51 protein-coding genes (2 of these 51 only partly in view) are annotated in these 57,515 nt (G+C 71.1%); 20 read left to right on the top strand and 31 right to left on the bottom strand.

Annotated features, from left to right (window positions below; genetic code table 11):
* The 5 genes from VHA73_12210 to VHA73_12190 form a co-directional block, all read right to left on the bottom strand.
* Positions 1-243, bottom strand: partial view of a polyprenyl synthetase family protein gene (locus VHA73_12210; GenBank protein HVX18788.1) — the 5' end (the start) only. Its footprint begins 771 nt before the window's first position; 243 of the gene's 1,014 nt are visible here — the first part of the coding sequence; it begins with the start codon at positions 241-243; its stop codon lies off the left edge, out of view.
* Positions 240-1,697, bottom strand: a complete 1,458-nt coding sequence (gene hpnE / locus VHA73_12205) for a hydroxysqualene dehydroxylase HpnE (GenBank protein HVX18787.1) — start codon at positions 1,695-1,697, stop codon at positions 240-242. The genes VHA73_12210 and hpnE overlap by 4 nt, the downstream gene beginning before the upstream one ends.
* Positions 1,694-2,545, bottom strand: a complete 852-nt coding sequence (locus VHA73_12200; protein ID HVX18786.1) for a squalene/phytoene synthase family protein — start codon at positions 2,543-2,545, stop codon at positions 1,694-1,696. The genes hpnE and VHA73_12200 overlap by 4 nt, the downstream gene beginning before the upstream one ends.
* Positions 2,542-3,498, bottom strand: coding sequence for a squalene synthase HpnC (hpnC, locus tag VHA73_12195; protein HVX18785.1), 957 nt, complete (start codon positions 3,496-3,498; stop codon positions 2,542-2,544). Before hpnC ends, VHA73_12200 begins: the two co-directional genes overlap by 4 nt.
* Before the next feature lie 130 nt (positions 3,499-3,628).
* Entirely contained in the window at positions 3,629-4,447 is an 819-nt protein-coding gene (locus VHA73_12190) for a TetR family transcriptional regulator (protein HVX18784.1), read from the bottom strand.
* A gap of 18 nt (positions 4,448-4,465) precedes the next feature.
* Here VHA73_12190 and VHA73_12185 point away from each other — a divergent pair, with 18 nt between their 5' ends.
* Complete coding sequence (locus tag VHA73_12185) at positions 4,466-5,296, top strand: DegV family protein (protein HVX18783.1); 831 nt, start codon at positions 4,466-4,468, stop codon at positions 5,294-5,296.
* A 108-nt stretch (positions 5,297-5,404) separates the two neighbouring features.
* On the opposite strand, the gene VHA73_12180 is transcribed toward VHA73_12185, so the two are convergent.
* Entirely contained in the window at positions 5,405-6,517 is a 1,113-nt protein-coding gene (locus tag VHA73_12180) for a 2-oxoglutarate and iron-dependent oxygenase domain-containing protein (GenBank protein HVX18782.1), read from the bottom strand.
* Between the two features lie 225 nt (positions 6,518-6,742).
* Between VHA73_12180 and VHA73_12175 the strand changes: the two genes are divergently transcribed.
* Together VHA73_12175 and VHA73_12170 are read left to right on the top strand one after the other, a co-directional pair.
* Positions 6,743-7,432, top strand: coding sequence for a phosphatase PAP2 family protein (locus VHA73_12175; GenBank protein ID HVX18781.1), 690 nt, complete (start codon positions 6,743-6,745; stop codon positions 7,430-7,432).
* A gap of 63 nt (positions 7,433-7,495) precedes the next feature.
* Complete coding sequence (locus tag VHA73_12170) at positions 7,496-8,878, top strand: acyl-CoA dehydrogenase family protein (GenBank protein ID HVX18780.1); 1,383 nt, start codon at positions 7,496-7,498, stop codon at positions 8,876-8,878.
* Between the two features lie 96 nt (positions 8,879-8,974).
* On the opposite strand, the gene VHA73_12165 is transcribed toward VHA73_12170, so the two are convergent.
* Positions 8,975-9,844 (bottom strand): hypothetical protein, encoded by an 870-nt coding sequence (locus VHA73_12165; protein HVX18779.1) that lies wholly within the window; start codon positions 9,842-9,844, stop codon positions 8,975-8,977.
* A gap of 262 nt (positions 9,845-10,106) precedes the next feature.
* Positions 10,107-13,163: an AAA family ATPase gene (locus VHA73_12160; GenBank protein HVX18778.1), complete on the bottom strand. Its 3,057-nt coding sequence runs from the start codon at positions 13,161-13,163 to the stop codon at positions 10,107-10,109.
* A gap of 161 nt (positions 13,164-13,324) precedes the next feature.
* Here VHA73_12160 and VHA73_12155 point away from each other — a divergent pair, with 161 nt between their 5' ends.
* The 8 genes from VHA73_12155 to VHA73_12120 all read left to right on the top strand — a co-directional run bounded on the left by VHA73_12155 (position 13,325) and on the right by VHA73_12120 (position 22,046).
* On the top strand, positions 13,325-13,984 hold the full coding sequence (locus VHA73_12155) for a DUF3662 and FHA domain-containing protein (GenBank protein ID HVX18777.1): 660 nt from the start codon (positions 13,325-13,327) through the stop codon (positions 13,982-13,984).
* 55 nt (positions 13,985-14,039) lie between these two features.
* The gene (locus VHA73_12150) at positions 14,040-14,489 is read left to right on the top strand and encodes an FHA domain-containing protein (protein ID HVX18776.1); all 450 of its coding nucleotides are present in this window, start codon (positions 14,040-14,042) and stop codon (positions 14,487-14,489) included.
* Complete coding sequence (locus tag VHA73_12145) at positions 14,486-15,859, top strand: Stp1/IreP family PP2C-type Ser/Thr phosphatase (GenBank protein HVX18775.1); 1,374 nt, start codon at positions 14,486-14,488, stop codon at positions 15,857-15,859. Before VHA73_12150 ends, VHA73_12145 begins: the two co-directional genes overlap by 4 nt.
* Before the next feature lie 55 nt (positions 15,860-15,914).
* Complete coding sequence (locus VHA73_12140; protein HVX18774.1) at positions 15,915-17,252, top strand: FtsW/RodA/SpoVE family cell cycle protein; 1,338 nt, start codon at positions 15,915-15,917, stop codon at positions 17,250-17,252.
* Positions 17,249-18,802 (top strand): penicillin-binding protein 2, encoded by a 1,554-nt coding sequence (locus tag VHA73_12135; GenBank protein ID HVX18773.1) that lies wholly within the window; start codon positions 17,249-17,251, stop codon positions 18,800-18,802. Before VHA73_12140 ends, VHA73_12135 begins: the two co-directional genes overlap by 4 nt.
* A 150-nt stretch (positions 18,803-18,952) precedes the next feature.
* Positions 18,953-20,755: a Stk1 family PASTA domain-containing Ser/Thr kinase gene (pknB, locus tag VHA73_12130; GenBank protein ID HVX18772.1), complete on the top strand. Its 1,803-nt coding sequence runs from the start codon at positions 18,953-18,955 to the stop codon at positions 20,753-20,755.
* A gap of 159 nt (positions 20,756-20,914) precedes the next feature.
* Positions 20,915-21,427: a universal stress protein gene (locus VHA73_12125; protein ID HVX18771.1), complete on the top strand. Its 513-nt coding sequence runs from the start codon at positions 20,915-20,917 to the stop codon at positions 21,425-21,427.
* A gap of 157 nt (positions 21,428-21,584) precedes the next feature.
* Positions 21,585-22,046: an Hsp20/alpha crystallin family protein gene (locus VHA73_12120; GenBank protein HVX18770.1), complete on the top strand. Its 462-nt coding sequence runs from the start codon at positions 21,585-21,587 to the stop codon at positions 22,044-22,046.
* Positions 22,047-22,234: 188 nt separating this feature from the next.
* Here the strand turns inward: VHA73_12120 and VHA73_12115 are convergent, their stop codons facing one another.
* Positions 22,235-22,822, bottom strand: coding sequence for an aminodeoxychorismate/anthranilate synthase component II (locus VHA73_12115; GenBank protein ID HVX18769.1), 588 nt, complete (start codon positions 22,820-22,822; stop codon positions 22,235-22,237).
* A 69-nt stretch (positions 22,823-22,891) separates the two neighbouring features.
* On the opposite strand from VHA73_12115, the gene VHA73_12110 reads away from it, so the two are divergent.
* Positions 22,892-23,272 (top strand): hypothetical protein, encoded by a 381-nt coding sequence (locus VHA73_12110; protein HVX18768.1) that lies wholly within the window; start codon positions 22,892-22,894, stop codon positions 23,270-23,272.
* Positions 23,273-23,458: 186 nt separating this feature from the next.
* Here the strand turns inward: VHA73_12110 and VHA73_12105 are convergent, their stop codons facing one another.
* The 3 genes from VHA73_12105 to lgt all read right to left on the bottom strand — a co-directional run bounded on the left by VHA73_12105 (position 23,459) and on the right by lgt (position 26,249).
* Positions 23,459-23,710, bottom strand: a complete 252-nt coding sequence (locus tag VHA73_12105; GenBank protein ID HVX18767.1) for a hypothetical protein — start codon at positions 23,708-23,710, stop codon at positions 23,459-23,461.
* An 82-nt stretch (positions 23,711-23,792) separates the two neighbouring features.
* Positions 23,793-24,980: a thiolase family protein gene (locus VHA73_12100; GenBank protein HVX18766.1), complete on the bottom strand. Its 1,188-nt coding sequence runs from the start codon at positions 24,978-24,980 to the stop codon at positions 23,793-23,795.
* Positions 24,981-25,067: 87 nt separating this feature from the next.
* Positions 25,068-26,249, bottom strand: a complete 1,182-nt coding sequence (gene lgt, locus VHA73_12095) for a prolipoprotein diacylglyceryl transferase (protein ID HVX18765.1) — start codon at positions 26,247-26,249, stop codon at positions 25,068-25,070.
* A 133-nt stretch (positions 26,250-26,382) separates the two neighbouring features.
* Here lgt and VHA73_12090 point away from each other — a divergent pair, with 133 nt between their 5' ends.
* Entirely contained in the window at positions 26,383-28,242 is a 1,860-nt protein-coding gene (locus tag VHA73_12090; protein HVX18764.1) for an AMP-dependent synthetase/ligase, read from the top strand.
* A 30-nt stretch (positions 28,243-28,272) separates the two neighbouring features.
* On the opposite strand, the gene VHA73_12085 is transcribed toward VHA73_12090, so the two are convergent.
* Positions 28,273-29,892 carry an MFS transporter gene (locus VHA73_12085; GenBank protein HVX18763.1) on the bottom strand — a complete coding sequence of 540 codons (1,620 nt, stop codon included), beginning with the start codon at positions 29,890-29,892 and terminating at the stop codon, positions 28,273-28,275.
* A 97-nt stretch (positions 29,893-29,989) separates the two neighbouring features.
* Here VHA73_12085 and VHA73_12080 point away from each other — a divergent pair, with 97 nt between their 5' ends.
* Positions 29,990-30,763: an HAD hydrolase-like protein gene (locus tag VHA73_12080; GenBank protein HVX18762.1), complete on the top strand. Its 774-nt coding sequence runs from the start codon at positions 29,990-29,992 to the stop codon at positions 30,761-30,763.
* Positions 30,760-31,611 (top strand): site-specific DNA-methyltransferase, encoded by an 852-nt coding sequence (locus VHA73_12075; GenBank protein ID HVX18761.1) that lies wholly within the window; start codon positions 30,760-30,762, stop codon positions 31,609-31,611. The genes VHA73_12080 and VHA73_12075 overlap by 4 nt, the downstream gene beginning before the upstream one ends.
* Here the strand turns inward: VHA73_12075 and VHA73_12070 are convergent.
* The 3 genes from VHA73_12070 to VHA73_12060 are packed head-to-tail and all read right to left on the bottom strand — an operon-like array spanning position 31,578 to position 34,931.
* A complete protein-coding gene (locus VHA73_12070; GenBank protein ID HVX18760.1) occupies positions 31,578-32,528 on the bottom strand; it encodes an oxidoreductase in 951 nt (316 codons plus the stop codon). The two genes, VHA73_12075 and VHA73_12070, sit on opposite strands and share 34 nt — an antisense overlap.
* Before the next feature lie 31 nt (positions 32,529-32,559).
* A complete protein-coding gene (locus tag VHA73_12065) occupies positions 32,560-34,218 on the bottom strand; it encodes a HAMP domain-containing sensor histidine kinase (protein HVX18759.1) in 1,659 nt (552 codons plus the stop codon).
* A gap of 8 nt (positions 34,219-34,226) precedes the next feature.
* Positions 34,227-34,931, bottom strand: a complete 705-nt coding sequence (locus tag VHA73_12060) for a response regulator transcription factor (protein ID HVX18758.1) — start codon at positions 34,929-34,931, stop codon at positions 34,227-34,229.
* Between the two features lie 150 nt (positions 34,932-35,081).
* Here VHA73_12060 and VHA73_12055 point away from each other — a divergent pair, with 150 nt between their 5' ends.
* Together VHA73_12055 and VHA73_12050 are read left to right on the top strand one after the other, a co-directional pair.
* A complete protein-coding gene (locus VHA73_12055; protein HVX18757.1) occupies positions 35,082-37,463 on the top strand; it encodes a hypothetical protein in 2,382 nt (793 codons plus the stop codon).
* A gap of 179 nt (positions 37,464-37,642) precedes the next feature.
* Positions 37,643-39,133, top strand: coding sequence for a DHA2 family efflux MFS transporter permease subunit (locus VHA73_12050; GenBank protein HVX18756.1), 1,491 nt, complete (start codon positions 37,643-37,645; stop codon positions 39,131-39,133).
* A gap of 121 nt (positions 39,134-39,254) precedes the next feature.
* Here the strand turns inward: VHA73_12050 and VHA73_12045 are convergent, their stop codons facing one another.
* Together VHA73_12045 and VHA73_12040 are read right to left on the bottom strand one after the other, a co-directional pair.
* Complete coding sequence (locus VHA73_12045; GenBank protein HVX18755.1) at positions 39,255-39,473, bottom strand: hypothetical protein; 219 nt, start codon at positions 39,471-39,473, stop codon at positions 39,255-39,257.
* A 202-nt stretch (positions 39,474-39,675) separates the two neighbouring features.
* Positions 39,676-42,375 (bottom strand): AAA family ATPase, encoded by a 2,700-nt coding sequence (locus VHA73_12040; protein ID HVX18754.1) that lies wholly within the window; start codon positions 42,373-42,375, stop codon positions 39,676-39,678.
* 104 nt (positions 42,376-42,479) lie between these two features.
* On the opposite strand from VHA73_12040, the gene VHA73_12035 reads away from it, so the two are divergent.
* On the top strand, positions 42,480-42,767 hold the full coding sequence (locus VHA73_12035; GenBank protein HVX18753.1) for a GlsB/YeaQ/YmgE family stress response membrane protein: 288 nt from the start codon (positions 42,480-42,482) through the stop codon (positions 42,765-42,767).
* Positions 42,768-42,777: 10 nt separating this feature from the next.
* Here the strand turns inward: VHA73_12035 and VHA73_12030 are convergent, their stop codons facing one another.
* Together VHA73_12030 and VHA73_12025 are read right to left on the bottom strand one after the other, a co-directional pair.
* Positions 42,778-43,950 carry an adenylate/guanylate cyclase domain-containing protein gene (locus tag VHA73_12030; GenBank protein ID HVX18752.1) on the bottom strand — a complete coding sequence of 391 codons (1,173 nt, stop codon included), beginning with the start codon at positions 43,948-43,950 and terminating at the stop codon, positions 42,778-42,780.
* Between the two features lie 47 nt (positions 43,951-43,997).
* On the bottom strand, positions 43,998-44,552 hold the full coding sequence (locus VHA73_12025; protein ID HVX18751.1) for a YceI family protein: 555 nt from the start codon (positions 44,550-44,552) through the stop codon (positions 43,998-44,000).
* Between the two features lie 170 nt (positions 44,553-44,722).
* On the opposite strand from VHA73_12025, the gene VHA73_12020 reads away from it, so the two are divergent.
* Positions 44,723-45,100 (top strand): VOC family protein, encoded by a 378-nt coding sequence (locus VHA73_12020; protein HVX18750.1) that lies wholly within the window; start codon positions 44,723-44,725, stop codon positions 45,098-45,100.
* A 43-nt stretch (positions 45,101-45,143) separates the two neighbouring features.
* Here VHA73_12020 and VHA73_12015 read toward each other — a convergent pair whose 3' ends face one another.
* The 8 genes from VHA73_12015 to VHA73_11980 are packed head-to-tail and all read right to left on the bottom strand — an operon-like array spanning position 45,144 to position 53,399.
* Positions 45,144-45,920, bottom strand: a complete 777-nt coding sequence (locus VHA73_12015; protein HVX18749.1) for a hypothetical protein — start codon at positions 45,918-45,920, stop codon at positions 45,144-45,146.
* On the bottom strand, positions 45,917-47,284 hold the full coding sequence (locus VHA73_12010; protein HVX18748.1) for a hypothetical protein: 1,368 nt from the start codon (positions 47,282-47,284) through the stop codon (positions 45,917-45,919). The genes VHA73_12015 and VHA73_12010 overlap by 4 nt, the downstream gene beginning before the upstream one ends.
* On the bottom strand, positions 47,281-47,973 hold the full coding sequence (locus VHA73_12005; GenBank protein ID HVX18747.1) for an ABC transporter ATP-binding protein: 693 nt from the start codon (positions 47,971-47,973) through the stop codon (positions 47,281-47,283). The genes VHA73_12010 and VHA73_12005 overlap by 4 nt, the downstream gene beginning before the upstream one ends.
* Positions 47,973-48,794 (bottom strand): ATP-binding cassette domain-containing protein, encoded by an 822-nt coding sequence (locus VHA73_12000; protein ID HVX18746.1) that lies wholly within the window; start codon positions 48,792-48,794, stop codon positions 47,973-47,975. Before VHA73_12000 ends, VHA73_12005 begins: the two co-directional genes overlap by 1 nt.
* Complete coding sequence (locus VHA73_11995; GenBank protein ID HVX18745.1) at positions 48,791-50,761, bottom strand: ABC transporter permease; 1,971 nt, start codon at positions 50,759-50,761, stop codon at positions 48,791-48,793. Before VHA73_11995 ends, VHA73_12000 begins: the two co-directional genes overlap by 4 nt.
* On the bottom strand, positions 50,740-51,288 hold the full coding sequence (locus VHA73_11990; GenBank protein ID HVX18744.1) for a hypothetical protein: 549 nt from the start codon (positions 51,286-51,288) through the stop codon (positions 50,740-50,742). Before VHA73_11990 ends, VHA73_11995 begins: the two co-directional genes overlap by 22 nt.
* Complete coding sequence (locus tag VHA73_11985) at positions 51,285-51,911, bottom strand: hypothetical protein (protein ID HVX18743.1); 627 nt, start codon at positions 51,909-51,911, stop codon at positions 51,285-51,287. The genes VHA73_11990 and VHA73_11985 overlap by 4 nt, the downstream gene beginning before the upstream one ends.
* 54 nt (positions 51,912-51,965) lie before the next feature.
* Positions 51,966-53,399, bottom strand: coding sequence for an ABC transporter substrate-binding protein (locus VHA73_11980; protein HVX18742.1), 1,434 nt, complete (start codon positions 53,397-53,399; stop codon positions 51,966-51,968).
* Positions 53,400-53,675: 276 nt separating this feature from the next.
* Between VHA73_11980 and VHA73_11975 the strand changes: the two genes are divergently transcribed.
* Positions 53,676-54,800: an epoxide hydrolase gene (locus VHA73_11975; GenBank protein ID HVX18741.1), complete on the top strand. Its 1,125-nt coding sequence runs from the start codon at positions 53,676-53,678 to the stop codon at positions 54,798-54,800.
* A gap of 21 nt (positions 54,801-54,821) precedes the next feature.
* Here VHA73_11975 and VHA73_11970 read toward each other — a convergent pair whose 3' ends face one another.
* The 3 genes from VHA73_11970 to VHA73_11960 all read right to left on the bottom strand — a co-directional run.
* Positions 54,822-55,691: an LLM class F420-dependent oxidoreductase gene (locus VHA73_11970; GenBank protein HVX18740.1), complete on the bottom strand. Its 870-nt coding sequence runs from the start codon at positions 55,689-55,691 to the stop codon at positions 54,822-54,824.
* A 215-nt stretch (positions 55,692-55,906) separates the two neighbouring features.
* The gene (locus VHA73_11965) at positions 55,907-56,761 is read right to left on the bottom strand and encodes an alpha/beta hydrolase (protein ID HVX18739.1); all 855 of its coding nucleotides are present in this window, start codon (positions 56,759-56,761) and stop codon (positions 55,907-55,909) included.
* Positions 56,762-56,815: 54 nt separating this feature from the next.
* Positions 56,816-57,515 carry the 3' portion of a serine hydrolase domain-containing protein gene (locus tag VHA73_11960; GenBank protein HVX18738.1) on the bottom strand. The gene runs 455 nt beyond the window's last position, so 700 of the gene's 1,155 nt are visible here — the last part of the coding sequence; its start codon lies beyond the right edge, outside the window — the gene reads right to left on this strand; its stop codon occupies positions 56,816-56,818.

Here is a 57,515-nt window from a genome sequence, read left to right as displayed (position 1 = left end):
GACGGCCGCAGGGACCGCCACCGCGGCGTCGGCGCCGACCGCTTCGGCCGACAGCAGCGCCAGCGCGCCGCGAACCCCCTTGCCGGCGCCGCCCTCGACCGGCTTGCCCGCCGCGTCAGTCCAACCGAGGTGGTACGACGCGGGCAGCTGGAGCTCGGGCGACAAGCGCTCCACCGCGTGGCGCAGAGCGGGCTCCACCGCGTCGCGGGCCCGGTCGAGCGTTGCCGGGCGGGTGGTGATCATGCAGACACCTCCTGAGTGAGATCAGCGGGCTGGCGGGCGCCGGAGGTGGCAGAGCCGGACCGATCACCGCTGGCGCCCGCGCCTGCGTCGCCGACGCCGCCGCGAGCCAGCCCGGCGAGACCAGGGAGGAGCGAGTCGGCGGCGGCTCGGCCGCTGCGCACCGCTCCTTCCATGGTCGAAGGCCAGCCCGTGTCCGTCCACGCGCCCGCCAAGGCCAGACCTTTGATCGAGGTGGCGGCGGCCGGTCGGACCTGTCGGCTCCCGGGCCCACCGGCGAACGTGGCAGACCGTTCCCGCGTGACGACCGCGTCGAGCACGTTCGCGTGCCGCGCGGCGGGGAACAGCTCGCCGAGCGCCTCGAACTGCTCGGCGATCAGGCGATCGGCGGGCGCGGCCACCAGGTCTTCGGCCGCCGACAGCGAGGAGACCAGGCACTGACGACCCGTGGCGACGCCGGCCGCGTCAGACCGGTCGAACACGAACTGCACCGGCGAGTCGACCGCGGCAGCCATCGGGAGGTCGCTGACCATGCGGTCGAGCACCAGGTGGACGTTGACGATCGGCGAGGTACCGAGACCCGACCAGCACTCGGTCACCGCCACCGGGAGGGTGCCTGCGGCCAGCCGCGCGGCCACCGGGTGCGGCACGGCGAGCACGACCGCGTCGGCCGCGACAACCTCACCGGTCACCAGCCGCACGCCGCGCACACTGCCGCGTCCGGCACCATCGACCTCGAGCGTTTCGACCTTGGCCCGGGTGCGGACCTCAACCCCGGCCACCTCGAGCGCGCGGCCCACGGCGCCGTCGTGGATGACCGACAGCGGGACCCGCGCCCAGCCGATGTCGACCCCGTCGGCCGAGTCCAACAAGCCGGTGCGGACCACCTTGGCCGCCAACGTGAGCGACGCGTCGTCGGCGCCGACGTTGACCGTGGGCCGCACGATGAGGTCCCACAGCTTGGCGATCGCGGCGGCGGACTGGCCGTGGCGCGCGAGCCACTGGCCGAACGTGACCGAGTCGAGCGCGGGGTCGTCGAGGTCGAGGCGGCGCAACGCGACGACCGCCGGGCCGAGGCGGGCCCGGTCGAGCAGCGAGATGTGCCCGTACCGCAACAGCGCCCGACCCAGGTGGAGTGGAGCAGGGAGGTCGTCGCGGCGCAGGCGCGCCGCCCGACCACCGGGTGCGAGGACAGCCAGGTCGAGCCGGGGTGGGAGCTCGACGAGGTCGCGGGCGCCGATCCGGTCGAGGAACGACAGGTACTCCGTGCAGCAGCGCAAGAACACGTGCTGGCCGTTGTCGAACGTGTGGCCTCGTCGACGGAACGACCACACCCGCCCGCCGAGACGGGCGTGGCCTTCGAGGACCACCACCTCGACGCCCGGGCATTGGTCGATCAGTTCGAGCGCGGCGGCGGCACCGGCGATGCCGCCGCCGACGACCACCACACGAGTCACGGCGCAGCCCCGGCGAGGCTCCGGGCCGCCACCCAGGCCTTCTCCCACGTCGGCACGGACACGCGCACGTGGGTCACCGACGCCGGGTCGCGCTCGATCCGACGCAGCAGCCGCTCGTAGATCCCGGCCATCGCAGACACGCACGCTCGGCTGCGTCCGTCGAGCAACGGCACCAGGTTCAGCCCACGGTCGAACCACGAACGGGCGCGGGTGGCCTCGAACCGCACGAGGTCGATGACCGCGGACGGATTGCCGGTGGCGTCAGGTGCGCACCCGAATGCGATCGCGTCTTGCGCCGGCAGGTACACGCGCCCCATCGAGCGGTCCTCATCGATGTCACGCAAGATGTTGGTCAGCTGCAACGCGACGCCGAGGTCGTCGGCCAGCGGCACCGCAGCATCACGGTCGCGGCAGCCGAAGACCGCCAGCGACAGCCGCCCGATCGAGCCGGCCACCAGGCGGCAGTAGCCGACCAGCTCGTCGGCGGTCTGATACACCCGGCCGGCCACATCGTCGCGACAACCGTTGATGAGGTCGTGGAACGCCGGCAGCGGCAGTTCGTACCGGCGGGCGGCGTCGGCCAGGGCAACCAGCACCGGGTCATCACCGGGATCGACACCCATCGCGAGCCCCTCGACAGCGAGCGCGCAACGGTCGAGTCCCTCGCTCTTGGCGGGCACCGGCAAGTCGCCGTCACCGATGTCGTCGACGCGGCGGGCGAAGGCGTAGACGGCGGCGAGCGCCTGGCGCTCGGGCGAGTGCAGCAACCGGATGCCGTAGGAGAAGTTGCGCGCTTCGTGCCGGGTGATCTCCTCACAACGCGCGTACGCCTCGGCCACGGCGATCATTGCTTCGCCCCGCTCACGGACGCGCCGGGCCACAGCGCCGCAGGGCGCCGGAGCACTTCCATCGTGCGGGCCGCCACCACCGTCCGCGAGGGGCGGCAGCGATGTCCGAGCACGTCGAAGTCGACGGCTTCGATCGCGTCGCACGCCGCGAGGCCGCCTGCGGTGAAGCCGGCGACGGCGACCCGGAAGCGCCCCGGAAGCTGCGCCGCGAGTGCAGCGCCGGCGCCGAGCAGCGCCTTGGCGCGACCGACCTCCAACGCCACCAGCGAGCGCAGTCCGGCGCCGGCACGTGGTCCGACGAGATCGGCATCGCGGACCCCGAAGTGCTCGCGGTCGTCGCGGGGCAGATAGGTGCGGCCGCGCTGGTGGTCCTCGGCCACGTCTTGGCAGTGCTCCACGACTTGGAGGCCGGTGCACACCGACGCCGACCAGGCCAGCCGCTCCTCCGTGGCCAGCCCGAACAAGCCGAGCACGATCTCGCCCACCGGTTCGGCCGACAGCCGGCAGTACTCACGCAAGTGCCCGAACGTCTCGTAGTCGACCACGGTCTGGTCGACTCGGTTGGCCTCGATCAGGCGCCGGAAAGGCTCGAGCGCCAAGTGACGATCACGGATGGTGGCACCGAGGTCGGCGAACACGGGGTGGGAGGCCAGCCCCACCCGGCTGCGGGCCAGCTCCACGTCGGCCCACTCCAGCCACCCGAGGCGCTCCACCGTGGTCGCGTCACCTTCGTCGCCGAGGTCGTCGACGAACCTTGCGAACCGGTACACCGCCAACAGGTCGCGCCGCACGGCTTTGGGCAACAGCCGCGAGGCGACACGGAAGTTCTCGGCCCGCTCCCGGCCGGGGGGCGGGCCGGCGGTCAGGACCGACCGTACGTCTGCCGGGACTTGCCGCAGCGGTGGCAGCGATGGTGACGGATTGCCGTGCCACTGGGTGTCGACCACAGCCATGGGGCGCCTCCGTATAACAATGCCGACTTGCCAGTCAGCCACCATATACGGATCGCGCGCCGTTTGCGCCAACCACTTCGAGCGGGCGGGGAACGAGACGCGGAGCCCTCGACGTTGACGGCGAGGGAGGTCAGGCGCGCTGGGTCGGCAGGGCCCGGCGCAGCGCGAGGACGCTGCGGATGCCGGCCTCGATCTGCTGTTGCACCGCATTCGCCAACCGGCGTCGACCGGCGGTGGGGTCGGGCCCAGCGCCGGCGCCTCGCTTGTCGCGGGGACGCCGCGGCGACGCCACCGCGACCAGCCGGTCGATCACCTGCGCGGTGGCGGAGGCTGCGTCGGTGTCGCCGTGCAGCGCCCGCACCGACGCTTCGAGCAGCAGCGGCACGTACGGCCCGACCGCCTCGTCGAACCAGCCAGATCGGCGACGGTCGCCACTTGCCGCAGCGGCGCCCACCACATCGGCGACCGATGCCACCGCCGCAAGGAACACCTCCTGCTTCGATCCGAAGAACCGGTAGAACGTGCCCTTCGCGACGCCGACCGCCTCGCACAGCTCCTCCACGCTCACCGCCCCGAATCCCTTGTCGTTGAACGCCCTGCGGGCCTCGGCGACCAGCGCCTCGCGCACCCGACCAGCGTCGTCGCGCTCGAGCGGTTCGGTGAGCAGGTCGTCCCACATCTCGGGGCGGAACGCCTCCTCGCTGGCGATGAGCCCGGGCAGCACTTCGCCGATCCGCTTCAGCGACAGGCCGCGCCGCTCGCGCAGCAGGCGGATCAAGCGCAGCGCTTCGAGGTGCGAGGTGTCGTAGCCGAACCGGTGCGCGTCGACCCGGACGAGGTCGGGCAGCAACCCGAGCTTCCGGTAGTGGTGAATGGTCGGCACCTTCACTCCGGACAATTCGGACAGCTCGCCGATCGTCAGACGATCGCCCCTTGCGTTCCCCGGCATGTTCTCTATCCTGCCGGAATGGCGCGACGAGCTGTTCGCCCGCTTCGCATCGTCACCGACTCGAGTGCCTGTCTCCCGGGATCCGTCGCCAACGACCCGCTGATCGCGACGGCCGAGATCGGCGTCCGTTGGGCGACGCCGACCACTGACGACGCCTCCGCGCGGCCCGCCCCGTCGGTGGCCGGACGCCTCGCCGACGGCGAGACCGCCAAGACCGTGGCGCCCTCGGTGCTCGACTTCCTCGACCTCATCGAGCGCGAGCCAGCCGACGACGTGGTGATCGTGACCCCCGCACACGAGTTCACCGTGATCAACCAGCACGCCCGCGCCGCAGCCGCGCTCGCCGACCGCCCGGTCCACGTGGTGGACACCCGCACAGCCGCTGCCGCCCATGGGCTGGTCGTGGCCGCCGCACTCGAGGCCGCCCACCGCGGTGCATCAGCTGACGACGTGACCGCAGCCGCCCGCTCCGCTGCCGCACGGGCCGAGCTCGTGGCGGTGGTCGACGGGCTCGCGACGCTGCGACGCAGCGGCGTGGTGCCAGCCACCGCGCTGACCGAGTCGGGCGCCCGCGTGCTGTTCGGGTTTCGCGATGGTGTGGTGGTCCCGCTCGGCCACACGAGACGGGTGGTCGACGCGCTGGCCCGGGTCGAGGCCACTTGGCTGGCGGCGGGTGGGTCGCGCCACGTGCCCGCGCTCGTGTTCCACCGCGGGCTGCCCGCGCGGGCGCGTCGCCTCCAGCAACGGCTGAGCCCGGCGGCCGAGATCGTGGTGTTCAGCGACGCCATGGCGGTGCACACCGGTCACGGGTGCGCGGGCATCGCCTGGCTGCGGGCCGAGCCGCGCTGACAACCGCTCCCTCCACCGCTCTCCCCTGATGCGGGTCGACCCGAGCCAGCCCGAGGCGACCGACGCGCCGCTCGGCCACGTCCGGTCCTCGGTCGGGCGGTGAAGCGATCAGTCGTTCGGCGAGTGGTCGGATGTCGCCGCGGCAAGCGCGGGGAACACGTTGGCGACCTTGGCCGTGAGGTACTCGCCGTACGTGCCGGTGAAACCGTGGACGCTGGCGTGGTCCCACCGGCGGGCGCCGTCGTCGTCGGGGGGCCGCTCGACGATCGGCAATCGCTCGACCACCGCGTCCCAGCCCGGATCGAGGAAGAAGGGGAACGACAAGCGGTCGCGCCCGCTCGCGTTGCGCACCCGGTGCGGCGTGGAGCGATACGTGCCGCCGGTGAGGCGCTCGAGCATGTCACCGATGTTGCAGACGAACGCATCGGCATCGGGGGCGACCGCGGCCCACCCGCCCGGTCCGTGCACCTCCAGGCCACCCGATCCGTCCTGTCCCAACAGGGTCAGCAACCCGTAGTCGGTGTGCTCCGCCACCCCCCAGTCCCCCAACGCCGTGGCGCCGGCCGCCCCTGCCGCCGCTTCGTGCGGGGGGTAGCGGAAGATGCGGAACAACACGATCGGGTCGCGGGTCAGGTGGTCGGGGAACCACGCCGGGTCGAGCCCCATGCCGACCGCCATCGCCGACAACACGGCTTGGCCGAGCGCCTCCATCTCGTCGAGGTAGCGCACCACCACATCGCGCAGCCCGATCGGCCGGCGCGGGAACAGGTTGGCGCCGTGGAGGGGCGTCCCGGAGCGGACCCGGGGATCGTCGGGCCCGAGCTCGCGCCCGAAGTAGACGCCTTCCTTGCGGTCAGGCTTGCCGGAGGTCAGCTCGCCGCCCAGCGGGAACCAGCCACGCCATGCCCGCCCCGCCCGCGCCATCTCGATCTCGGCCTTCTCTGCTTCGGGAAGGGCGAACAGCTCGCGGGCCAGCTCGTCGAGTCGCTCCCGCAGCCGTGGCTCGACACCGTGACCCACCATCGTGAAGAACCCCACCTCGCGGCAGGCCGCGTCGACCTCGCCGGCCACCCGGCGCGCGGCCGGATCACGCGGATCCGCACCGAGCCACGGCGCCAAGTCGACCCGCGGCACACCATCGACCCCCGGCACACCATCGACCCCCGCCACAGCATCGACCCCCGGCACGCCGGTCGAGTCCGTCGCTCCGAGGTGCGTCATCCCCCCAGCTTCCATCGCCGACCTCCGACGCGCCAGCTTCCGATTCGTGCAGAAGTGGCGACACAGCAACCAGTCCTGCACGAAGAGTTGCCGCAACGCCGCCCGACGGACGTTCTTCTGCAACGGGACGCGCGGGAGTCGACACCGCGTGGACCGGGTCGGCCTCAGGTGAGCGAGCGCCGGGCTTTAGCCCACGGTGCGGGGGCGGTCGCTACAACGGGACCAATGCTCTCCTTGCCGATCGCTCACGACGCCGAACAGGAGGCGCCGGCCAGGGATGCCACCGGCCACGCGTGGAGGTTGCCCCTCGTCCTCGTCGCGCTGATCGGCGCCGGGCTCGGCGCCAGCGCCCTCGTGCGGCCGGGCGGCGAGCCCGGCGCCGTGCAATACGTCGACGACCGAGTCCGTGGCTGGGTGCTCGCTCATCGGACGCCGACGTGGGAGCACGTGGTACATCCCGTCACGGCCTTCGGGGACGTGCGCGTCGTGCTCGTGCTCTCGGTGCTCGCCGGCGGCGCGCTGTTGTTGTGCCGCCGCGGCATCCGCCAGGGACTCGTGCCGGTCGTGGCAGCGCTCGGCACCGACGCCATGGTGTACGTGCTCAAGTACACGGTGAACCGTCCCGGCACCCGCGGCCACTGGGGTGAACCTGCGTTCCCGTCAGGTCACATCTCCGGCATGGCGACGTTGGTCGTGCCGCTGGCGGTCCTGGCGTGGACCACCCGCCGCCGCTGGTGGCCGGCGGTCGGCGCGGCCCTTGCGATCGCCGCCATGGCGGCCACCTTGCTGGTGCTCGACGCGCACTGGTTGAGCGACATCGTGGCCGGTGCAGTGCTCACCACCGCATGGTGCGCGGCCGTGGCGTGGTGGCTGCCGAAACGGACGGATCGGCTGCGTCGGCGCGGCTCGGGTTGACTTGACCCCGCGGTCAATGCGCAGAATTTCGGGGCCGACCAAGCGATCTCAGGGGGCCCCGCAATGGCCGACACGACCACCGACACCGCCACTTCCAGCGACGAGCTGATCGACGAGCTGCGCGCCTGGCTCGATGACAACTGGGATCCCGACCTCACGCTGGCCGAGTGGTGGGAACGACTCGGGACCAGTGGCTGGTCCGCTCCTGGCCTTCCCACCAACGCGTACGGCCGCGGCCTCCAGCGTTCCGACGTCGTCCGAGTGAGCGTCGAGATCAGCCGGTACGGCGCGGTCGCGGCGCCGGCCGGGCTCGGCCTGCTGCTGGCGGCACCCACGATCGCTGACCAGGGCACACAGGAACAGATCGACACGTTCGTCCGCGACATCGTCACCGGGCAAAAGGCGTGGTGCCAACTGTTCAGCGAGCCGGGCGCCGGGTCCGATCTCGCCGGGCTCACGACCAAGGCCGTGCCCGACGGCGACGAGTGGATCGTGAACGGTCAGAAAGTGTGGACGTCGGGTGGGCAGGTCGCCGACATGGGCATGCTCTTGGCCCGCACCGACCCCGACGTACCCAAGCACCAAGGCATCACGTACTTCGGCATCGAGATGCTGCAGCCGGGCATCGAGGTGCGCCCCCTGCGCGAGATGACCGGTCGGGCGCTGTTCAACGAGGTCTTCCTCACCGACGCCCGGGTGCCCGATTCGGCCCGCATCAGCGACCGCGGTCACGGCTGGGCGGTCGCCAACACCACGCTCGGCCACGAGCGCGCCGGCCTCGGCGCGGGTGGCGGCGGCGCCGGTGAAGGCGCCCTGCCCGGCACCGTCGCCGGCAACCTCGACAAGCGCGCCGGCGACTTCGTCGGCGCCCGTCCCGCCCGCCGCGGCGGCACCAACGGCAGCAACGGCAAGGCCGCCGGGGACGCCAAGGCCAAGGGCGGCAAGGTCCAGGCGCCGTCGGTGCCCACTTCGTCGGGCGCCAAGCTGTTGATCGACTTGGCCAAGGGCAACGGCACCATCTCCGACGCGACCGTGCGGCAGGACCTGGTCCGCCTCCACACGCTGTCGGAGATCGGCAAGTACAACGGCCTGCGGGTCAAGGCCGAGCGCATGTCCGGCCGCGACATCCCCGGGATGCCCAACATCTCGAAGTTGTCGATGAGCAACATCTTGCGCCTCACCCGCGACCTCAGCCTGCGCATCGTCGGCGCGTACGGCACGCTCCACGCGTACAGCGACGCCGACCGCACGGCGTTGAACGCCGCCACGGGCAACCCGTTCCTCCCGGCGGTCACCGAAGCGGCTCTGTTCGCACAGGCACCCCCGATCTACGGCGGCACCGACCAGATCCAGCGCAACATCATCGGCGAGCGGGTGCTCGGGCTCCCCAAGGAACCCAACAACGACAAGACCGCGCCGTTCTCGTCGCTGCCCAAGAACGCCTGAAGCCCCGATTCTGGGCTGACCCCACCGTTCTGGGCTGAAAATTACGTGCCCAGGCGCGCTTTTTTCAGCCCAGAACGGTGGATTCGGTAGTCGCGGTCAGCCTTCGTAGGCCGCGACCGCGGCGCCGAGGATCCGCACACCGTCGCGCAGGCGCTCGAACCCGTCTGCGGCAGGAAGCGCGTCGGCCGGGAGGGCGATGGCGGGGTCGTCCGCGTCGGGTCCCCGCAGGGTGAGCACCACGTCGTCGCCGTCGGCCAGCACACCGAGCACCACCGTGTCGGCGAGCCGTGCCGCGGCGGCAAGGGTCTCTTGCGATGCTCGCAGCACGATCAACGACCGCGAAGTGTCGAGCCGCATCGGCAGGTCCCAGTCCAGGCCGATCTCCGTGCCCGACTCCTCGCGCAACGCCGCAGCCTCGACTTCGATGGCCACCCGCAACGGGTCATCGTCGGGCCCGAACGGCGAGGGGTCGTCGGGTCCGACGGCCACCGAGTACCGCCACGTTCGTGACGTGCGCACCAACTCGAACGCCCACAACAGGTCGGGGTTGACGAGCCCGGTGTCGACGACCGCTCCCGCGGCGACCGGCGCCGAGGCGGCCAGTTGCGCTGGCGTCGGCGCGGCGGTGAGGCCGGCCAGCCGCTCTTCGACCTCGGCCGTGCGGCGTTCGGCCACGTCGGCGCGCGACTCGGCCGCCTGGAGCTTGGCATCGAGGTTCTGACGGGCGTGCTCCTGGGACTGCGCCTGCTCCTTGGCCGTGCGGGCAGCGTCCTCGGCCTGCGTGGCTTTCTGCTGCGCGGCCTCGGCGTCGGCCCGGGCCTGCGCCGCGTCGCCCTCTGCGTCCGCGGCCCGGCTCTCAGCGGTGGCGAATTGGGCTGCCGCACGGTGAGCCTTCACGTACTCGAACGCGAGGCCTCCGCCCAGCGCCGCCGCGAGCACGGCGAGCACCACCACCACGACGACCATCCACTCGACCCTAAAGGACCCGGCCGCCCCCGATCGATGACCCCCACCCCCCTCCCGCTGTGAGCACTTCGGACCTGCGCGGATGGGTCGCCCGAGTCACGGGTCACCGTTCGATTCGCCAGGCCGCACCTGGCCAACAGGCGCCGTGTTGATGGGTCGGCTCGCCTATCGACTCGCCCCCTTGGCCACCTCCTGGGTGGTCAACTGCTCACACCACGATCGGTTTGGGGTTGCGGGTGGGGTTGGGGTTGGGTGGCCCGGGTCAGCTGGCCCGGGGGGACGGCGTCGACAAGGTGTCGTGACCGGGGCCCGACTCACCGCCATCCGACCCGCCGGTCGCCGACCCACCGCCATCCGACTCACCCGGACCCGACTCACCGCCGCGCGAGCGGCCGGTCGCCGACAGACCCGGACCCGACCCACCCGGACCCGGCTGGTTCGCGCCCGACCTGTCGGCGCGCGAGCGGTCGGCGTCGGCGCTGGGGACCTGACCATCGTCGCCATGCGGCGAGGCGTCGAGCAACGCCGCCAGGTCGCCGCGGGTGCGCACGCCGCACTTGTTGTAGGCGTTGCCGAGATGGAACTCCACCGTCTTGATCGTCACGTACAACAAGTCGGCGATCTCGCGGTTCGACCGGCCCGCAGCGGCCAGCTCGGTCACCCGGCGCTCCGACGGGGTGAGCGCTTCGACACCGGAGCGCGCACCACGCCGCGGGCGGAACCCGGCGGCGTTGAGCTCACGACGCGCCAGCTCGGCCACCGCCTGGGCCCCGATGCGCTCGGCGGTGGCGAGCACGTCGTGCAAGCGGTCGCCGCCCTCGTCGCGCCGACCAACCCGCACCAGTGCGCCGCCTTCGGCCACGAGCGCTTGGAGCTGGTCGAGGACACACGCCGGGTCGACACCGGTCGCCGCCGACTCGGCATACACGAGGGCTTCGTCGGGTTCGACGACCGCCGCCATCGCCAGGCGCGCCCGGCACAACGATCGGGAAGTGCCGATGGACTCGGCGAGGCGGAGCTCTTCGCGTGCGAGCTCGACCGCCGCATCGTCGCCGATCGCGTGGGCGGCATGCGCGGCCCGCGAGCGCCACGGGAACGCCGCGGGGTTGTGGAGGCCCGCGGCGTCGAGCAGGCGGCCGGCCCGGCGGTACAGACCCAGCGCCTGGCCATGGTCGCCGCGCGCGCTCGCCAGGTCACCACGGGCGCCGGCGACCAGGGCCGCCAACCCGATCCGTGCATGGTCGTCGGGGAAGGTCGCCAACACCTCGGCCGACGTCGTGTGGTCACCTGCCGCGAGATGGATCCAAGCGGCGACCGCTGTGGCCGCATCGTCGAGCTGCGCCCAGCGGAACGACCGCGCTTCGAGTGCCGTCTCGATGTCGACCAGCGCCTCGCGCAAGCGGCCGACCTCCAAGAGGAGCCACGCCCGCAGGCAGGTGGCCGATGCGAGGGCCATGTTGTCGCCCGTGGCTCGAGCGTCGGCGACGAGCGCGTCGAGCAGCTCGAGGCCCAACTCCAGCTCGCCCGACCAACTCACCACCGCGGCAAGCCCCACCGTTGCCAGGCTGCGTGCACCGCCGTCGGCCACGAGCCGCCCGTTGTCGTAGGACCGTCGTGCGAGCGCCACCACTTCCGCGTGTGGCGCACCCACCCGGAAGCGCCCGAACGCAACCCGCGCCAAGGAGGCCCGGGCGCCGGCGGAGAGCGAGGCGCCGGGCTCGGGCAGGTCCGGGTCGGGCACGGCGCTCGGATCGCCGGCCGCGACGTCGCCGACGTCCGTGCGCCCGACCATGAGCGACAGCGCCCAGTCGGCCTCCGCCATGGCGCGAACGTCGGGGTCGACCGCCGACTCGGCTGCTGCGGCGAAGCTGCGCACAGCCGCTCCTGCATGCCCCGCCATCGACTGCGCCCGGCCCAGCGCGAGGAGCACCGCGGCGCGCCGACCGCCGGCCACCAACGGCACCGCGGCCTCGAGATGGACGACCGCTTCGTCGAACCCCAACAGCGACTCCGCTTCTCCGAGCTCGGCGAGCACCACACCGCGCAGCTCGGGGTCGGCGAGGTCCTCGTCCATGGCCCGACGCAGGTACCGGACCGCCGTGTCCGGCACACCTTCGCGGCGAGCCTGCTCCGCGGTCTCTCGCAGCGCGTCGACCGCCCAGACCTCGGACGTGCCCGGCGTGTGCAACAGGTGGGCCGCGATCTGCGGAGCCGCGGAGCCTCGCTCGTGGTGCGCGACGGCGGCTCGCAGCTCCAGCTCGGCACGACGGCCCGGGGCCAACTCTGCGAGCACCGCCTGAGCGACGACGTCGTGCACGAACCGCAGACCGCCGCCGCCTTCTTGTTCCAACACGTGCGCCGTGATCAGACGGTCGAGCGCGGTCGTGACCTCCTCGGCGGGGTGGCCGGCCACCCGGGCCGCCAGACCGAGGTCGACCGGCCCGCCGAGCACCGCGACCGCAGCCGCGAGGTCCCAGGTGGCCTGCGGCAGACGGGCGAGGCGCTGATGGACGGCCCGCACGACCGCGCGCGGCGCCAAACCGGCGACCAAGGCGACTTCGGCGGGGCTGCCGGTGACTTCTTCCGGCAGCGAGTGGAGCAGCTCGACCACCAGGAACGGGTTGCCGCCGGCGGACCGCGCACACGCCTCGCTGAACTCAGCGGTCGCGTCGGGCAGCTCGCCGGAGACCAGCTCGGCCACCGCGTCGCTGCTCAGCGGGCGGGGTTCGAGGATCGTGATCGAGCGGTGCGTGCCCAGCTCCTCGAGCAGCTCGGCGTCGGGCGCGTCGGCGTCGGGCCGCAAACCGAGCACCACGACCACCGGCGAGTCGGCGCACCGGTGGATCAGGTACACGAGGAAGCGGAGCGAAGCGACGTCGACCCACTGCACGTCGTCGACCACCAACAGCACGGGGTCCGGTTGTGCCAGGTTGACCGCCAGCCAGTACAGGCCGTGCAGCAGCGGGTACAGACCGTCGTCGACGTGGGCAGGCACGCCCGCCTCGGGCTCGAACAGCGGCCGCGCCGTCGCCGCAGGACCGTCGAGCAGCGCGGCGCCGCCCTCGCCGCGCACGACGACGTCGAACAGCTGGTGCACCACGCCGAACGGGAAGTCGCGCTCCCCCGGATGTGCATCCGCGCGCAGCACCCGCAGGCCTGCGTACTCCGCCAACGCCACAGCCTCGTCGATCAAGCGCGACTTGCCGATGCCCGGCGGGCCGACCACGAAGGCAGCTCCGCCCTCACCACTGCGCGCGTGATGGATCAGGCCCTCTAGCCGCCCGATTTCCTCTTCGCGTTCAAACAGGCGCTTACGCACCGGGAACACCCCTCCCTCGCGTGCCGGCCACCCGGTCAGGAACTTCGCCTGTTCCTGCGTCCGCCCCGGGAGACGACCGACGTGACCACCGTAGCCGCTCGACACGCTCAGAACCTTCGCGGCAGCAGTGCGTGATCGAGATCCCGGTATCGTTCCTGGCCATGGGACCCCGCGGGCTCGAACGACGCCTCGAGCAACTCGTCGAAGGAACGTTCGCCCGTGTGTTCCGCAGCGGCCTCCGCCCGGTCGAGGTCGGTCGGCGGCTGGTACGGGAACTCAGCGACGGTCGCTCCGTCGACGTCCGCGGACGGGTCGTGGTCCCCAACCACTTCACGGTACGGCTGTCGAAGACCGACCACGAAGAGTTCGCCGACATCCACGACAGCCTCTGCCACGAGTTGGCCGAGACCGCCCGCGAGCACGCACGCGAAGAGGGCTACGTGTTCATGGGGCCCGTCGGCGTCGACCTCGCCGTCGACCCACGAATGCGCACGGGGGCCTTCGCCATCGATGCCCGGCTGCGCGAAGGGCGCGGCGGCACCGGCGCCGGATCGCTGCTTCTGCCCACCGGCGAGCGCCTCGAGCTCGACGAGCACACGGTCACGATCGGCCGCATGCCGAACTCCACGATCGTGCTCGCCGACCCCAACGTGAGCCGCAACCACGCCGAGATCCGCACCCACGGCACGGGCTGGGTGCTGGTCGACCTGGGGTCCACCAACGGCAGCCGGGTCAACGGGGGCCGCATCGCTTCGCACGAGCTCCACGACGGCGACGAGCTGCAGTTCGGCAACACGCGGATCCGCTTCGAAGCGTCCTGACCGCCGCGTCTCCTGGAGCAGCCCCAACCACGGGATTCGTTAGGCTCAGCCGGGAATGTCCGAGCAACTGCTCAACATCCTCAAGCTCTGTCTCCTGGCTCTGCTGTACCTGTTCTTCCTGCGGGTGCTGCGGGCCGTGTGGACCGAGGTGAAGGGTCCGGTCGTCGCCGCGCCCAAGGCGCCTGGCCGTGAACGGCGCCGCCCGCGGCGCGAGCGGGGCACGCCGCACTTGCGGATCGTCGAACCGGCCGAGCAGCGCGGGCGCACCTTCCCGCTGTCGGACGAGCTCACCGTCGGGCGTGCCGCGGGCTGCCGGATCACGCTCGACGACACGTTCGCGTCGCAGATCCACGCGAGGGTCTTCATCCGCGACGGCCAGTGCCTGGTCGAGGACCTCGGGTCCACCAACGGCACCTACTTGAACCGCCAGAAGGTACGCGGCCCGATGGTCATCGCCCGCGGCGACCTGCTGCAGATCGGCAACACGATCATGGAGCTGTCGTGACCCGGTTCGTGGTGGGCGCGTCCACCGACGTCGGCCAAGTGCGTTCCACCAACCAGGACGCGAAGTTGGTGGCCCCCAACCTGTTTGGGGTGGCCGACGGCATGGGCGGCCACCAGGGTGGCGAGGTCGCCTCGGCGATGGCCGTCGAGACGTTCCGCGCCGAGGCCTCCACGCCGACCGTCGCGGGCATGGTGGCGGCGGTGCAGGCAGCCAACCGGGCGATCTTCGACCGGTCGGTGGCCGACCCCGACGTGCGGGGAATGGGCACCACGTTGTGCGCGCTGGCGTTGGTGGTCGACGACGACGGTGCCGACCAGGTGATGATCATCAACGTCGGTGACTCGCGGGCCTACCGCTACCGCGCCGACGACCTGTCGCAGCTCACCCGCGACCACAGTCTGGTCGAGGACCTGCGGGCCGAGGGCCGTCTCACTGAGCAGGAAGCCGCCGTCCACCCCCACCGCAACATCATCACCCGGGCGCTCGGCACCGACCCTGAGGTCGAGGTCGACCATGTGGAGCTGGCACCCGTCACCGGCGACCGCTACCTGCTGTGCTCCGACGGCTTGTTCAACGAGGTGTCCACCGATCGCATCGCCGCCACGCTGCGCCGCCTCGCCGACCCCGACGAGGCCTCCCGCGAGCTGGTGCGCCTCGCCAATGAGCACGGAGGGCGCGACAACATCACCGTCGTCGTGGTCGACATCCACGATGGCGACGGGTCGGACGAGGGCCAGGTCGTGGGGGCCGGGTCGCCCGCTCCGGGCGACGCGCCCGCCAGGGGCGAGCGACGCGACCGCACCGAGGTCGCTGCCGCCGCCGGCCCCGCCGGATCCGCGCTGACTCCTGAGGAGGACGTCGCGGGGTTCGGCACCACCGCAAAGGCCGGGCCGGGCAAGTCGGGCGCGGACGGCGCTGCCGACGGCCGCGCCGCGGTGACCGGCAAGCCCGCCGAGCCGCGCATCCGGCGGCTCACCTGGCGAGTCGCGCTGTTCGTGGTGATCGTGCTCGCCGTGCTCGCCGCCGCGGTGGGCGCGGTCGGCTGGTACGCGCGCCGCACGTACTTCGTGGGCGTCAAGGGCAACGAGGTCACGATCTTCAAGGGCCAACCCGGCGGCGTGCTGTGGTTCGACCCCACCGTCGCAGAGGACACCGGGGTCACCCTCGAGCAGATGCCGGCGCAATACCGCGACGAGCTGCGCAAGGGCCACAGTGCGTCGTCGCTGAGCGACGCCCACGGCTACGTACGGCGCCTCGAGGGCATCGCTGCGGCTCAGGGGCTGCCCAAGCCCAGCTCCACCACCGCCGCGCCGACGACCGAGCCGGCCACGCCCACCACCGCCGCTCCCACGACCACCAAGGCCCCGTGACCACCGGCCCGCGCCACCACCCGGGTGGGCGCCGCGCACGAACGAGGATGCGCTGATGGGTCGGCTGCGACGCCGCACCGAACTGGGCCTGATCATCTTGAGCGGCCTGATCACTGGTGGGGCCTACGTCCTGGCGAGCCTCGGTCGCACGGCCACGCTCCCCGCCAACATCGGGCCGTTCCTGGCGGTGGTGTTCGCCTTGATCGTGCTCGCCCACATCGCTGTGCGACGCCTGGCCCACGATGCCGACCCGATCCTGTTGCCCGTCGCCGGTCTGCTCAACGGGCTCGGCTACGTGATGATCTCGCGGCTCAACCACAAGCTCGCCGTGCAGCAGGCCACCTGGACGGCCGTCGCGATCGCGGCGTTCGTGGCGACGCTCGTGCTGGTCCCCCGCGTGCGCGACCTCCAGCGCTACCGGTACACGCTCGGCGCGCTGGCCATGGTGTTGTTGATCCTGCCGCTGGTGCCCGGCATCGGGGAGACCATCCAGGGTGCGCGGGTGTGGATCCACCTCGGGCCGCTCAGCTTCCAACCCGGCGAGTTCGCCAAGATCGCCCTCGTCGTGTTCTTCGCCGGTTACCTGGTGGAAAAGCGCGAGCTGCTCGGGATGGCCACGTGGCCTCGCGCCCGTCCGCTGCTGCCCGACCCCAAGCACCTCGGGCCGGTGCTGATCGCCTGGCTGGTGTGCCTCGGTGTGCTGTTCGTGCAGCGCGACCTCGGCCAGTCGCTGATCCTGTTCACACTGTTCATCGCGATCTTGTGGATCTCGACCGAGCGGGCCGGCTACCTCGCCGTCGGTGTGGTGCTCCTCACCGCCGGCGCGGCGTTGGCGTACCGGTCGATGGGGCACGTGCGCGAGCGGGTCACCGACTGGCTGAACCCCTGGACGATGATCACCCTGGCCGACGGGTCGACCACCGTGAAGGGGTACCAGATCGTCCAAGGCGCGTTCGCCATGGCGGCCGGTGGCGTGGCCGGTACCGGGCTCGGGCTGGGCAAGCCGCAGAACATCCCGGTCGTCTACAACGACTTCATCTTCGCGGCGTTCGGCGAGGAACTCGGGCTGCTCGGGGTCACGGTGCTGATCGTCGCGTACCTGATGATCATCGGCGCCGGGCTGCGCATCGCCACCCGGGCGCACGACCCGTTCGAGAAGCTCATGGCGGCTGGGCTCACGTTGCTGCTCGGCTTCCAGACGTTCCTCATCCTGGCGGGCGTCACGCGCCTGTTGCCGCTCACCGGTGTGGCGCTGCCGTTCGTGTCCTACGGCGGTTCCGCGCTGGTGGCGAGCTACGTGCTGCTGGCCCTGCTGATCCGGATCTCGCACGCTCAGGCCTCGACGCCGCCGGCCGCGGCACGCAGCCAAGCGCCGGTGGGGGTGGCCGCGTGAACCGCCGCATCCGCCGCCTGGCGGTGGCGTTGATGTTCTGCTTCGCGGCGCTGTTCGTGCAGATGAACCTGCTGCAAGTGGGCCAGATGTCGTGCCCCGGGATCGCCACGCCGCTGACCAGGACCGGCTGTCGCAAGCGGCTCGACAAGGACCCCACCAACAACCGGGCGATCGTGCGCGACTTCAGCCAGCCGCGCGGCTCGATCACCACGGCTGACGGGGTGGTGCTCGCCAAGTCGGTGCCGGTGAAGGACCAGTTCAAGTACCAGCGCGAGTTCCCCGAAGGCGACCTGTTCGGGCCGATCACCGGCTACTACAACTTCGCGTTCGGCGCGACGGGTCTCGAGAAGTACTACAACGACGAGCTCGCGGGGCAGACCGCCAAGCAGCAGTACCACTCGCTGTCCGATTTGTTCGTCACCCGCCAGCACACCGGCGACCTGACCCTCACGATCCGCAAGGACGTGCAGCTCCAAGCCCGCCAGGCGCTCGAGCAGGCGCTGTCGGCGCGGGGCCTGCACGAAGGCGCGGCGGTGGCGCTCGACCCTCGCACCGGCGCGATCCTCGCCTTGTGGAGCGACCCGACGTTCGACCCGAACCCGCTGTCGAGCCACGACCACAAGACGGCGCAGTACGCCAAGAACCTGCTGGACGGGTCGTCGCAAGTGCCCCTGTTGGCCCGCTCGTACCGCGAGACGTACGCGCCTGGCTCCACCATGAAGGTGGTGACCGGGTCGATCGGCGTCGACACCGGGAAGGTCACCGCCGACCACCCGAGCTACCCGTCGGAGAGCGCCTATCAGCCGCCGTACGGCCTGGCGATCTCGAACTTCGGTGGTGAGGTGTGTGGCGGCACGCTGTTCCGCATCCTCGCTGTGTCGTGCAACTCGTCGTTCGCGCAGATGGGCCTCGAGACCATCGGGCCGTCGTTGATGGTGGCGGGAGCCGACAAGTTCGGGTTCAACGAGCAGCCCCCGATCGATTTGCCGAACGCCGCCACCTCGGTGTTCCCGACCGACTTCGCCCACCAGTTGCCCCTGCTGGCCCAGGGCTCGATCGGCCAGGGCGACGTGCGCGCCACCCCGCTGGAGATGGCCTTGGCCACCGCGGGCGTGGCGAACAACGGGGCGATCATGGCGCCCCACTTGCTCAACCAGGTGATCGACGAGCAAGGCAACGTGGTGAAGACCTACGAGAACCACGTGTGGAAGCAGGCGATCAGCCCATCGGCCGCGGCCACCATGCGCGGGGCGATGATCAACGTGGTCGACCACGGCACCGCCCGTGGCGTGTTCAACGTGCCCGGCTACACGGTGGGCGCCAAGACCGGCACGGCCGAGGTGGCCACCACCCCCGCCACCAACAACGCGTGGATGGTGGCGTGGGCGGGACCGACCGGCCAGGAGCCCACCGTGGTGGTGGCTGTGGTGGTGCCGCGGGTGCCCGGGCACGGCAACGAGTCGACCGGCGCGGCAGTGGCCGGACCGGTGGCCAGCGCCTTGTTGAACGCCGCGATCGCGGCCCAGAACCAGCCGGGCGGAGGACACTGATGAGCCGTCACGTGCGCTCAGGCACCGTCAACGTCCACTGCACGGACCGAGCCGTGACGAGATCCGCAACCGACCTACCACCCTCCGCCGGCGACCCGCCCGACCCCGTGCCCCCGGTCACGGTCGGGTCGACCTCTAGGCTCTAGCCCCATGTCGGAACAGGGCCCCGTGGTCCTCAGCGGACGCTACGAGCTGCATCGCCGCATCGCGCGGGGCGGCATGGCCGAAGTGTTCCTCGCCCGCGACCAGCTCCTCGAGCGCCCGGTCGCCGTGAAGATCCTGGTCCCGGAGTTCGCCACCGACCAGTCGTTCGTCGAGCGCTTCCGCCGGGAAGCCCAGGCTGCCGCCAACCTCAACCACCCCAACATCGTGGGTGTCTACGACTGGGGGAAGGAGGCCGGCACCCACTTCATCGTGATGGAGTACGTCGACGGGCGCAGCTTGGCCGACATCTTGAAGGCCGAAGGCACGGTCCACCCCGACCGCGCCGCCGACATCGCGACCGACGTGGGCGCGGCCCTCGGGTTCGCCCACCGCAACGGCGTCGTGCACCGCGACGTCAAACCCGGCAACGTGTTGATCTCCCGCGACGGCGTGGTGAAGGTCACCGACTTCGGCATCGCCCGCGCCACGACGTCGGGTGCCGACGCCAACCTCACCCAGACCGGCTCGGTCATGGGCACGGCCACCTATTTCTCGCCAGAACAGGCGCAGGGCCGCCCCGTCGATCCTCGCAGCGACCTGTACTCGCTCGGGGTCGTCATGTACGAGATGGTGTGTGGCCGCCCACCCTTCCAGGGCGACTCGCCGGTGGCGATCGCGTACAAGCACGTGCAGGAGCAGCCCGTCCCGCCTCGCCACCTGAACACGGCGATCCCGCCGGCGTACGAGGCGATCACCATGAAGCTGCTGGCCAAGAACCCGGCCAACCGCTACGCCTCCGCCGAAGACCTGCGTGCCGACCTGCGCCGCTTCCGCGAGGGCCGGCCCGTCCAAGCCGAAGGCATCCTCGACCCGCCGGTCGGCGCGACGGCCGCAGTCGCCGGGGTCGGCGCCACCCGCGCCACCCGCGCCGCCACGTCGACGATGGCCGGCGACGGCGCCATGTTGCCGCCGAGCAACCGGTTCGACGAGCCGCCGCGCCGGCGTGGTGGGGTGTTCCTCGTGGCGGCCATCGCCTTGCTGGCCCTGCTCGGCGTGGGGCTGTTCGTGCTGGCCCGCAGCCTCGGCGTCGGCGGCAGCGACAAGGTCAAGGTGCCCGACGTGCGCAAGCAGTCGATCCTGGCCGCCACCAACCAGTTGAAGAACGCCGGCTTCACCGTGGCCACCGACATCGAGCGCGTGTACGACGACAGCGTCGGCAAGGACCTCGTCATCCGGACCGATCCGCCCACCGGGAAGGCGGTGGCCAAGGGGTCGAGCATCAAGCTCGTCGTGAGCGCCGGGCATGAGATCAAGATCCCTGACGGCATCGAGGGCCTCAGCCTCGACGACGCCGTGAACCGCCTCGAGGCCGCCGGCCTCAGCAGCGATCAGATCGATCAGATCGGCCAAGCCAACGACGAGGTCGACGCCAACGTGGTCATGTCGGTCGATCCCACCAGCGGCTCCGTCGTCCCACCGGGCGGCACCGTGAAGTTGACGTACTCGACCGGCACGAACAAGACGGTGCCGAGCATCCCCGTCGGCAGCGACCAGGACGCGGCCGTGTCCGCCCTGACCAGCGCCGGCTACCACGTGCAGCTCAACTACGAGTACAGCCCGACCGTGCCGCAAGGGAAGGTGATCCGCCTCGACCCCGCCGGCGGCACCAAGCTCAAGCCCGGCGAGACGGTGGTCGTGGTGATCTCCAACGGCGTCGAGCCCACCACAACCACCAGCAGCACCACCACGTCGACCACGTCGACCACCACCCCCGGCTCGTCGTCGACCACGTCGACCACCACCCCCTAGCGGTGCGGCTGGCAGCCTCGGATTGCTGACCGGCTCGGAAGGGGTTGGTGCCCGCGAGAAGACCGGTGGGACTTTGGCCTCTGGCCTGGGGCGCAGCGCCCCGTTTCACTGGAGCCGGAGCCACCGACCGTCGGTGGTGATCCCGAGTTGGAGGTCGACATGGCTGAAGAAGCGTTCAACGACGAACGCCGCCACCCCATCGTGGTGGGGGTCGACGATTCCGGCGGGGGCCGCGCGGCGCTCGCTTTCGCGTTGGAGGAGGCCGCGCTGCGCGGCGACCCCATCGACGTCGTGCACGCCTGGACCATTCCCGGCGAGTGGGCCGAGGGCTTCAACACGCAGTGGCGCGAGGACCGCGAGCGTCTGAGCGCAGTGGCTCGCGAGCGGGTCGACGCGTTGCTCGACGAGTGCCTCGCGGGCGCGCCTCGCCCTCCTGGCCTGCGTGTTCTCACCGACCCGGGCTATCCGCCATTGCTGCTCCTCGAGGCTGCCAAGGGCGCCCGGATGCTCGTGGTCGGCTCCCGGGGCCGGGGCGGGTTCGCCAGCATGATGCTCGGATCGGTGAGCACCGCCGTCGTGCACCACGCGACATGCCCGGTGGTGGTCGTGCGCCCCGCGGACGACCCGTCGAGCGAACGCGACCGCGACGAGCGCGACCGCGACCTGTCCTGACAGCGGGACGGCGCGGCGCGGCTGTGGCCGAGCGTCGGGCAACCGACCGGTTCTTGCGCACAACGGGACCAAGGTCCCTAGTCACGTCGTCGACGCCAGCAGCACCATGGCAACAAGCAGGGGACCGGCGGATGACCAAGGCGAGGAGGTACCAGCAATGACGAAAGCCCTGAACAAGCGAGAGCGGCTCCCCGAATCGGCAGACATGTTCGATCGCCTCGACCAGTGGTTCGGCAACTGGACGGCGGCGCCGTGGCGTCGCACCTGGGATACCTCGTGGCACGACGTCGAGCGTCTGCTGCGAGTAGAGGAGTTCCAAGAGGACGGGACGCTGGTGGTACGAGCGGACCTTCCGGGCATCGACCCCGACAAGGACGTCGAGCTCACCGTGGCCAACGGGATGCTCCACATCGACGCCGAACGCCACGAGGAGGAGAAGACCGAAAAGCGCGGCTATGTGCGACAGGAGCTGCGGTACGGCGAGTACCACCGCTCGCTGCCCATGCCGGACGGGATCTCACCGTCCGACATCTCGGCGCAGTACCACGACGGCATCCTCGAGGTGCGGGTACCGACCCCCGCGACGCCCGAGCCCAAGCAGATCCCGATCAAGCACTGAGTCCCCCCGACGCCGGGGTTTCGCGGTTCCCGACGAGCGGCGGCCGCGATCCCCGGCGATCGCGCGTCTCGAACCGACCGACCGACGCCGAACGGGGGGACTCGGCCGACCCAACCGCCACATCGCCACCCCCCCACGGGTCAGGGAGAGGACCCACGGGAGGGTCAGGGGGCGGAGTCGGGGGCTGGTCAGACGGGGGTGGCGCAGCGGTCGAGGAAGCGCTGAAGGAGGTCGTGGCCGGACACGGTGAGGATCGACTCGGGGTGAAACTGCACGCCCTCGACGTCGAACTCGCGGTGGCGTAGGCCCATGACCAAGCCGTCGTCGGTGACGGCGGTGACCTCGAGGCAGTCGGGCACCGAGGCCCGATCGACCACCAAGGAGTGGTACCGGGTGGCCTCGAGGGGGTTGGGCAGGCCGGCGAAGACGCCGCGGCCCTCGTGGGTGATCAACGAGGTCTTGCCGTGCACGACCTCTGGTGCCCGCACCACCGCACCGCCGTAGACGTGGCCGATCGCCTGGTTGCCGAGGCACACCCCGAACACCGGGCGGCGACCGGCGAACCGCTCGATCACGGCGCACGACAGGCCCGCGTCCTCCGGTCGGCCCGGGCCGGGCGAGATCAGCACGCCATCGGGGTCCAGCGCCTCGATCTCGTCGAGCGTGAGCGCGTCGTGGCGGTGCACCAGGGGCTCGGCGCCGAGTTCGCCCAGGTACTGGACGAGGTTGTAGACGAACGAGTCGTAGTTGTCGATCACCAGTATCCGGGCTGCCATGGCGTGTCGAGGCTACTTCGGGAGTCGTAGGGTCTCGGCAACGGATTCGAGGAGCGAAGGGACCGCGCTGTGACGAAGAAGCCGTCGGGCAATCGGGCGAACCGCACGTCGACCAAGCCCAAACCGGCGGCCAAGCCACGCACCCCGAGCGGCCGGGTCACCCCGAAAGGCACCCGTCCCGCCCCGAAGGGCAGCCGCGCCGCCACCCACTCCCACGGTGCCGGCAAGCGGGCCGAGGCGAGCTCCCGGTACACCCCGCCGGTGCCGACGGCCGCCAAGTTCACACCCAAGTGGGTGCCCTACGCCTTCTTCGGACTGATGGCGCTCGGCGTGATCGGCGTGTTCCTCAACTACCTGAGCGTGCTGCCCGGCGCGCCGAGCTGGTGGTGGCTGGGCGGGTCGCTGGCTTGTGTGTTCGGCGCCATCATGGCGGCCACCCAATACCGCTGACGAGCCGGTCGACCACTCACCGCGGCCGTGCTCGCGCGTCGCGCGTGGTGGCACCCGCTCGCTCACGCGACATCCAGGTGACGGCCGAGTTACAACTGTGTGATGCTCCCCAAGGTTGTCCACAACCTGGGGATGAACGCGGCGTAGTGCTGGTCACGGCCCATTTTGGGCCTCGGGACGGCCGTCTCAGTCGTCTGGATGTTGCAGTTCCATCTCTTCCATGCAATGCCGCGGCGGTTCCGGGTCCTCGTTGGCGGCCGCCGTCATCCTCACCTCGGCGCCGCACACCCCGCACCGGTAGACCAGCCGCACCCGGCGCAGCTCACCCGGCGGTGGAGGCGGTGGGAGCGGGTTCGCCACGTTGCGGATCACCACGAAGCCGACCCGCAACACGACCGCCGCCACGAACGCCGCGAGCAGCACCTGCCACCACACCATGGCTGCAGGCTACGGCGTCACAAAACGGGCGAGGGACGGGCCATGCGGGCCCGTCCCTCGCTGGTGATCGAGTGAGGCCGGGTCAGCCGAGGCGCTCGATGATCGTGGCGTTGGCCATGCCGCCGCCCTCGCACATCGACTGGAGGCCGTAGCGGCCGCCGGTGCGCTCGAGCTCGTTGAGCAACGTGGCCATCAGCTTGGTGCCCGAGCAGCCGAGCGGGTGCCCGAGGGCGATGGCGCCACCGTTCACGTTCACTTTGTCGGGGTTGGCCTTGAGCTCCTTTTGCCAGGCCAGCACCACCGAGGCGAACGCCTCGTTGATCTCGAACAGGTCGATGTCGTCGATGCCGAGCCCGCTCTTGTCGAGGGCCTTCTGCGTCGACGGGATCGGGCCCTTGAGCATGGTGACCGGGTCGACGCCGGCGAGGGCGAACGTGTGGAAGCGCGCCCGTGGCGTGAGGCCGAGCTGCTTGGCCTTCTCCTCGCTCATGATCAGCGCGGCCGATGCGCCATCGGTGATCTGCGACGAGTTGCCCGCGGTGATCTTGCCGTCGGGCTTGAACGCCGGCTTCAGCTTGGCGAGGGTCTCCATCGACGAGTCGCGGATGCCTTCGTCGGCCTTCACGATCTCGTCGCTCTCGATGATGTTGCCGGTCTCCTTGTCGCGAGGCATCGCCTTGACCGGGATGATCTCGTTGTCGAAGCGACCTTCGGAGGTGGCGCGGGCCGCGTTCTCCTGCGACTTGAGGCCGAACGCGTCGAGGTCCTCGCGCGACAGGTCCCACTCGTCCGCGATCATCTCGGCACCGACGCCCTGGCCGACCATGCCGCCGATCGGTGCGTAGCGGGCGATCATCGCAGGGCCCATCGGGAAGCTACCGGGCGTGACCGACGCGCCCATCGGCGTGGTCGACATGACCTCGACACCGGCGGCCACCACGATGTCGTAGGCGCCGGCGATGACGCCCTGGGCGGCGAAGTGGGCGGCCTGCTGCGACGAACCGCACTGGCGGTCGACGGTGGTCGACGGCACCGACTCGGGCCAGCCTGCGGCCAGCACGGCGTTGCGGCCGATGTTGAGGCCCTGGTTGCCGACCTGCATCACGCAGCCCATGATCACGTCGTCGACCAGCTCGGGGTCGAGGTTGTTGCGTTCAGCCAGCGCCTTGAGCGTTTCGGCAGCCAGGTCGACCGGGTGCCACCCGGAGAGCTTTCCGTTGCGCTTGCCGCCCGCTGTGCGGACGGCGTCGACGATCACCGCGGTGGTCATGTTGTCCTCCTCTGCCGGCGTCGGTCCGGCGAGCTACCGCCGGCGTCTCCGGCGGACCATGCAGCGACCCAAAACTGGACCGCACGGTCAAGAGTGTGGTGCGGGGTCACCGCCGGACGCAACCTGGCGTGAGCCTTGGCCTTCCGATCCCCGGTCAGCGGGGGTGGCGTCGTCGCGCTTCTCGTCTTCGTCGCCGTCGCCCCCGGGCCCGTCCCTGGTCGCGTCGGCGGCCGGGGCGACCGCGGGGCTGCGCCGCCGAGCCGCGAGGAAGCCGAGCGCAGCGGCGATCACGACCAGGCTCGTCCACTCGTTGACCCGCAAGCCGAGGATGGTGTTCGCCGTGTCGATGCGCAGCGACTCGACCCACAGGCGACCGAGGAAGTAGCCGGCGAGGTACAGGGCGAACAGGTCGCCGATCCGCCGCGGCCCACGCCGGTCGAACCGCAACAGCCGCCACAGCAGCGCGCCGCCGACGAGGGCGCCGACCACCAGCAGCACCACCTGCGTGCCGGCCGCCTGCGGCTGCTGGCGCTGGACGACCAGCCACACGTCGGCGCCGACGCCGAGGGCGAGAAAGCCGTAGAGCGCGCCCAGGACCCAGCCCGGCTCACGCCCGCGCCAGCGGTCGAAGGTGACGATGAGGCCGACCAACGTGAGGTTCCACAGCGCTTCGTACAAGAACGTGGGGTGGAACGTGGAGTACGGCAGGACCGACGAGGGCGAGCGGTGTGCGACGTCGATCTCGAGCCCCCAGGGGAGCGACGTGTGCCGGCCGTACAGCTCTTGGTTGAACCAGTTGCCGAACCGGCCGACGGCCTGGGCGAGCGGCAGGCACGGCGCGACCACATCGAACAGCGACGGCAGATGCATGTCGTGGCGGCGGGCGTACCACACCCCCACGGCCACCCCACCGATCACCCCGCCGGGGATCCCGAGGCCGCCCTTCCAGATCTTGATGATGTCGCCGGGGTGGTCGGCGTAGAGCCGGTTGAAGTCGGTGATGACGCTGTAGACGCGGGCGCCGATCAGGCCACCCGGCACCGCCCAGAACGCAAGGTCGACCAGCTCGTCGCCGCGGTGACCGAGCGCCGCCCAGCGCCGCCGACCCAACCAGACCGCGGCCAGCACACCGAGCGCGATGCACAGCCCGTAGTAGTGGAGCTGCAGCTTGCCGAGGTGCAGTGCGTTGCTGCTCGGGCTCGGGATCGAGGCGAGCAGCGACGACCCCGGTGGCGAGTGCGCCAGCAACGGCGGCATGGACGGGAGCACCGGCTCAGGTTGCCACAGCCGGGCGCACCCACCCGGTCGACCGCCGCGGCGGGACAGCCAGGAGGGGCGCGGGCCACCTCATGCGAAACTGTGGAGCGTCCTGCGCTCCGGCACTCGTCCCCTGGGGGCACCCGTGACCACCACGTCCGACTCGGCGAACGCGTTCGATCCATCCAGCTCCACCACGCCCGAAGGCGCACGGCGCGAGGCTGCAGAGATCGCTGCCGCCGTCGCCGGCCTCACGCCGGCCCGGCAGTTCGTGCAACTCGTCGCCGACCACGCCGACCGCATCGCGCTGCGGTCGCCGAACGGTGACGGGTGGGACGAGTGGACCTGGACCCAACACGCCGACCGAGTGGCACGAGCGGCGGCCGGGTTCCAAGCACTCGGCCTCGAGCGAGGCGACCGGATCGTGTTGATGATGCGCAACTGCGCGGAGTTCCACGTGCTCGACATGGCGGCCCTGTTGGTAGGTGCGACGCCGATCTCCGTCTACAACTCGTCGTCGCCGGACCAAGTCGCCTACCTCATTCAGCACTGCGGCGCCCGGTTCGCGGTCGCGGAGGACGACGGCTTCGCGGCACGGTTCGCCGACGCCCGCTCGCTCCCCCTCCTCGAGCAGATCGGCATGGTGCACCCGGGGCCCGGCGACCAACCTCCGTTCACGTTCGAGTCGCTGCTCGCTCACGAGCCGGTCGACCTCGCGGCGGCCGCCGACACCGGCCGACCCGACGACGCCGCCACGGTGATCTACACGTCGGGCACCACCGGTCCTCCCAAGGGCGTGGTGATCACCAACGAGAACGTGTGCTGGACGGGCGAGAGCTTGCGGCGGCGCTTTCCCTTCGCCACCGAGTACGCCGGCAAGCGGGTCGTGTCGTACCTGCCGATGGCGCACATCGCCGAGCGGATGGTGAGCCACTACATCCATGTCGCGCTGGGCTTCGAGGTGTCGACGTGCCCCGAGGCCGGCCAAGTGGCTGCCTACCTCGCCCAAGTGCGGCCACACGTCCTGTTCGGCGTGCCACGAGTGTTCGAGAAGATCAACGCGGGCGTGCTCGCCGCGCTCGCTGCCGACCCCGAGCGGGCCACCAAGTTCGACGAGGCGGTGGAGGCCGCCACGCCCATCGCCGTGGAACGCTCCTGGGGTCGCGCCACCGAAGAGCAAGAAGCGACGTGGGCGTTCCTCGACGAAGTGGCGTTCCAACCGGCCCGTGCGCTGCTCGGCCTCGACGAGCTGCTCATGGCCATCACCGGCGCAGCGCCGATGCGCGGCGAGTTGCTCCTGTGGTTCCGGGCGATCGGCGTCCCGCTGTCGGAGATCTACGGCATGTCGGAGAGCACCGGCCCGATCACCTGGACACCGGAGCACATCAAGCCCGGCACCGTGGGAACGGCCATCCCGGGTTGCGAGGTGACACTCGGCGACGACGGCGAGCTGATCTGCCGCGGCGGCAACGTGTTCGGCGGCTACCTCGGCGACCCTGGCAAGACGGCCGAGGCCCTCGACGGCGGCTGGCTCCGCACGGGCGACATCGCCACCGTCGACGACGACGGCTACTTCCGCATCGTCGACCGCAAGAAGGAGCTGATCATCACGGCAGGCGGCAAGAACGTCAGCCCTGCCAACCTCGAGGCGGCGCTGCGAATGATCCCGCTCGTGGGCCAGGCGTTCGCCGTCGGCGACCAGCGCCCGTTCGTGGCCGCCCTCGTCACGCTCGACCCCGACGACGCGCCGGCCTGGGCGAAGGCGCACGGCATCGCGTTCACCGACCTCGCCGACTTGTCGCGCAACCCGCAGGTGCGGGCCGAGATCGACCGCGCGGCGCAAGAGGCGATGGCCCCGTTCAACCACGCCGAGCGCGTGAAGAAGATCGTGGTGCTCGACCACGACTGGCCGCCCGACTCGGCGTTCGTGACGCCGACGCAGAAGCTGAAGCGCCGGGCGATCCGCGAGGCCTACGCCGACGTCATCGCCGACATCTACGCCTGAACGACCCGCCCGTCGACGAACGGCAGATCGTCAGCGGTCGGAGTCGCCGGCGCGGTCGGCGCGCAGCGGGGCCCGCCGGCGAGGGCGGACCGCATCGGGACCCGGCACGGCCACCGGCACGGCCACCGGCACGGTCTCGGCGACCGGCGCCGTCTCGGCCACCGGTACGGTCCCGGTGACCTGCACCGCCGGGCCGGCCGGGATGCCAGAGCGCGCGCTCGCAGTGCTCGGCGCGGTCGCCGCGCCGTTGCCCGCACCCGGGGTGCCGCCTCCCGACGGGACGGGACCGTCCGAATCGGCCGGAGGAGGGCCCGGGTCGGGGTCAGGGGCGAACGCCTTGGCCACGTCGTCGGCCACGAACTTGCCGGCCGAGGCGCCGATCGCCCCACCGATGAGCCAGAACGGCGACAGGATCACCAGCCCCCAGCGCAAGCCGTGTTCATCGGCGATGTTGCCGAGGCCCACCAGGTAGAACAGCGCCACGCCGATCACCAAGAAGATGGCTGCGAGGCTGAACGACAAGCTGCGCTCCCGTGCCGGCGAGACGAGCGCCTGCACGGCCGCGAGCGGCGCGTAGAAGTAGCCGAGCACGAAGTTCGTGGCCAAGCCGATGGCGATGGTGGGCCACAGCCAGGGGGTGACGCCGGTGAGCAGCACGCCCACCCCCACCGCGGCGAGCACCGCGCCGATGCGCTGCACCGGCACGCCCATGCCCTTGGCGAACCAACCTGGCGTGAGCTTGCCGCCGTGCTGCACACCCACGTACGTCGCGGCCGCGTTGGCGGCGCCGATGAGCCCGCGGGCCAGCGCGCCGAGGTGGTACTCCCGCTCGAAGTACAACGACAAGTACGCCACCAGCGGGATCAGGCCCGCGCCGAAGAAGATGGCCGCCCAGAACATGCGGCGCAGGGTGCGCACACCCCACAGGGTCTTGACCGCTTGGCGGAACTTCGGTGGCGGCAGCGCCTCGGCACCGCTGCCGCCCGGCAGGTCGGTGCCGCCACGTACCGGCTCTTCGAGGCGCAGCGCCACGATCGACGTGATGATGATCGGCACGAACAAGACGAAGAAGGCGGCGCGCCAGCCGAGCAGGCCACCCGTGAGGCCGGCGACGGCCGGGCCGACGATGGCGCCCACGTACAGCGCGTTGGTGTGGTTCGCATACACCCCGGGCCGCGCGTCGGGGGTGTAGTAGTCGCTCAGCATCGAGTTGTGGATCGGCTGGTTGGCGAGCACACCGACCCCGTTGCCGAAGCGGGCGATCACCAACACGGCGACGCTCCCAGCCATGCCCGTGCACAAGCTGAACGCGCCGGCCAGCACGCCGGAGATGACCACCAGGTTGGTGCGCCGCACCCGGTCGGCCAGGTACCCGACAGGCACCGCGAGGAGCACCACGAGCGACACGTTGATGATGATCAGCCCGAGGAACTTCTCGTCGGAGAGATGGAACGAGCGTTGGATGTCGGGCGCCAGCGTGCCGAACGCGGCCGAATCGAACTCGTCGAAGAAGTAGAGCGCGGTGAGCACCGCGAGCGGGAAGATCAGCTGCCCGCTAGTGTCGCGCAGGAACTTCGCCCGCAGTAGCTCCAAAGGCGAGCGGCGACGGCGCGCGGCGTCCCCCTCTGTCCCCCCGTTGGTTTCCCCCACGGGTGGAGAGTATGGGACGAACCGTGCGAATCGTCCAGCCGCGGGGCGAGACGCGGCGCCGGGCGGTGCCGGCTGGCCGGCGCGGTACCGTCCGGTCATGTCCGAGTGGCCCGAGGCCGTGCTGTTCGACTTCGACGGCACGTTGGTCGACTCGAGCGACGTGATCGTGGCCGCGTTGCGCGTGGCACTCGAGCGCGGGGGCGTGGCACACGCACACCTCGACCCGGCAGAGCTCGGCGGCCACATCGGCGTGCCGCTGCCGGTGTTGCTGCCCGAGCTCGGGATCCCGCCTGCCGGCGTCAGCGCGTCGATCCTGGCGTTCCAGGCTTACTTCGCCGAGCACGGCCCGGCGGGGACGACGCCGTACGCGGGGGCGGCACGACTGCTCGACGAGCTGACCGCGGCCGGTGTCGCGCTCGCAGTCGCCACCGCCAAGCCGCGCCGGGTCGCGCAGGAAGTGATCGATCACCTCGGCTGGTCAGCGAAGTTCGCCGTGCTCGCCGGCGCCAACGACGACGAGAGCGGCGGCGCCAAAGACGAGGTCATCGGCCGTGCCCTCGCCGCGCTCACCGACGATCGGGCGGTCCCGCTCGACATCGCCGGGGTGGTCATGGTCGGCGACCGGGCCAGCGACATCGCCGGAGCGCACCACCACGGCATCGCTGCCATCGGCGTGCGGTGGGGCTACGGCTCGCGCCGCGAGCTCGAAGGAGCCGGCCCATTCGCGGTCGCCGACGACGTCGCCCACCTGCGCGCGTTGTTGCGGTCGTTCGGAGCCCGTGCGACCAGCGCCGACCCCGATCCAGGCGGGACGCGCCGCTCGCGACCAGGCGAGGCCACCGCGTCGGCGCGCCGGCGAGCCACGTCGTGACCGACCGTGCCACCACCGGCGCGGTCGGCGAGTTCGCCGCGGCGCTTCGCGCCCGGCTGGCGCGCGACGGCGTGGTGGTGCTCGGGCCCATCGACGTCGAGGCCAGCCTCCCGCTGGTGGCCGCTGCCCTGGCGGACACGGCGACCGCGGCCGCTTGCGTGATGCTCGACCCTTGGTACAACAAGGGCGTCGGCGGTGTCCGCGACGACTACACCGGATTCGTCGTCCGCCTGCTGGAGGCGGCGGCCGCCGTGGCGCCCCACACGTACCTGTGGGGCTTCCCCGAGATCGTGGCCCGCTTCGTCGACCGGCTCCCGACCGGCGTCGAGCTCGAGGCGTGGCTCACCTGGTACTACAAGAACAACCCGTCGGTGATCCGGGGCTGGCGCTCCGCCCAGATGACCTGCCTGCACCTCACCCGGCCCGATGCCGTGCTCCATCCCGAAGCGTTCCTGAACGAGGCACAGCTCCAAAAGCAGGCCGAGGGCAAGCTGCGCTACCTGCCCGGACCGCCGAGCGTGATCGAGTCCGCCCTGCTCGTCGGTTTCATCGGCAGAGCCGAGCAGACCGGTCACCCGTCGCAGAAGCCCGAGGCCGTGTACAACCCGCTGGTGCGGATGGCGACCGTGGAGGGCGATCTGCTGATCGACCCGATGTGCGGGTCCGGCACCACCGGCGCAGTGGCACGCGCCCTCGGCCGAAAGGCGATCCTCGCGGACCGCGACTCCGACTACGTGGCGCTGGTCGAAGGGCGGCTCGGCATCGAGCGGCTCGCCGTCCCAGAGTGGGCTACTCCGGCGGCCGCCGGAACGGGTCAGGCCGACGACGCGCCCCCGCCGAAGTCGTAGGCCACGCCGGTGAGCTCCTCCGACAGGTCCCACAGCTTCTTGGCCGTGCCTTCGTCGTAGGCCGAGCCCTTGGCGCGGACACGGACCGGCGGGCCTTTCTGTTCGCCGAACCCCTTCGGCCCGAAGTACTCGCTGGGCTTCACGTCGGGCATGGTCGCCGCGTACAGCTGTGGCAAGGCGCCGTCGGCATCGCTTTGGGCCATCACCCGGTTGGTGGCCGCCATCACCCGACCCATCAGCTTGTTGCCTTCCATCTCGGGACCCACGGCTTGCAGGTGGGTGGCCGCGTAGCCAGGGTGCGCCGCCACCGACACGAGGTCCGAACCAGCCGCCTCGGCCCGGCGAGCGAGCTCGAACGCGAACAACAAGTTGGAGAACTTCGACTGCGAGTAGGCGAACCAGCGGGAGTAGCGCCGGCGCTCCCACTGCGGGTCGCGAAAGTCGACCTTTCCGGGCCGGCTCGCCTGCGACGACGTGGTGACCACCCGCGGCGCCTCGGCCGCCAACAACGCCGGCAACAGGCGGCCGGTCAACGCGAAGTGACCGAGGTGGTTGGTGGCGAACTGCAGCTCCCAACCCTCGGAGTTGCGTCGCAGTGGGATGGCCATCACGCCGGCGTTGTTCATCAGGACGTCGACGTGGTCGGTGCGGCTCGTGATGTCGGCCGCTGCCGCTTCGATCGATGCCGGCTCCGACAAGTCGAGCGACACCAGCTCGGGCGCCGGCCCGCTGGCTTTGGCCGTGACGGCTTCGAGCGCGCTCGCACCCTTGTCGGGGTTGCGGCACGCCATCAGCACCCGGGCGCCGGACCCCGCCAGCGCTTCGGCCGATCGCAGACCGAGCCCGCTGTTGGCGCCGGTGATGACCACCGTGCGGCCGCGCTGGTCGGGCATCTGGGAGAGAGACCATCCGGACATCGCGTCAGCCTTGCACGTCCGAGACGCCCCTTCACTCGCCTTCTGCGCGAGAGATGTGACCACCACGGTGGGACTCCACGCGCGGAAGGGGTGGGGGGGTGGTCGCGGGACGGGGGAGCCAGAAACGGAACGTCGCACCGCCGCCCGGAGTCGGCTGGACGTCGGCGCCGCCACCGTGGGCGTCGGCGATCGACGCGACGATCGACAGGCCAAGCCCGACCCCGCCTTGTGACCGACCCCGCGAGTCGTCGGCCCGGTAGAACCGCTCGAAGACCTTGGCCGCTTGGTCGGGATCCAGGCCCGGGCCGCGGTCGGCGACCTCGATCACCGCCCACGGCCCCGCTTCGCGCACCGAGATCGTGGTGGCGGCATCGCCAGGGGTGTGGGTGCGGACGTTGCCGATCAGATTGGCGAGCACTTGGCGGACTCGCCCGGCGTCGGCGGAGACGACGACCGGCGAGTCGGGTGTGACGACGTCGACGGGGCGGTCGGGGTCGAGCGTCTGCAGATCGAAACCGGCGTCGTGGGCGAGTGGCCGCAAGTCGACCTGGGCGAACTGCAGGGGGCGGCCCTGGTCCATGCGGGCCAGCACCAGCAGGTCTTCGACCAACGACGACATGCGGGTGGCTTCCGACTCGATGCGACCCACGAGCCGGTCGGTCTCCTCGGTGGTGCCGCCGCCGCGCTGACGGTGCAGCTCGGCGAAGCCGCGGATCGACGTGAGGGGCGTGCGCAACTCGTGGCTGGCATCGGCGACGAAGCGGCGCATGCGGTCCTCCGAGGCGCGCGCCTCGCGCTCGGAGGCGGCCTGCGCGGACGCTGCTGCCTCGATCTGGCCGAGCATCCCGTTCAGCGATGCGCCCAGGCGGCCGACCTCGGTGCGCGGATCGACGTGCGGCACCCGGCGGGACAGATCGCCGGCGCTGATAGCCGCGGCAGTGTCCTCGATGTCGTCGAGGGGCCGGAGGCTGAGGCGAACCACGACGACGCCGAGCCCGGCGAGCGCCACCAGCACGGCCAGCCCCACGATCCACTCGATGCGCTCGAGGTGGTTGAGCGCTCGGTCGACATCGGCCAAGTTGCTGATGGTGGCCAGGGTCGCGTCGGAGCGGACCGGGCGCAGCAAGACCCGCCAGCGACCCGAGCTGGTCTCGATCGTGTACGGCTTGGTGCCGCGGCGGCGAGCTTCGGCTGAGGTGAGACCACCCAGGTCAGGCGCACGGGTATCGGAGCCGCCGATGCCCTGCGTGAAGCCGAGCAACGTGCCGTCGTTGCCGATCAGCTCGTAGATCACCGGGTTCGGCAGCGGGGTCGGCGGCGAGCCGCCCGTACCCGGGAACGCATCGACGCTCCGATCGACGTGCGTCGACGCCGACGCCAACCGTTGGTCGACCTGGTCGTTGAGGTAGCTGCGCAGCAAGTTCGACGCGATCGTGCCCGTGAACACCAGCGCGATCGCCACGAGCAACAGCACGGCCCCGACCAGCCGGGCCCACAGGGGAGTGCGGCGCCACGTCCGCAGCGGCCAACGCCGGGGGCGCTCGCCCGACGCGCTTGCGCGATCGGCACCTGCGCCGTCGGCCCGGGCGCCAGCAGCCAACAAGTTGGGCGCCGGTGGCGGAAGGGCTTCCTCGGCCGCTTCGGCGAGCGGGGCCGACTCGACCTGGTCGAGCGTTGGCTCCTGGGGCACGGCTCGCCTCAGACCCGGGGAGGCCGCAGGACGTACCCGACACCGCGGATCGTCTGGAGCAGCCGCGGCTCGACCGCGTCGACTTTGCGGCGCAGGTAGGAGATGTACGACTCGACGATGTTGGCGTTGCCGCCGAAGTCGTAGTTCCACACGTGGTCGAGGATCTGCGCCTTCGACAGCACCCGACCGGCGTTGACCATGAGGTAGCGCAGGAGCTCGAACTCGGTGGGCGACAGCGAGATCACCTCACCGCCGCGCCAGACCTCGTGGCTGTCCTCGTCGAGCTCCAAGTCGGCCACCACGATCCGGGACGGCGACGCGCCCTTGCCCGTGCGACGCAGCACGGCGCGGATCCGCGCCACCACTTCCTCGAGGCTGAACGGCTTGGTGACGTAGTCGTCGCCGCCGACGGTGAGGCCCGTGACCTTGTCGTCGTTCGCGTCGCGGGCGGTGAGGAACAGCACCGGGACGTCGTGGCCACGCCCACGCATCGCGCGCACCACGCTGAAGCCGTCGAGGTCCGGGAGCATGACGTCGAGCACCACCAGGTCGGGCGACCACTTCTCGGCCACCCGCAGCGCCTCGTTGCCGGTCATCGCGGTGGCCACCTCGAAACCCGAAAAGCGCAGCGACGCCGACAGCAGCTCGACGATGTTGGGCTCGTCGTCGACCACGAGGAGCTTCGCTTCGGGTTGCTGTTGGTCGACTGCCACCCCGCCATGCTGTCGCGTGGGACTGGGCCTTGTCTCCGCAAAACCTGGGAGCTGCCTGGGAGTCAGCGGCACACCGGGAAGGATCGCAGGAGACAAAAGCGAACAAACCCTCCGAATCGTCGCGGTGGGGTCCGCTGGGGAGAGGAAGTCATGTCGCCAACACGTGCAGCGCGGATCGGACACCGGACCTGGCCCCGGCCGGCGCGCGCGCCGCGGCCCACGCGGGCGGCCCGCACGCGGTTGGCGGCCGCCGCGGCCGCCGTGCTGTGCACGAGCGTGGGTGTGGCCACCGCCCGCGCCGGCTCGCTCACGACGACCTCCCGTGTGCGTCCGACTGCAGCTGCTGACGCCGCGGCGGCCTCGATCACCGGCAGCACCGATCGCTCCGCCACCGAGCCCGGCCACCGGGCCGCCGGGACCACGGGCTGCCAGGACCGCGCCGACGAGCGCTCGTGCCTGTTGCCGTTCCCGAGCGACTGGTGGACCCGACCAGACCCCACGTCGGCCACCGGCCGGCGGGTCGACCTCCCGTTGGCAGCGATGCCGAGCAACGTCGCCGGCTTGCCGATGGTGCCCACGGAGTGGAACCGCCGCGACGGCTTCAGCCCCGGCGAGACGATCCTCGTGCACGTGCCCGGACTCGACAGCCCGGCTGCCCTCGCCAAGACCGGCGCCGTGTCCGTCACCAACATGGGCGGCTACGCACGACCGTCGCAGCCGATCGTGGTGATCGACGCGGCCACCGGGCGCCGCTGGCCCGTGTGGTCCGAGGTCGACACCACCGCGGGCAGCCCCGCGGAGACGCTGTTGATGATCCACCCCTCGCGCAACTTCCTCGAGGGCCACCGCTACATCGTGGCGCTGCGCAACTTGCGCCAGGCGAACGGCGGCCAGATCGAAGCACCCGCCCAGTTCGCGGCCGAGCGTGACGGGGACCCGCCGGCGACCGACCCCCGCGCCGCGCACACCGAGGAGCTGCTGGGCGATCTGGCCCGCGCCGGCATCGCCCGGCGTGGCATGTACCTCGCCTGGGACTTCACGGTCGCGTCGGCCTCCGACACCACCGGGCGCCTCTTGTCGATGCGCAACCGCTCCTTCGCCCAACTCGGCGACACCAACCTCGCCGACGGGAAGGTGGCCGGGCACTCGCCGCCGTTCAAGATCGTCTCGGTGCAGGACCGCACCCCGCAGCAGGACCCGTACATCGCCCGGCAGGTCACGCTGACCGTGCAAGTGCCGTGTTTCATCTTCCCGACGTGCAGCCCCGTGCCCACCACGTTGCGGGCACCGCCCGACGGCCTGAAACCGGCGCTCGCGCTGGCCGGCAAGGTCACCAACGAGTTGCCCGAAGTGGGGTTCGACCCCTCCGGCGGGACGCCCGACTTCGGTGCCGGCCGGTTCGTCCTCGACCGCGACGGCATGCCGGTGCAGAACCCCGTGCCGACCGAAGCCCGCGTGCTGTGCAACATCCCGCGCCGGGCGTTCGCCCGCGGTGCCGCGCCGCTGCGGCCGTCGCTGTACGGCCACGGCCTGCTCGGCTCCGCCCACGAAGTCGACGCGCACAACGTCCGCGAGATGTCGCAACGGCACGGGATGCTGTACTGCGCCACCGACTGGTTCGGGATGGCCGCCGGCGACATCCCGAACGCGCTCACGATCCTCGCCGATGTCTCGCGCTTTCCCTCGCTGGTCGACCGGATGCAACAAGGCATCTTGAACCAGCTGGTGGTGGGCCGGACGTTGATCGCGTCCGGTGGGCTGTCGACCGCTGCGCCGTTCCGGGTGGGTGGACGTTCGGTGATCGACACCCGGGCGCTGTTCTACGACGGCAACAGCCAAGGTGGCATCTACGGCGGGACCACCACGGCCGTGTCGCCCGACGTGCGCCGCGCGGTGATCGGCGTTCCGGGCATGACCTTCTCGGTGCTGATGCCCCGGTCGGCCGACTTCATCGCGGCGCCCGGCCAGTTCGGCCTCGCCACCCCCTTGGAGCTCGCGTACCCGAGCCCCGCCGATCGCTTGGCGATCCTCGACTTGTTGCAGATGCTGTGGGACCGCGCCGATCCCAACGGCTACGCGGCGCACCTGACCGACCACCCGCTGCCCGACACGCCGAGCCATCAAGTGCTGATGCAAGTTGCGTTCGGCGATCACCAGGTCGCGAACGTCACGGCCGACACGGAGGCCCGCACGGCGGGGATACCGGTGGTGTGGCCCGCGCTCGAGGCCGGCCGTTCACGCGACCGGGTCCCGTACTGGGACATCCCCCACCTGACCCGTTTCCCATCCACCGGTTCTGCGATGGTGATCTTCGACAGTGGTCCGGTGCGACGGGAGCACGGCGAACAAGTCGGCGTCGGGCCGCCGCCACCCACGAACGTGCCCGACTCCGCTGGCGAGGACCCCCACGAGGACCCACGCGCGGCACGGTGCGGCCAGGACCAGAAGTCGGCGTTCCTGCTCAGGGACGGAACGGTCACGGCTCCCTGCGCGGGCCCGCCGTACTTCGCCGGCACCTGGACCGGCCGCTGACCTCAGCCCCCCACCGGAACCCACCTGGTGGAGCCCGCCACCGAATGGCACGGCGCGGCACCAGCCGCTGGACCGCCCCCGGCGGACCCGGACCGTTGAGGTCGTCGCCGCGCCGGTGACCCGGGTCCGGCGACGCCGAACCCGGTCGTCGCGGGCTCGCAACGGATACGGTCCAGGTCGTGCCGGCCCAACAGGCGTCGCCCATCGTCGGGCCGGAGGCCATCGTCGCCGAGCCCGACGCGGCGGAGCTCGATTGCCGGTCGGCGGGTACGTGCGATGTCGCGCTCGACTCGCCCCGCGGGCGATGGGTGCTGGCAGCCGGAACGCTCGGTTCGATGTTGGTGATGCTCGACGGCACGGTGGTGAACGTCGCCCTGCCCCGCATCGGCAGCCACTTGCACTCCGACTTCGCCGGCATGCAGTGGGTGCTCACCGGCTACTTGCTGACGCTGGCGTCGTTCATCCTGCTCGGCGGGGTGCTCGGCGACCGTGCCGGGCGCCGGCGGGTGTTCGTCGTCGGGGTGGTGTGGTTCGCCGCCAGCTCGGCGCTGTGCGGCGTGGCGCCCGACATCGGCGTGCTGGTGGCCGCACGGGTGCTGCAGGGGATGGGCGGCGCGCTGCTGACACCGTCGAGCCTGGCGATCATCCAGACCGTGTTCCGCCGAGAGGACCGCGCCCGCGCGATCGGCGCGTGGTCCGGGCTCACCGGCATCGCCGGCGCGCTGGGCCCGTTCCTCGGCGGCTGGATCGTCGGCTCGTTCTCGTGGCGCTGGATCTTCCTCATCAACCTGCCGCTGGCCGCCGCCGTGGTGGCCCTCACGTTGCGGCACGTGCCACAACTGCTCCCGACCGACCAGCCGGGCAGCCTGCGCGCCCTCGTGGCCCACCTCGATCCGCTCGGCGCGCTGCTCGGCGTGGTCGGCCTCGCCGGCACGACGTATGGCCTGATCCGCCAATCGTGGGCGTTCGGCCTCACCGGCGCCGTGGTCTTCGCGCTGTTCGTGCTCTGGGAACGCGGCACGCGGGAACCGGTGCTGCCGCTCGGCATCTTCCGGTCGAGCCAGTTCTCGGCCGTCAACCTGGTCACTCTCGGGCTCTACGGCGCACTCAACATCTTGATGTTCGTGCTGGTGCTGGCGTTGCAGAACGGCCTGGGCTACTCACCGTTGACCGCCGGAGCGGCCACCGTCCCGATCACCGTGCTGATGTTGGCGGGCTCGGCCCGCGCCGGGGACCTGGCCCAACGGATCGGGCCTCGCTGGCCGATGACTGCCGGCACGCTCCTCGTGGCCGGGGGCATGTGGATGCTCGTGCGTCTCGAGCCCGGCCAGTCGTGGCTCGCTGGCGTGCTTCCCGCAATGCTCGTCGTGGGTCTGGGCCTCACCTTGACGGTCGCGCCGCTCACGGCCACCGCGATGGCCACCGTCGCGCCCGACCACGTCGGCATCGGGTCGGGCGTCAACAACGCCGTGGCCCGGGGCGCGGGCCTGGTGGCGATCGCGGTGGTGCCGCTCATCGGCGGCTTCGACCCCAACCGGCCGGTGACGAAGGCTGCCCTCATCGCCGGTATGCACCGCTGCATGCTGGCCTCAGCCGTGGTGTGCGCGATCTTCGCCGTCTTTGCCGCCGTCACGATCCGCTCCGACGCGCTCACCTCGTCCCCCGCTTGAGACAGAAGACGAAGATGGGCGAGTTCAGTTCGGCCCCTCCGCCACTCTGAACTCGCCCATCGTCAATCCCAGGTCGGCGGCAGCATGGTCGCCCGCGGAAGGTGCCCGCCCGAGCACCCTCCTACCGCACCACCGTCGGCCCGGGACCGATCTCGTCGCCGGCCGCAGCGGCCAGCAAGTTGTCCAGCTTGGCCTGCGCCACGCTGATGAGGCCCGGGAGCGCCTCCACCGGCACCCCGAGGCGATCCGCCAACTCGCCGTCGGGCACTCCAGCATCGAGCCAAAGGTGCAGCCGCCGATACGTGACCGGCAACTGGTCGATGGCTGCTTCCCGGTCCACTCCTCGACGGTACGGATCCGAGCCTTCGGCCGCCAGAGCGATGGCTACTCATCGTGGCGCCCGGGACTACTCAATCCCACTCCCTGCGCACGACAAATCGGCTGATCCTCACCATTCGCGACATCACGACCACCACGGGTGGGCGTCCTCCCACGGTGGGCAGGTCAGCCAATGGGAATCCGGCGGCGCACGCGCCCACGGGTCACGGGGTCCCGAAGCGGTCCGCGTGCGCGTGCAACTCAGCCCGACTCTTGACACCGAGCTTGGCGTAGATCCGCCCCAGGTGGTTGTCGACCGTGCGCACCGAGACGAACAGCTCCTCGGCGATGGCCCGACTCGACATGCCCGCCGCAGCCCGCCGTGCGATGTCTCGCTCGCGCGCGGTGAGTCCCGCCGGTTCGGGCGCTGCCGGGCTCACCGGCCGGACGACTCCTTCGCACAGCGCGGCGAGCGCGCCGGCACGAGTCAACAACCGGCGCTGGCCGGCGCCATCGCCTGCCTTCTCGTACGCCGCTGCTGCCTGTGCAGCGACCTCCGCGGCCTGCAACCACGCCCCCATCTCGGCCATGAGCTCGACGCTGCGCTCCAACAGCGCACCGTCGCCGGTCGCGAGCCCCCGGGCGTGGAGCTCGATCGGCTCGGGCCAGGCCCCTTCGATCGTGACGAGCAGCTCAGCCAAGCGATCGAGGTGGTCGGAGGGCGACGACCCGAGTCGGATCGCGTCGTGACGAGCCAGCAGCTCGAACATCGGCGCGGCCACCTCGACGCAGTGCTGCACCTCGGCTTCGGCGGCCGAGCGACCGGCCGCGACGCCCTGCGAGGCCGCGGTGGTCCACAAGAGCTCGCGGCGGCTGTCGAGGTCTTCCGGGCGCGGCCCCACCAGACCGAGCGTCGCGGCGACCCGCTCGGACTCCTCTGCCAGGGCAACCGACTCGTCGACCCGACCCACCAGCGCGTACGCCTTCGACAAGCTCGCGGCGGCGAACCGATGCCACCAGGGCTCCACCTGACCCTGGCGGGCCTGTTCGACGGCAAGACCGAGCCGGTCGACGGCTTCGAGCGCCCGACCCTGCACGAGTGCGTACCGACCTTGCGGCAGCGCCACGTACGCCGGGGGCAAGGCCCGGGGGCTGACCTGCTCGACGGCGAGGTCGAGGTATTGGCCGAAGTCGTCGATGCGCCCCGCGAGCAGCAGCGAGCGCAGGAGCGGGGCCATCACCCACCGAGCCTTGCGCTCGGCGTCGCCGCGGGCGGCAGCCGCGAACAGGAGCTGCTCAGCCCGCTCGTAGCAGCTCACGCAGCGGCCTTCGAGGCAGTCGACCAGGTCGGCGGCGGCGAGCGCCCGCAGCGACACGGCCGGATCGGGATGGGAGATGAGCTCCGCGGCCCGCGCCGACGCTTCGGTGCTGCCATACGTCGCGACCACCGCGCTCCAGTGCGCTTCGAGGCGGGCGCGAGCGGGATGGTCGGGCGGAAAGCCGTCGACGACCGCCCGCACCCCGGGCAGATCCCGCTCACCCCATCCCAGGCAGGAGATCCGCCACAAGTCGGCCGTCGCGCGGGCGGTGTCGCTGTCGAGGTCATCCGCAGGGGCGTCGTCGCTCCGGGCCGCGATGCGCTTGTCGACCACATCGAGGGCGCGGAGCGCCTCGTCGTAGCGAAGCGCGCTGACCAACGTCTCGATGTGCAGCAGCCGGTTGGCCAGCGTGTCGCGCGCCTCGACCGCCGCCGCGGCGAACCCGGTGGCACGCTCATGATCCACGACCGCGAGCAACCGCGCCGCCGTCGCGAGGTCCTCGGCATCGGCGTCGCCGGTCTCGACGCCCCAGCGCGCGAGCCGGACGAGGTCGGCGTCGGTGTGGTGCGTGCCGGACCGCAGCGCCGTCACGACCTGCCGCAGCGGCAGCCGGCGATCCGGCACCGAGTTGGCCAGCACGCGACCAAGCAACGGGTGCTTCAGCCGGACGGTCGGCCGGTGCTGGCGATCTGTCACCAGCACACCTTGCCGGTGGGCTTCTCGCACGACGGCCGGTTCGGCCAGACGCGCGACCGTGTCGTCGGGCAGCACTTCCGCGACGGCCACCGCCACCGCCAACCCGCGCGCCGCGGGCGACAGCCTGTTCGCGCGCAGCATCAGCAGCTCGGCCAGGCGATCGTCGATCACGACATCGCCGCGCCACACCCACTGGCCCTCGACCGGCGACAACCCGCCCGCGTGCACGAGCCCGTCGAGCAGCTCTCGCAAGTACAACGGGTTGCCCGCCGTGACGGACGTGAGCCGCGCGATCGTCTCGGGATCGACCGGTCCGCCCAGGCGATGCGCGGCGAGCTCACCCACCTGGCGGGCGGACAGCGGCTGGAGGTCGAGGCGCTCGCACAACTCGTCGCGCCACAAGCTCGTGATCAGCTCCGCGGCCGGCTCGCCCGTGCGCAGCGTGACGAGCAGCGCCGCGCTCCGGGCCAGCAACAACTGCCGCGCGACCGCAAGCGTGGCGTCGTCGAGCCACTGGGCGTCATCGAGCACCACGACGAGGTCCGCGCCGTCGGCGTGCTGGCCGAGCGCCGCGCACGCCGCGGCGAGCCGGTCGGCGTTCGAGGCGGCAGGGGGCGAGGCGGAGGGCAGTTCGTCGTCGGCGTCGTTGTCGAGCGCGGGCAACAGCCAGGCCAGCGCGCCCAATGCCACCGACTGCAGCGATGGGGTGCCGACGACCCGAACCACCCCGGCGCCGCGGCGGCCGAGCACGTCGGTGGCGGCTTCGGCGAGCCGCGTCTTGCCGACGCCCGGCTCACCGGCCACCACCACGCCGTGCCCCATCGTGGTCCGCGCCAGCACCCACTCCAGCTCTTCGTCGCGGCCGACGAGCGAGCGCGCGGGAGGGGGTGTGGACGGGCGAGATCCCACAGGCCGAGTGTAGGAAACGGGCGTCAGCGTGACTCGCAGGACGCGCCACTAGGGTTTGCGCCAGGCACACGGCGTCGCAGCGAACCCAAGAGCAGGAGCACGGCATGTTCTGGCACATCCTCTGGTGGTTCATCATCGGGCTGATCGCCGGCGGCCTCGCCCGGATGTTCGTGCGAGGCAAGCACCGTCTCGGGATCATGGGCACGGCGGTGCTCGGCATCATCGGCTCGTTCGTGGGCGGGTTCCTCGGCTTCTTGCTGTTCAACGTCGACAGCAACGACGGCGCGGTGCAGCCCGCCGGCATCTTCGGCTCCGTGGTCGGGGCGATGATCATCTTGTGGCTGTGGGGCAAGCTCGATTCGAGCCGCTCCCCCGCGCGACGCCGCCGGTGAGAGCCCGGGATCAGGCCGGCACGATCAGCGACGGCGTCACCGGCTGATCGAAGCCCGCCACTTCCCGAGCTGGGAGCGGTTCGAACTGCAGCGTGGGTGTCACGGCGGCGACAGTGGCCGGATCGACCACCACCCGCCCGGGCGTCGCCTGTTCGACGAGACGGGACGCGAGGTTGACCACCGAGCCGTAGAAATCCCCGTCGAGGGCGACCACGGGTCCGTACGCGATGCCGACGCGGAGGTCGGGGAGACGTTGCTCCTCGGCGAGCGCACCTGCGATGGCCAACCCCGTGCGGCATGCGTCGACCGGGTCGACCGCGGTGAACATCAGTTCGTCGCCGATCGTCTTGACGATCCGCGCCGTGCCGACCCGCGCGGCGTCCCCGAGACGCTCGAACTCCCCAAGCGCCTCGGCGAGCTCGCGCGGCGTCAGCGCCGCCGTCCACTCCGTGGATCGCACGAGGTCGGCAAAGCCCACCGCGACCGTGACCGTGTCATGCGTGGTGGGGTCGGTGCGCGCGCCGCCGAGACGGCGGCTGGCGTCGAGCGCGTGGTGGGCGAACAGCACGCGGAACAGCTCGGGGATCACCGGGATGGCGGTCAGCGCGACATCGGCCGCTTTGGTGAGCTCGGTCTGCGATCCGCCACGGGCCAGCAGTGGGTCCTCGACGTTCATCCCGAACATGCTGATGGCGGCTTCGGCCACCCGGCTGACCGACTGGCTCATCACCCGCGAGAAGCGCAGGACGGTCTCGGCACCGAAGAAGCTGTCGACCCGCCCGAACAGCTCGATGGCGGCGAGGTCGGTGGCGGGAATGCCCCGCTGGCCTGGCTCCGGGACCGGCAGACCACATGCACGGAGCACTTCGACCACCCGCGAGTGGTGCAGCCCGGTGCGGGCGGCCGCTTCCTCGACGGAGTACCGATTGACCGCGCCCAAGATGCGGTGCTCGACGAGCGCCTGGCGCGGGTCACCCCCCAACACCGCGTCGCGCAGCGCGTCGACAGTGACCCCGCTGGCCAGGATGTAGCGCAGCATGTCGCGCAGGTCGTCGTCGGTGGTGCGGCACCGTGCAGTCGCCGGCACGAGCTCGACGAGCTCGTCGAGCAGCTCGGGCGACGGCTGGGGTGGGGCGGGAGGGCCGGGCACGGCCAAGGCAGACGGTTCGATCGGGTCAACCACCGCGCAGAAGTGTGCCAGGGCTGACGCCCGGCCACCCGCCCAAAGGTTCAGCCGTCGGCTTTGACCGCAGCGACGTCGAACTCCAGCGTCACCTTCTCGCTGACGAGTACGCCACCTGCCTCCAGCGCGGCGTTCCAGTTCACGCCCCAGTCCTTGCGGTTGACGGTGGTGCTGCCCTCGAGGCCGATGCGCTGGTGACCGAACGGGTCGTCGACCGGGCCCGACAGCTCGAGATCGAACGTGATGGGCTTGGTCACGCCCTTGATCGTGAGGTCGCCGGTCACCTGGTACTCGTTGTCACCGTCGGCCTTCACCGCGGCGCTCACAAAGGTGATCTCGGGATAGGTGTCCATGTCGAAGAAGTCGTTGCTGCGGAGATGGGCGTCACGATCGGCGTTGCCGGTGCTGACGCTCGTGGCCTTGACGGTGACCTGGAACTTCGAGTTCTCGGGGTTGTCGGCGTCGAAGTAGCCCGAGCCCTCGACGTCGGTGAACGAACCCCGCACCTTGGTCACCATGGCGTGACGGGCGACGAAGCCAAGTCGCGAGTGAGCGGGGTCGAGGTTGTACGTACCGGTGAGTCGGGCGGTGTCGGTGCTCATGGCGGAACTCCTTGCAGCGTCAATGGACCACTGCGGTCGTCAGGTGCTTGCACACGCAACAACCCGTGGTCGAGGCCACGATATTCCCGGGGAACGCCGCAAATCCCGCGGCACGACTCGCGAGGTCGATCGATTGACCGGCCCCGACCTCGGCGCGACAGACTCGGGACGTGCGCATCGAACGGATCGACCACGTGCAGCTCGCCATGCCGCCCGGCAGCGAAGACACCGCCGCCGCCTTCTACGAAGGCTTGTTCGGCCTCCAGCAGGTCCCGAAGCCGCCGGCCCTGGCGGCACGCGGTGGGTGCTGGTTCGAGGACGGCGACGTGAAGGTCCACCTCGGGGTGGAAGCCGACTTCCGACCCGCCAAGAAGGCACACCCCGCACTGATCGTGCGCGACTTGCGAACGTTGGTGGCCCGGTTGGCCGAAGCCGGCGTGGCAGTGCGAGACGACGACGAGCTCGAGGGCTACGACCGCGTGTACGTCGACGACCCGTTCGGCAACCGCATCGAGCTGATGGAGCCGCTGGGCTCACCAACCGGCTGAGGCCGCCGGCAGGCGCGGGCGGCGGTGGCGCCGCGGGCGGGCGTCAGCTGTGGAAGAACTGGATCAGCCGAGCCAGATCGGTCATCGACCCGACAAACGGCACGTCGGGATTCGCCGCGATCTGGTTGAAGAGCTGGACGAACTGATCGACCATCGGATCCAGCGCAGGGTTCAGCGCAGCAAGCGCCTCGAGGTTGTCGCTGACCTTCTGGATCGCCTCGGTGCCACTCGACCCGGCCTCCGCGCAACCCGACGTGATGGCTGACGCCAGCTGCGCCATCTGCGAAGTCTTCGTGAACGTGCCCGTGGCGGTGGCCGCCACCCCGCACACCAACGGCATCCCGGTGTTGGTGGCGAAGGCGCCGGTCGCCAGCAGGCCACCGAGCACCGCCACCCGTGGCGGCACGGTGGTCGAGGGCGCGGGCGTGTAACCGCCTCCACTCCCCGTGCCGGTATCGCCAGACGAAGGCGGCTCGGCCACCTCCCCGTCCGATGCCGGGGCGCTCGACGACCCGGTCCCGAGATCGGAGGGCGCCAGACCGCCACCATCGCCCGCACCGGACCCCAGCCCCGACCCGTCGTCGCTGGGCGCGACGGTCGGCGCCGCAGGCGACCCTGCCGGCGCGCCGCCGGTCGGCGGCTGCTCGTTGCCGAGCGACGGCGGCACCACCTGCAGGGCCGAGGAGTCGGCGGGGTTCGGGTTCTTGCCCGCCATCACGACGACGGCGAAGACCCCGAACGCGACCAGCACGGCGATCACGCCGTAGCGCACCAGCCGCTGGCGAGCCGGTCCCCGGCTGCCCTGCGCAGCTGCGCTCATGAGGAGCCTCCAGGTCCGCTCGGCGGCACGTTCGACGACAACGTCGAGCCGAGGCGAGCACGCAGCGCGGTCCACTGGTTGAGCCGCGAGCTGCACAGTGCGACGAGACCCGCGCCCACGAGGATCCAGTAGAAGCCCGACGTGTCGACCAGTGGCCACGCCACCCGCCGCACTGGCTGCATGTCCTGGTTCGCGGCGGGTGCGCCCGGGTTCGTGCCACCCGAACTGGGCGTGGAGCCGGCGCCGGTGTCCGGCAGCGAGTCGTCGACGCTGGGGAGGGCGTCGCCGCCTCCCGAAGTGGGAGCGGTGCCGGTGGCGTTCTCGGAGGGGACCGCCGGGCCGAGACCGGCGCCCGAGTCGAACGGCGACAACTCACCGGGCGGCACCACCGTGGCCGACGCCTGGCCGAGCGTGAGCTGCACCGTGACCAGGCCGAGCGGGTCGGGCATCGTCGTCTGATAGCTGATCTGCACGCCCGCCGAGGTGACCGAGTTGGCGGTCTCGGTCTTGGGCGCATAACGGATGCTCATCCCGTTGCCGCCCAGCTTCTCGGTGAGGGCCGACAAGTCCACCGGCAACAGCGGCTTGCCCGCCAGCGTGAGGCCCTTGTCGGTCAGACCCAGCTCGACGCCCGCTATGTCGATCGTGCCGACCGACAGCGACGACACCTTCTTGGGCGCAGCTTTCGGGTTGGCGGGGTCGTACGTGACGTTGGCGGTTCCGCTGATCCTGCCGAGCGCGATGAGCTGGTTGAGCCGGATCGGCGCGATCTCGGTGTCGGCTTCGGCGACCATCAGCCCTGTGGTCGGATCGAGGTGCGCGTCGGCGTGCGACGTGGCCGACACGACCTGCGGCGACGCCGTTGCCAGGCCGAGCCGGGCATCGGCGGTCGACCGGTTCGGGTCGCTGGTGGCCTGGATCGAGTACGGACCGATTTCCTCACCGGCCTTCGGCGTGGTCGGGTCCGACGACGACACAGCGAACGGATACGAGGGCGCGGGCGGTGCCTGACCCGCGGCGAGGCCGTTCACCGTCGACGGAAGGCTCACCACGAGCGAACCCGGATTCGGCGCGGACGCGAACCCCTGCGAACCAGCGGAATCCAACGTGGCCTGTGCGCTGGACGGCGACGCGGAGGTCACCTCGCCGTTGGGAATCGCAGGGAGCGCCGCGGCCGAGATCAACAGCTGCACGGAGTCGGCACGGGCGCTGATGCTGTAGGGGCCGGACGGCGCGGCCGCGGTGTCCGATGACGGTGGCGTCTGGGCCGACACTCTGCCGGCAGTTGTCAACCCGAGGACGCCGATGGCCACGGCGACGAGGCCGGCGAAGCGCAGGATCCGGGCGCGGCGGGTGCGGTTCACCGCTCCCCCAGGTACGACGCGGCGATGGCCTGGCTCTCGAGCTCGTCGGGCTCTCCCGCGAACGTGATGCGGCCCTTGCCGACGATGTAGACGTAGTCGGCGAGGTCGAGTGCGCGGGCGACGTACTGCTCGACCAACAGCAGCGACGTGCCGGCGTCGGCCAGCTTGCGGAGGTAGTCGAAGATCTCGTCGACCACGAGCGGCGCCAGGCCCATCGACACTTCGTCGAGGAGCACCACCTCCGGCTCCGCGAGGTACGCGTGCGCGAGGGCCAGCATCTGCTGCTCGCCGCCGCTCATCGTGCCCGCCGTCTGGTCGAGGCGGTCGATGAGCTTCGGGAACACCGCACGGACCGCGTCAACGGTCGACGCGTCGAGGTCGCGGGGAGCTTGCAGGCGAAGGTTGTCGCGCACCGACAGCGTCGGGAAGATGCCCCTGCCCTCGGGCACATGGCACACGCCGAGCGCCGCGAGCTCGTGCGGTGGCCGCCGGGTGACATCTTGCCCATCGACCAGGATCTCGCCGCTGGTCGGGTGGAGCAGACCCGACGCGACCTTCAACAACGTCGTCTTGCCGGCGCCGTTGGGACCGAGCACCGCCACCACCGAGTGGTCGGGGACCACGATCGACACGTCACGCAGCACGTCGTGGCCGTCGTAGCCGGCGCAGATGTCACGCAGCTCGAGCATCAGACGTGCACCGCCCCCGTCGCCCCGACAGCGACCTCCGAGTCGTCGTCGATCGGCTCAACCGCCTCGCTGCCGAGATACGCCGCCTTCACCATCTCGTTGGACAACACATCGGCAGTGGCGCCGCGGTAGATGAGCTTCCCGAAGTCGAGCACGTACGCGCTGGTGCACACGGCGCGCACGAGCGCGATGTCGTGCTCGACCAACAAGATCCCGGTGCCGTGCTCGTCGACGATCGCGTGCAGGATCGACGCGAACTGCTCGGTCTCCGCGACGTCGAGGCCCGAGGAGGGCTCGTCGAGCAACAAGAAGCGGAACGGGGTGGCCATCGCGCGGGCCAGCTCGACGAGCCGGCGCTGACCGGTGGAGAGCTCGTTGACCGAGTGGTCGGCCAACTCGCGCAGCCCGCAGCGGTCGATGGCGAGCTCGGCACGCCGACGCGTCTCGGTGCGTTCGCGACGGCTGGCCACGAGGTGGCTCCAGACGTGGCGACCCGACGCGAACAGCTCGGGACCCATCGCCACGTTCTCGCGGACGGTCATCGTGTCGAACAGTTGGATGAGCTGGAACGTGCGCCCGAGACCGCGCTGTGCGCGCGCGGCCGGGCCCAGGCCGTCGAGCACGGTCTCACCCAGACGGACCGATCCTTGTGCGTTGGACAACGCGCCGGTCATGGCGTTGAACGCCGTGGTCTTGCCGGCGCCGTTGGGTCCGATGAGGCCGGTGATCGCGTCGCCAGGAGCCTCGAGCGTCAGCCCATCGACGGCGAGGAGGCCGCCGAAGCGCACCCGGATGTCGGTCGCGGACAGGTCGGCCGTCATGGCGTCGCCGCCGTGTTGGGGGTGGCCACGGGGTTGGTGGCGCCGGCCGGCGCGAGCAGCCGCGACGCGCCCAGCGGCGCGGCCCGGTCGCGCTCGTGGGCCCGGGCGGTCTCGAACCAGCGCTTGCGGAGCGCGTCGACCACGCCCATCGCCACCGCGATGGCCAGACCCCCGAAGATCACTTGCGTCCAGGGCTGGGTGTTCGCGCCGGTGCTGTAGCTGGGACCGACCACGTACGCGGCCGCGGCGATGAACGCGGACAGCACCGGGCGGCGCCCCGCCATGAACAGCACTGCGATCAGCAGCACCGAGATCAGGTAGTTGTACGTGCCGCCGGTGGCCGAGCCGGTGACCGGGCCGATCAACGCTCCAGCCACACCAGCCAGGAACGCCGAGATGCAAAAGGCGAGCGTCCGAACGACGTTGACGCTCGCACCATGCGCGGCGACGGCCGTGGGCGAATCGGCGAGACCGCGCAACAGGCGACCGAGTCGCCCGCGCCGCACCGCGAGCACGAGCAGGCAACAGGCAACGGCAACCGCCAACACGAGGTAGTAGTACGCCAGGTCACCTCGGGCGAAGCTCGGCCGGTTGACCCGCTGAGTGAGCTCGCCGCCGAACATCAAGAACGTCGGGAAGAAGAGGTTCTGCACCAAGATCCCGAACCCGAACGTGGCGATCGCGAGGTAGAGACCCGACAGGCGGATCGCCGGGATCGCGATCAGCGCGCCCACCGGCACTGCCACGAGACCGGCGAACAGCAAGGCCCCGAAGAACGGCACCCCCGCGTGCTGCGCGTGTGCGAAGGCCGCCGCGCCGACGGCCGCGAACGCCATGTGTGCCAGCGAGACCTGCCCGGAGGTCCGCACCAACAAGTGGAGCGAGACGAAGATCACGACGTACGCCGCGGCCGTCGTGAACACCGGCAACCGGTTCTGGTCGAGGTGCGGGAGGACGACGAGGAAGACGCCGGCGACGAGCGAAGTCGCCGCCACCACCTGCCAGGGGAAGGGTCGGGTGGGTCGCTCCCTCCGCACGACCCGTGCACCGCGCTCCACCAAGCGGTGCCGAGGCGCCACCAGCAACACGACGAACAGCACGATGAACGGCACGTTCGAAGGGAGTGGCTGCAGGATCTGGGCGTTGACGTTGCGGGTCACGACGTCGCGGCTCACCAGGAACTTGGTGAGCTCTTGCGCGACGCCGACCGCGATGCCACCGACGTACGTGAGCGGCAAGTTGTTGAACCAGCCGATGGCCGCCGCGCCGAACGCCTGGATCACCAAGAGCGTGAGGAGCGTGGCATCGAGACCGAGTGACGGCGCCATCAGCGCGCCGGATGCCGCGGCGAAGCACGACCCGATCATCCACGCGCTCCGCCGAACTTGCGCCGGGTTGATGGCTTGGAGGCTCAACAGCGCAGGGTCATCGACGACCGCGTGCATGGCCACGCCGGTGCGAGCCGTCCGGAAGAACCAGCCCAGCCCCGCCGCGGCCGCGGCCGCCAGCACGAAAACGATGATCTGTTGGTACGAGATGCTGACGCCCAACAGGTGCACGGTCCTGGTGGGCAAGAACGGCGGCATCTGGATGGTGGCCGCGCCGTAGCGGATCATCAGCAGCCCTTGCAGCACCACCAAGAGGCCCACAGTGGCGACGACGCGGTTGGCCGTGGGCTTGTCGCCCAGCCCGAAGGCCATCCGCTCGAGCATCAGACCGCCGAGGAGGCCGGCCAGCACGAGTGCCGCCGCAGCCGCCACCGGCCATGGCCAGTGGTGGACCTTCCACAACTCCCACATGATGAAGGCCCCAACGGCCGCCTGGGTTCCGTGGGCGAAGTTGAAGACCCCCGACGTCTTGTTGGTGAGCACCAGACCGAGCGCCGCGATCGCGTAGATCGACCCGGTGCTGAGCCCGGTGACGATCGCGGCGAGGAACTGGTCCATCACGGTTGGCACACCCCGCATGGCTCCTGACCCGCGGACAACGCGGCGTCGCGCTCGATCGTCGGCCAGCCCTTGGCGGACGCCAGCGCGCACTCCGGACGGTGGAAGCGGCGCAGACCGGCGCCGGCGACCACCAGGCCGCCTCGCGCCCCGGCGCCTGCCTGGGTGTCCTCAGCCGCCGGGCCGCGGCCTGCAACGGCGACGGCGGCTCCGCTCGGCGTCGGTGCCGCTGCGACAGCAGGCGCGGGTGCGCTCGCGCCAAGTCCGGCCAGGAAGTTGCCGTCGTCGGGCAACAGCAGGACCCGCCGTTGCCCGATGGCGTAGCGTCCACGCAACAGCCAGGTGAGGTGGCCGTACGCCGCGAGCAGCAACCCGCCGACGGCGAGGATCGCCCACTTGATCTGGCCACCGAACGACGCCTCGTAGCGGGCGAGCAGCAGCGCGGCGAGCCATAGGCCGTGGCCGGCGAGTGCGACGACGAGCCAGCGCAACGCCTCGCCCGGCGCCCATGGCGACCAGGCCCGCAGGGCCTGGGCCAGTCTCGTCACGAAGCGTCGCCCTTGGCGGGCCGGGGTCGCTTCGACGCGGGCGTCGGACGCGACTGAGCCGTCGCTTTGGCGACCTTGTCGGCCGTGCCGTCGGTGCGGCGAGCCGCGCGCTTGCGAGTCGCCGAGGGTCGAGCGGTCGTCGAAGACGTGGAGTCAGGGGCGGCGGTCGCCTCGTCGACGTCGACCTCGGTGGTCTGCGCCACGGCCCCACCCCATGCCGGCTCCGGCGCCACCCCGGAGATGGGCGTGTCACGCACCATCGAGGGCTCCTCGTCGGCTGCGCCACCCGAGCCGGTCCCAGGAGCCGCCCCATCGGCCGCCGCGCCTTCGCCGCCTGATCGATCGGCGTCGCCCGCCTGCAACTCGGAAAGCCGGCGCTCGATGCGGTCGAGCTTGCGCCACTCGTCGCGCAGGTCGGCTGAGATCAGCAGGGTGGCACCGAGCGCCACCACCAGCGCGCCGCCGATGCCGCCCGACACGATGTACGGCAGCTGCTCGGCCGGATACGCCGTGTTGCTCACGCCCCTCCAACCCACGAACAGGACGATCAGCCCCAGCACCACGCACAGCCACGCCCCCGCCCGGTCGGAGTTCGCCCGCAGCCAGCGTTTCCAGTCACCCATCCCAGGCCTCCTCGACCTCGTGCCGGCGCGCTGCAGGCCTGGATGGCGGGCCGCTCAGCACTTCGGTCCCGTACCATTCGGCGCCGTCCACTGCCCTCCCTTGATCTGGATCAGGAAGTAGCAGGGCACCGCCCCCGAGCCTTGGCCGGCATGGAAGGTGAGCGGCGGCGCAAGACCATCGGCGGTGTAGCCCTTCATGGCGTCGAGGCCCGCCACGATGTCGCTCGCGGTGGGCTTCGCACCGACGTTCGCGGCGGCGTGCTGCAACATCACGCCTGACGTGAAGGCGGCGAGCCCAGCAGCCGTGAGGGGCGCGTTCGGCGCGTAGCGCGCCATGGCTTGGCGGTACTCGGCGACCCCGGGGACGCTCGTGGCGAACCACGGCGCGTTGCCGATCAGGGCCAGCAGCCCGCTCAAGTTCGAGTCGGAGGCCATCTCCGGCAGGACGGCGATGGAGGCGGCGGTGTACTGCGGGTGGAAGCCCTGCTGCGTGCAGTCACGGGCGATGCGGATGAGCGAGTTGCCTTCCGACGCGACATACAAGGCGGTGGCGCCCTTGCTCTTGGCTTGGAGGCACTCGGTGGTGAAGTTGGTCTGCGCGATGGAGATCTGCGCCGAGTAGACGATGTCGAGGCCTGGCGTCGGGTGGTCCTGGAGGTACTTGGCGCCCTGCGTGCAGCTCGGCGTCTCACCGCAGTACAGGATCGCCAACTTGTGGAAGCCGGCCTTCACGAACTCACGGCCCTGCGCGGCGCGGAAGCTGTCGGCGTCCGTGCCGGAGGGGAAGATCATCGGGCTCTGGGTCCACTGCGGGAGCGACACGTCGCCACCGACCATCGGGATGTGCTTCTGCTCGATGTACGGCTGGATGCCCGACAGCGACAACGGGATCATGTTGCCGACGAAGGCGACGGCCCCTTGTGACTCGACCATCTGCTTCGCGAGCGACAGCGCGCGCGCTGGGTCGCCACCGTCGTCGGCACTCACCAGCTTCACGGGGTGGCAGTTCAGGCCGCCCTTGGCGTTGACCCACTGCGACCACGCCTGGACCGCCTGCTGCGAGCCGGGCAGCGCGGCGCCGGCGAGGCCGGAGAACGAGCCGATGTTGCCGAGCACGATCGTCGACGCGGTACCCGTACAGGCTTTGCCACCGCTCCCCGTGGCGTTCGCGGGGCCGCCGCCGCCACCGCCCCCGCTGCCGCCGGATCCGGTGGCCGATCCGCCGCCACCGCCCGCACCTCCGCCGGTTGCTCCCGCCAGGGTGGATCCCGTGGCCGAGCTGCTTGCGCCGTCACCCGAGCCGGCAGCGCTGCCGGTACCCGAGCCGGTTCCGCCCGTGCCACCGCCGCCGCCGAGATCGCTGCCCGAACCGCCGGCTGCGGCGACGATCTTGTCGTGCGACAGGGCGGTGCCGCACCCGGCGACGAGCAGGGAGCCGACCAAGGCAAACGCGACCAGGACTCTCCGAGAGCGACGTCGGCTGTTCACGGATCTCCCCTTGCTGCTCGTGCCCGTCCGTGTGGCACCACTGGGCACGACCTTGTCCCCAGCGCGGCTTCGGCCCGCTGACCTCGACCGAGGCACCGAGCGCCTCGTCCCGTTCCCCCACGCTGAGCAGTTGCTTAGCATTTGTCCACAGTTGCAACAAGTGCACCCGCTAGATGTTTAGACATTTCTCGGGACGCGCGCAACCGCGACCGGCGCCGGTCCGCGCCGGCCCGCAAGCCAGATGACACGCCTCCGTAGCTTGGGCAGCATTGCCAGATGCCGCAGCTGACCACCGAGCTCCGCCCGTTCACGATCCAGGTTCCCGACGCGGTGCTCGACGACCTGCGTCGCCGGCTCGCCCATACTCGCCTCCCGAACCAGATCGACGGGATCGGCTGGGAGCAGGGAACCGAGCGAGAGTACTTGGTCGGCCTCCTCGACCACTGGCGCGACGGTTACGACTGGCGGGCCACCGAGCGGCGACTCAACGCGCTCGGGCAGGGGACGGTCGGCGTCGACGGCCAACAGATCCACTTCGTGCACGCGCGGTCGTCGAACCCCGGTGCCGTCCCGCTGCTCGTCACCCACGGCTGGCCCGGCTCGGTGATGGAGTTCCTCGACGTGGTGCCGTTGCTCACCGAACAGTTCCACGTCGTGGCCCCGTCGCTGCCCGGCTTCACGTTCTCGGGACCGACCTCGGAGCGGGGCTGGCACCCTCGCCGCATCGCCGATGCGCTCGCGCGGGTGATGGAGGAGCTGGGCTACGAGCGCTACGGCCTCCAAGGCGGCGACTGGGGTTCGGTCGTGTCGGCGAACGTGGCCGATCTCCACCCTGACCGCGTGGTGGGCCTCCACTTGAACTTCGTGACGGCGCTGCCGCCGGCCGACGCGCCGCCCCTGACCGCCGACGAGCAGACCGCGCTCGAAGCCGGCGCCAAGTGGCGCAAGACCGGGATGGGCTACCAGGAGGTCCAGGGCACGCGCCCGCAGTCGCTCGGGTACGCGCTCGAGGACTCACCCGCCGGGTTGGCCGGCTGGATCGCCGAGAAGTTCCGCGAGTGGAGCGACGGCGACATCGCCGAGGCGTTCACGTTCGACCGCCTGCTCGACAACATCACCGCGTACTGGGTGACCGGTACCGCCACCTCCTCACTGCGCATCTACTGGGAGATGCGCCGAGCCCGCCGCCAGGCGCTCCCCGCCGCGCGCGTCCAGGTCCCGACGGCGATCGCCGCCTTCCCTGGCGAGATCAGCTACCCGCCACGCTCGTGGGTCGAGGCGTCCTACGACGTCGTCCGGTGGACCACCCCGCTGAGGGGCGGGCACTTCGCGGCGATGGAAGCACCCGAGGTGTTCGCCGCCGACGTGCGCTCGTTCTTCTCGCAGCTGTCCTTCGGCTGAGCCGCCGTTCGCGGAGCCGGCTCAGCTGGCGGCGATGCGGTCCATGATGGGCGCGAACGTCGACTCCAACCAGCGGCCAGGGTCGTCGCCGGACACAGCGACGACCACGCCCGACACGCCGAGCTCGGCGAAGCGCCCCATGTCGCGCAGCGCAGCGTCGACGTCGCTGCCCTCCTCGAAGCCGCGGTACAGCGTGGTGATCTCGATCTCGGCGGGATCGCGACCGAGCGTCGCACAGTGATCGTGCAGCACGTCGATCTTGTGGGGGAGCTCGTCGGGCGCGCAGATGATGTTGCACGCATCCGCGTACTGGGCCACCAACCGCAGCGTCTTCCGTTCGCCGCTGCCGCCGATCATGATCCGGGGCCGCGGGGAGCTCACCGGCTCCGGCCGGCACAACGTGGCCGCGAGCTCGTAGTGCTTGCCGTCGAACGGCCCGTCGTTGTCGCTCCACATCTGGAGGCAGATCTGCAACGCTTCCTCGAGGCGCTCGAAGCGTTCCGCGGTCGGCGGGAACGGCACGCCCAACCCGAGGTGCTCACGCTCGTACCACGCCGCGCCGAGGCCGAGCTCGGCCCGGCCCCCCGACAACACGTCGAGCGTGGTGACGATCTTGGCCAGCAGCCCGGGGTGGCGGTACGTGACGCCGGTGACCAGCAGGCGGAGGCGGAGCCGCTCCGTGCACCCTGCCACGAACCCGAGGCTGGTGTAGCCCTCGAGCATCGGGTCCTCGGCCGGCGCCATCCAGTCCATCTGGAAGTAGTGGTCCATGAACGAGAACGTGCGGACGCCCACCGTCTCTGCCCGCTGCGCGAGCTCGGCCACTCCCGGCCCGATCCCCGCAGGGCCACCGGCCCAGTCGAAGCGCGACACGTGCAGATCGAGATCCATCGTTTCGTTCTACCGGCGCGCCACGTGCGAGACCGAACTCGTTGATGCAGGCATCATCAGCTGCATTGTTCTTCGCCCACGTGCTCCCGACATGAGGCGACCCCGAGCACGGCCGTTGGTGCCACGCTGTCGCCGTTGCACGGTGATCCAGCAAGCCACACGCCACCACCGATCCGCGCAGGTCCTGAGCAGGGCTGCACCTCGGCGGAGACCCGTCAAGGGCGGCCGCCGCTGAGGCCCCCCAAGACGTCGTCGAGCTGGCCGAGCAACAGATGACCGCCACCTTCGATCTCGTGCAGCTCCGCATCGGGCAAGACCCGCGCCAGGAGCCGACCGTGCTGCACCGGCACGTTGCGATCCTCGTCGCCATGCCAGACGTCGACATGGGCCGCGACCGCGCCGAGGTCGATGTCCCACGGTTTCGCGAACAGCGCGAAGTCCCGCGCCGTGGCTCTGGCGGTGGTGGGTGCCGGGTTGCGGAAGTCGTCGAGCATGGCCTCGCGGGTGGCCGGGTCGTCGCGGAGCACTTCCGCGTCCGCAGGTGCCATCACTTTGGCGAAGCGGTCGAGGATCCCCTCGGGGTTCCGGTGCGCCAGCCAAGTGGTCAGGCCGAACACCGCCCGAGCACCCGACTCCGACCACCCCGCCACCCGGCTGAACAGCCGATCCGGCGGCAACGACGGGTCTCGTGGCTTCATCGGTGCCACGCCCCCGATGGTGGCGACAGCGCGAACCTTCTCGGGGTGGCGAGCGGCCAGGGCCAGCGCGTGAGGACCACCGCCGGACAGGCCCGCGACGGCCACTCGGTCGAGCCCGAGGTGGTCGAGCAGCGCGGCGTTGTCGGCCGCGTCCGACGACAGCGTGCGCGCCGGGTCGAACGTGGACCCGCCGTAGCCGGCCCGGTCCGGCAGGATCAGGCGCACCCCGCGTGCCTGCGCCGGACCGCCGAGGCCTTGCAGTTGGCGTGACGACCCCGGCGAGCCGTGCAACGCGATGACTGGAACGCCGTCCGGGTCACCGACCTCGCGGTAACTGATCGTCCGGCCGTCAGGTAGCTGCATGTCCCCCATGGCCGGGAGCGTACCGAGGGCCGGCCTCACCCGGGCGGGCGGCTGTTTGCCGCCTCAGCAGGTGGCTGCCGCCACCCGCGCCAAGTGCGCGCCGATGTCGGCGTTGCGGCGCCGCTCGCGGATCAGGTGCTGGTCGAGCCCGTTGGTGAGGTAGACCGCGCTGATGCCCGTGTCGGGATCGGCGAACGCGAGCTGGCCGCCGGCACCGTTGTGGCCGAACGCCCGCGGCGAGGCCGCTTCGCTGAAGCCACGCTCGGTGGCGCGACCGTCGTCGCCGGCGATCACCAGGCCCAGGCTCCGGTTGGCCGGCACGCCCAGCCAGTCGGGCAGGTTGTTGCGGACGTGACCGGTGGCGTCGGCGAGCACCGCGGCGTCCCACAAGTCGCAGGGATTGTGGAGCAGACCCTGGTACACCATCGCCAGGTCCGCGGCCCGCATCACGCCACCGCCGCCCGGCACCCCGACCTCCCGTGCCGAGGGGCTGTTCAGCGTGAGCAGCGCCGCGAGCGCGACGTCGGGCGGGATGAACTGAGCCAGATCGATCGCGATCCCGAACTCCTGCTCCATCTCGGCCGGGGTCGGCTGCGCACCCACGCCGACCGCGTCGGCGATCCCGGTCTGCTGGTCGAGGGGGATCCCGAGCAACCGGGGTAGGCCGAGCGGTCCGCTCACCAGGTGCTGGATCGCATCGGTGTAGGGCTCGCCCGTCAGGGTCTCGATGATCTCGGCCAGCACCCAGTGCGCGGCGGTGGGG

Source organism: Acidimicrobiales bacterium (genome assembly GCA_035547835.1).
Classification (GTDB): domain Bacteria; phylum Actinomycetota; class Acidimicrobiia; order Acidimicrobiales; family Iamiaceae; genus DASZTW01.
This window is presented reverse-complemented; position numbering and strand designations above follow the sequence as displayed.

What these genes read in the sequence shown, in the direction of transcription:
- pknB (HVX18772.1), top strand. Translation starts at nt 18,953, where the DNA reads ATGTCGGAACAGGGCCCCGTGGTCCTCAGCGGACGCTACGAGCTGCAT.
- VHA73_11970 (HVX18740.1), bottom strand. Translation starts at nt 55,691, where the DNA reads ATGGATCTCGATCTGCACGTGTCGCGCTTCGACTGGGCCGGTGGCCCT.
- VHA73_12185 (HVX18783.1), top strand. Translation starts at nt 4,466, where the DNA reads ATGGCGCGACGAGCTGTTCGCCCGCTTCGCATCGTCACCGACTCGAGT.
- VHA73_12190 (HVX18784.1), bottom strand. Translation starts at nt 4,447, where the DNA reads ATGCCGGGGAACGCAAGGGGCGATCGTCTGACGATCGGCGAGCTGTCC.
- VHA73_12025 (HVX18751.1), bottom strand. Translation starts at nt 44,552, where the DNA reads ATGAGCACCGACACCGCCCGACTCACCGGTACGTACAACCTCGACCCC.
- VHA73_11985 (HVX18743.1), bottom strand. Translation starts at nt 51,911, where the DNA reads ATGGGTGACTGGAAACGCTGGCTGCGGGCGAACTCCGACCGGGCGGGG.
- VHA73_12000 (HVX18746.1), bottom strand. Translation starts at nt 48,794, where the DNA reads ATGACGGCCGACCTGTCCGCGACCGACATCCGGGTGCGCTTCGGCGGC.
- VHA73_11965 (HVX18739.1), bottom strand. Translation starts at nt 56,761, where the DNA reads ATGGGGGACATGCAGCTACCTGACGGCCGGACGATCAGTTACCGCGAG.
- VHA73_12035 (HVX18753.1), top strand. Translation starts at nt 42,480, where the DNA reads ATGTTCTGGCACATCCTCTGGTGGTTCATCATCGGGCTGATCGCCGGC.
- VHA73_12180 (HVX18782.1), bottom strand. Translation starts at nt 6,517, where the DNA reads ATGACGCACCTCGGAGCGACGGACTCGACCGGCGTGCCGGGGGTCGAT.
- VHA73_12100 (HVX18766.1), bottom strand. Translation starts at nt 24,980, where the DNA reads ATGACCACCGCGGTGATCGTCGACGCCGTCCGCACAGCGGGCGGCAAG.
- hpnC (HVX18785.1), bottom strand. Translation starts at nt 3,498, where the DNA reads ATGGCTGTGGTCGACACCCAGTGGCACGGCAATCCGTCACCATCGCTG.
- VHA73_12115 (HVX18769.1), bottom strand. Translation starts at nt 22,822, where the DNA reads ATGGCAGCCCGGATACTGGTGATCGACAACTACGACTCGTTCGTCTAC.
- VHA73_12125 (HVX18771.1), top strand. Translation starts at nt 20,915, where the DNA reads ATGGCTGAAGAAGCGTTCAACGACGAACGCCGCCACCCCATCGTGGTG.
- VHA73_12070 (HVX18760.1), bottom strand. Translation starts at nt 32,528, where the DNA reads ATGTCCGGATGGTCTCTCTCCCAGATGCCCGACCAGCGCGGCCGCACG.
- VHA73_12200 (HVX18786.1), bottom strand. Translation starts at nt 2,545, where the DNA reads ATGATCGCCGTGGCCGAGGCGTACGCGCGTTGTGAGGAGATCACCCGG.
- VHA73_12175 (HVX18781.1), top strand. Translation starts at nt 6,743, where the DNA reads ATGCTCTCCTTGCCGATCGCTCACGACGCCGAACAGGAGGCGCCGGCC.
- VHA73_12155 (HVX18777.1), top strand. Translation starts at nt 13,325, where the DNA reads ATGGGACCCCGCGGGCTCGAACGACGCCTCGAGCAACTCGTCGAAGGA.
- VHA73_12140 (HVX18774.1), top strand. Translation starts at nt 15,915, where the DNA reads ATGGGTCGGCTGCGACGCCGCACCGAACTGGGCCTGATCATCTTGAGC.
- VHA73_11975 (HVX18741.1), top strand. Translation starts at nt 53,676, where the DNA reads ATGCCGCAGCTGACCACCGAGCTCCGCCCGTTCACGATCCAGGTTCCC.
- VHA73_12150 (HVX18776.1), top strand. Translation starts at nt 14,040, where the DNA reads ATGTCCGAGCAACTGCTCAACATCCTCAAGCTCTGTCTCCTGGCTCTG.
- VHA73_12165 (HVX18779.1), bottom strand. Translation starts at nt 9,844, where the DNA reads ATGGTCGTCGTGGTGGTGGTGCTCGCCGTGCTCGCGGCGGCGCTGGGC.
- VHA73_12170 (HVX18780.1), top strand. Translation starts at nt 7,496, where the DNA reads ATGGCCGACACGACCACCGACACCGCCACTTCCAGCGACGAGCTGATC.
- VHA73_12015 (HVX18749.1), bottom strand. Translation starts at nt 45,920, where the DNA reads ATGAGCGCAGCTGCGCAGGGCAGCCGGGGACCGGCTCGCCAGCGGCTG.
- VHA73_12120 (HVX18770.1), top strand. Translation starts at nt 21,585, where the DNA reads ATGACGAAAGCCCTGAACAAGCGAGAGCGGCTCCCCGAATCGGCAGAC.
- VHA73_12080 (HVX18762.1), top strand. Translation starts at nt 29,990, where the DNA reads ATGTCCGAGTGGCCCGAGGCCGTGCTGTTCGACTTCGACGGCACGTTG.
- VHA73_12105 (HVX18767.1), bottom strand. Translation starts at nt 23,710, where the DNA reads ATGGTGTGGTGGCAGGTGCTGCTCGCGGCGTTCGTGGCGGCGGTCGTG.
- VHA73_12005 (HVX18747.1), bottom strand. Translation starts at nt 47,973, where the DNA reads ATGCTCGAGCTGCGTGACATCTGCGCCGGCTACGACGGCCACGACGTG.
- VHA73_11995 (HVX18745.1), bottom strand. Translation starts at nt 50,761, where the DNA reads ATGCGGGGTGTGCCAACCGTGATGGACCAGTTCCTCGCCGCGATCGTC.
- VHA73_12055 (HVX18757.1), top strand. Translation starts at nt 35,082, where the DNA reads ATGTCGCCAACACGTGCAGCGCGGATCGGACACCGGACCTGGCCCCGG.